This is a genomic window from Hymenobacter daecheongensis DSM 21074 (assembly GCF_900141805.1).
GTDB lineage: Bacteria > Bacteroidota > Bacteroidia > Cytophagales > Hymenobacteraceae > Hymenobacter > Hymenobacter daecheongensis.
Genome location: NZ_FQYN01000010.1, coordinates 57,672 through 113,072 on the forward strand (window position 1 = coordinate 57,672; position 55,401 = coordinate 113,072).

Here is a 55,401-nt window from a genome sequence, read left to right on the forward strand (position 1 = left end):
GTACGCCCAGCGCACTCAGGCGGGCAAAATACAGGAGGGTAGAATTTTTCATACGGGCGTTCGGAGAGTAGGATGAGCAGCTCAGATTGTGGCTCAAATATCTTCCGCCTGTATTATGCTACCGTAAATTCCCGGTTACGAAATGGTCATGCTTGGCCGCTTATCAAGCCACGCGCGCAATCAGAGCATCAAACTCACAACTTCATAGCTTCACCTTCACCCGCAGCGCCAACAGGCCTTTGGCTCCCTGCAGCTCCTCCAGCTCCAGCTCTTCCACTTCGGGCTCCAGCAACTCGCGGTCCTGCAGATAGTCGATGTACTCCATGTACTCGGCGGCCTCGCGCACCTGCGCATACACTAGGGCAATGTAGCCGGGCTGGGTGAGCCGCTCGCCGGTGCCCAGCACGGTGGCCTTGTCGATGCGCTTCTTGATGATTTCGTAGCGGATGTTGTAGGCCCCGTCCACGTCGAACTGGCGCTCGTCCTGGCGGAAGCGGATGCTCAGCGGCTGGCCGTGAATGAGGATGAGCTGGGTGGTTTCGAGCGGCACGGCCAGGCGGCTTTTGAGGGCAGCCGTACGGCGGGCTATTTCTACCGTCACCAGCAGCTGCCAGAGGCGCAGGTTTTTAAGAAAAACCTGGTCAAACGGCTTGTCTTCTACCAGTGAGGCCCCCACGTAGATGTTGTGCTCCACGCCATCGGTTTTGAAGCGCTGGAAGTAGTGCGGAAACATCTGCTGGGCCTTTTCCTCCTCCTCGTCGAGGTAGTCGCTCACGGTGTCATTGAGCAGCATCACGCTTTCCTCAAACGACTTGCGCCGCTTGTACACGATGCCCAGCTCGGGGTCGATGTTGGACCAGTACTTGGCAATGACCGGCCGCAACTCCGGCGTGTTGGTGCCCAGATACTCAAACAGCGGCTCCACCTGCGTGCGCAGCGACTCGAAGATGCTCACCTCGTCGCCGGTCAGAATGCCCAGGCGCAGGCGCTTCAGATTCTTGTTGACGTAAAATTTCAGCTCGTCCAGAATGGGCAGCTCCTGAAACTCCGAGGCCTTCTTAAGTACCTTGTTGGCCAGCGTGAGGTGCTCAATCAGGTCGCCCTGAATGGCCTCGTTGCGGGCCACGCTGCTGCCGCGAATGTCGCTGGCCCCGTGCAGCGGGTACACCTCATGAAACACGATGTCCTCCATCTCGGCGTTGCGGTTGCCGTCCTCAATCTTCTCCAGCAGGTTGCGGGCCGCATCCGTAAAGCGCCATTCCATGGTGGGATGGATAGCGGTGAACTTCTCCTTGATGATGGCCTGAATCCGGGTCTGAATCTCCTCCGAGTTGCGCTTCACGGCCACCGCAAACAGCGGCACGAAGTCATTCACTTTCACGATACTGAACTCGTCCAGGTCGCCCACGTTGGGCGAGCCCAGCTCCAGCAGGCCCACGGTATCGTCGCCGTAGGGCAGCAGGGCCAAGATGGTGCTGCGGATGCCCAGGCTCAGAATCTGCTGGCGCAGATCCTCGGGCAGGTCGGCCTTTTCCACGTCGCTGATTACCAATGGCTGCCGGTCCTGCAGCAGCTGGTTATAGATCTTGCGGAAGCCCGAGCCGGCGTCCTGGTTGTTGAGCTGCTTAGTGAGAAAGCTGTGGTTGATTTTGCGGCCAAAGTCCACGAAAGCCTTTTTCTTTTCGTCGTAAGCCGCAATGCCAAGCTGCAGAAACGGCCGCCCGAACAGCACGCGCAGCTTTTCCTGAATCTGCTCCAGGCGGTCGGAGGCCTGTAGTACGTCGCGCTCCAGCAGATCGTACTTCAGCTCCGAGAGGATTTCCTGCTCCGTCACATCCACCAGATGCAGAATGTTAAAGCCTTCCAGCTCAAACTTGGCGGGCGGCAGCAGCTCCATCCACAGGTCGGCGCGGTGCAGATTGTGGCTCAGGTGCTCAATCTGCTCGGCCGACAGATCGGGCTTTTCCCCCACCACGCGCACATCCACGAAAGCGGAGTTGTAGCCCACGCCGTAGTGCCGGTACGAGCCGATATTGTAGTCCGGGATGGTAAAGATAATCGTGTCCTGCAGGGGCAGATGCACGCCGTATACCTTGCTCAGAATGAGCTGATACACCATGCGGGCCATGTAAATATCCATGGTGCGGGCATCAAAGTTCAGCGGCTGCTTCACGTGCTTGGTGCTGTTGAGCAGCACTTCGGCAAAGCGTGGGGTCTGGTAGAAGCTCACGCGCTGAAACGGGGCCACGGCCCCGCTGATGTCGAAGGCGAAGGAGGCGGGCGGAAACACGGCCATCATCAGCGTTTCCACCAGGTCGCAGCTGCACTCCAGCACGTTCAGGTCGTTGAGGGGGCCGCGGCACCAGGGCGCATCGGCTACCTGCTCGCCAATGGACCGCGCCAGCAGCGCCACGCCGGGGTTCGAGTCGTTTTCGCGCGACTGCCAGTAGGCAATAATCGGCTCGAGGCTGAGGGTGGTTTTAAACGGAAAATCCACAGAAATGGGCCGGATAGCGGGTTCTTTCAACATAGGTGCAGGCACAACAAGCGCGCCGGATAATTCATTTCAGGAAGCCGGGCACGCAGCCATCTGCTATACGAAGCGCCGCGCCAGCCGGCTGCCTCGGGGCCGCGCCTACCGGCTCAGCACTACTGTATCCTGGCCCGCAATGGTCTGGTCGTACACTTTGCCATCGAGCGTCAGGGCTTTTTTGGTGTTGCGGTAGCAGGTGCAGCACCCGTCGCCCTGAAAGTCGCCGGCCAGCTGCACGTTGCTGATGGCATACTGGCGCGGCGGCCGGGCCGGCAGCCGCACCCGGCTGGCCAGTCGGAACACGTAGCGGTACTGATTGAGCTTGCGGGTGCCGTTGGCGGGCAGCGGCTGCGTGTTGCTGAGCAGAATGGGCTGGCGAACCGTCGCCACTGGCCGCACCAGCAGCACCGAGTCGGTCTTGAGCTGCTGGGCCGCATCCAGCGGCACGCGCCGCACATACACCGAATCGACCTGCGCGGGCAGGTAGCCGCCATTGGCCGGGTCGAGGTTGAAGCGGAACGCCAGCGTATCGGTGGGGCTGCCCTGGCAGTCGCAGGACACATTGCCGCAGCAGGCCGCCATGCTCACCAGCAAAAAACAGAGAAGAAGAGTGCGCATCATAGGAGCGTAAAGATAGCGGCCGACCGGCGCCGAAGCGGCCGGAGCCCAAAACAAAAAGCCAGCCCACCGCGGGCTGGCTTTCTACGCCCAGAGCCACCGGTTTATTGCTTCACGAAGCGCTTGGTTTCCACGCCCGCGCGGGTCGTGACTTTGTAGAAATACGTGCCGGCCGGCAGCTCGCTCACGTTAGCCGATACCGTGTGCGGGCCTTTTTCCCGCGTTTCGCCCGCCACCAGCGTGCGCAGCACCGTGCCGCGGCCGTCCAGTACTTCCACCGTTACGGGGCCGGCCTTTTTTACCACATAGCTTAGCTGGCTGGTAGCCGCGGCCGGGTTCGGAAATACCGTGCTGCCGGCCGAAACGGGCTCGGCAGCGGAGCCCGCGGCGGGGTTCAGCAGCAGAAAGCGGGCGGGCCGCATGTAGCCGCCCAGGCCGCCGTGGTGGTGCATCCGGGCCGGGCGAGCGGCATTTTCGGGCTGCCCGGCGGGAGTACTTTTAGCGGCAATAGCTTGAATATCGGCAGTCCATTTGTCCTGTTGGGGCCTGATTTCCTGCAGCAGCTGCGCTATGGCGGCCTCGTGCTTTTGGGCCAGCTGCGCCACGTTGAGCATAATGCGCCGCGACTCGGCCCGGAGCTGCTGGTGCTGCTGCCGCTGGGCTTCGGTCAGGGCCGGACGGGGAGTGCCGGGGCTGGCAGAGCGCAGGCTCTGGCGCAGCGCGTGGCCGCGCTGCCGCACGGCGTGCAGCTGGGCGCGGTAGGTGGCCAGTTGGCTTTGATCATCAGTCGAAAGCTGGGCTTCGAGCTTCTGGCGCTGCTGCCGCAGCACGGGCAGCACATTCAGTTGATAATACGCCTGGAGCTGCTGGCGGGCGGGGCGAGGCTCCGGCGTTTGGCCGACAACCGTCGTGAAGTGGGCCAGCAAGGCCAGCAGCGCAAGGGCCAGGGTTTTGAGCAGGGTGTTTTTCATAGCAAAGAGAAGAATAAGTCGGTAAGCCGATGGACTGTGCATAGATGCCCGAAACGGCGCCGCGTTTAATTGAGACCCCCAAATAAAAACCGGCCCCGGATAAGTCCGGGGCCGGTTGGCATTACCTCCATTCACTCACGGTCATTGGCCCAGAGCGGCCTCCAGCGGCCCGCTTACCATCAGTTCGTCGCGCAGGCGGCCCGCATCGGCGGCCAGCTTGGGCCGAATCTCGTTCAGAGCCTGCTTCAGGGCCGTCACGTCGGAGAGGCGCGGGGCCCCGGTCTGGCCGTAGCCGTGGTACATGGCCACGCGGATGCGCGAGTCGCCGGTGCCGGTATAGGTGCCAAGGGTTTCGCCCTTGGCGTTCAGAATTTGGACCGTCGCCTCCAGCTTCGTGCAGTAATATTCCATCGGAATGCCGATGAGCGTGGGGGTCATCAGGGTCAGCATCTGCGTTACCAGAAAGGCCTTGCCGGCCCGGCGCATGCTACTGTTGGTTATCACCAGCTTGGCGTAGCCGAACTGGGCGCTATCGGTGGGCACGGTCACGTTCTGGCGCAGCTCCCGCAGAAACAGCAGGCGCGCATCTTCGGGCAGCGCCCCCTCTGTATTCACCCACGGCCCGATATCTACGGAAGCCTCCAGCATGGGCAGGCGGGTGGGAATAGGGGAGCCGGAAAGCCGGAATACGGCCCGTTCCGTCGATTTGCAGCTGGCGGCACCCAGCAGCAACACAGTATAAAGCAGGAGTAGACGTGTTTTCATTGAGAAGGCTGAGGAAGCGTTTACAGCAGGAGAGAAGTGGCGAAAGCGTGAGCAATAATAATACACAATATTAAATATTCAATTAAAAGTATGCTTTATTTGATATTGTATTGTCAATGTGCGTGCTGGGCCACCGTGCTGTCATTTTCGGCCAGCTCGGTGAGGGGTGGGGCCACGTAGTTATCTACGAACTCGCCTTCCCAGCGGGCTATCACGGCCGTAGCCAGGCAGTTGCCGGTCACGTTCACGGCCGTGCGGGCCATATCCATCAGCGCATCAATGCCCAGAATAATAAACACCGGCCACGCGGGCAGATTGAACGAAGCCACCGTGGCCAGCAGAATAACCAGCGAGGCGCGGGGCACGCCGGCTACGCCCTTGCTGGTGAGCATCAGCGTGAATACCATCACCAGCTGCTGCCCCCACGTCAGGTCGATACCCGCGGCCTGGGCCACGAAAATGGCCGCCAGCGAGAGGTAAAGCGTGGTGCCGTCGAGGTTGAAGGAGTAGCCCGTGGGCATCACGAAGGCCACGATGCGGCGCGGCACGCCCAGGCCTTCCATGGCTTCCATGGCGCGGGGCAGGGCCGCCTCAGAGCTGGTAGTGGCGAAGGCAATGCTGACGGGCTCGGCAATGGCCTGCACGAAGCGCTTCACCGGAATGCGGGCCAGCAGCGCAATGGGCAGCAGCACCAGCAGAATGAAGGCAATGAGCGCCGCATACAGCGTAAGCAACAGATAGAAAGCGTTTTGCAGGGGCGCAAAGCCCATTTTGCCCACCGTGTAGGCCATGGCCCCACCCACACCGATAGGGGCAAAGAACATCACCACGTTGGTGAATTTGAACATCACTTCCGACAGGCTTTCGGCAAATTCGAGCATCGGGCGGCGGTGCCGGCCATGCACCATGGCCAGGCCGATAGCGAAGATGATGGCGAAGACCACCACCTGCAATACTTGCCCCTCGGCCACGGATTTGGCGATATTCTCGGGGAAGATGTGCAGGATGATGTCGGCGGCCGACTGCTTCACGGGCTCCAGCTTCTCGTCGTCCATGCCCACGCGGCTCACGCCCACGCCGGCCTTGCTCAGGTTGATGGCCGCCAGTCCGATGAACAGGGCGAAGGTGGTCACGACCTCGAAGTACACCAGCGCCTTCACGCCCATCTTTCCCACCTGCTTCAGGTCGGCGTGGCCGGCAATGCCCACCACCAGCGTGGCGAATACCAGCGGCGCAATGATGGTTTTGACCAGCCGCAGGAACACGTCGCTGAGCACTTTCATGTTCTGCCCCAGAGCCGGGAAATCGTGTCCGAACTCAGCTCCGATAAACATGCTGACCACAATCCAGAAGGTGAGGGAGCGGCGCTTGGCGGCGTAGAAGGCCAGCGCGGCCAGGAATAGCCAGCGGGCTGCCAGCGGCACCTTGGCAGACAGCGCCACCATATTGTAGGCCGATAACACCGTGAGCAGCAGCGCTACCACGAACAGAACGAGCAGCAGGGGAGTGAGGCGGGACAACTTCATGCAGGGAAAATCAGGGTCAGAGGGCGGGGAAAGACCGCAAAGATAGGTCTTTGAGTTGCGTAGTTAATTCTTCATTTTTCGACGCGGCTTTTTCGTAACTCGAACCGCTTTAACCTGGGCAGTAATGGCCGTTTTTCGCCCATTCGTCCCAAGCCTCATTCCTGCTAAATACCCACCCTTTGAGCTTACTCTGGAACCTGCGGACGCACGAGCTGCCGCTGCGCTACACCTGGAAAATCTCCCGCAACGCTTCCACCGCCAAAACCAACCTGCTGGCCAGCGTCACGGATGCTGACCGCGCCACGGCGGCCGTGGGGTGGGGCGAGGCGGCCCCGAATGTGCGTTACGGCGAAACGCCCGCGGGGCTGCTGCTGGAGTTTGAGCGCCTGCTGAGCGCGGGCCTGAGCCGGGTGCGGCTGTGGGAAGAGCTGGAAGAGCTGCTGGCGGCCGAGGCCCCGGCCCACGCGCTACGCTTCGCGCTCGAATCGGCTTACGTGCATTGGGAAGCGCAGAAAACCGGCCGGACGGTGGGGCAGCTGCTGGGGCTGCCGCCCGCGCCGGCGGCGGTGCCTACAGCGTTTTCGTTGCCTATTATGGAGCCGGGCGCGGTGGCCGGGTTCGTGCGCGAGCAGCAGATGGCGCGGTTTGCGGTGCTCAAAGTAAAGGTGAATCAGGAAAGTGGGTTTGCGCTGCTGCAGGCCCTCACGCGGGAGCTGCCCGGCCGCCCGCTCATCATCGATGGCAACGAAGCCTGGACTGATGCCGACAGCCTGCTGCGCTTTCTGGAAGAAATACAGAACCTGCCCGGCCTGCGCGTGCGCCTGCTGGAGCAGCCGCTACCTGCCGACTGCGCCGCCGACTACCGCTACCTGCGCCCCCGCTCGCCCTACCCGCTTTTCGCTGATGAGTCGGTGACCGACGCGGCCGACTTCGGGGACATTGCCCAGCAGTTTCACGGGGTGAATATGAAGCTGATGAAGGCCGGCGGCTACCGCAACGGCATCCGGCTGCTGCTGCAAACCCGCGCCCACGGCCTGCAAACGATGCTCGGCTGCATGGTCGAAACCTCGCTGGGCATCTGGTCGGCGCTGCAGGTGAGCCCGCTGGCCGACGTGTGCGACCTGGACGGCTTCCTGATCGTGCGGGACGAGCCGTTCGGGCTGGTGCGGGAAGAGAACGGGCTGCTAAGCGCCCAGGCGGCAGTGCCCGATTTGGTTACTTTATAGTCGCCTGTCATCCTGAGCTTGCGAAGGACCTTCCTCAGTTAAGTGAAAAGTGCTTTTAAATGAGCAAAGCCCTTTACCGTTGTAGCGGTAAAGGGCTTTGTGCGTTGAATTTCGGTAGCAGTAAACTACGAGGAAGGTCCTTCGCAAGCTCAGGATGACAGTTGATTAAGTTACTTCACCTGCTGCAGCTGCTCGTCCAGGGCTTTTATCTGCTGGTCGAGCTGGCTGGTGTCGGCGGGGCGCTGGGTGGCGGTGCTGAGCAGACTGATTTTGTCGTTGAGCAGCTGAATTTTCCGGGCCATGAGCGTGAGGCGGCTATTGAGGCTGCTCAGGCGCGTTTCCATATCGGTGGTGCTGGTGGGCGAGTTGCGGTCTACGTAGGTGTCGTATTGCGCGGTGGCGGGCACCGACTGGTCGCCGCGGGCCGCGGCGGCGCTGCCGGGCGTGGCAAATACGATTTCGCCTTTGATGGTCACGTAGTCGCCTTCCTTGAGCGTGGTTTTCTTGCCGCCGGGCAGCTCCACAATGCCGCTTTTGTAGTTCACCTTCGTGCCGTCGGCCAGCATCGCATTCTTGCTCAGGGGCTTGATGGTGGAGCCCTGGCGCAGCACCACTTCGCCGTCGCGCATCACGAACTGGTCGGTGCTGTTGGCGGCGGTAGCGCCGGCGGGTTTGGGCTCGGTTTTGGATTGGGCCGCGGTGCCCAGCGGGGCAGCCAGCGCCGCACACACAAGGGCGGAGAGCAAATGACGGTTCATAGGAAGTAGTTGAGTTGGCACGGGGTGTACGTATGCCCGCCGAAATTAGCTGCGTTGCAGCAGCCTGCCGGCCCGTGGTAATTTATTTCAAAGAAAAAGCTGAACGATGTTGTGACATTAAATGTATGTACATATATTTGCAGCGTATTCCGGATTTCTCGAATGCAGTTCATGAAGATAGAAGACGAAATCAAGCAGCCAACTTTCCAGAATCCTTACCAGAAAGTTTACATCAACCTGGTGTACACAGCGGGTTGGCTGGCGCAGCGGCAGGCGGAGATTTTCCGCCCCTACGGCATCACGCTGCCCCAATTCAATATTTTGCGCATTCTGCGCGGGCAGCATCCGAAGCCCGCTACCGTGAACCTGCTCATCGAGCGCATGCTGGACAAAACCAGCAACGCCTCGCGCATCGTGGACAAGCTTGAAGCCAAAGCCTTGGTGACGCGCACCACCTGCCCCAGCAACCGCCGCGCTGTGGATATCCGCATCACGGAGGCGGGCTTGGCGCTGCTGCACCAGATGGACGAAACTGCTTTGCGACAACCCATTGGCTTGCAGAATATTACCCCGGAAGAAGCCGCTCAGCTGAGCGAGCTGCTTGATAAACTCCGCGGCTGACGGTTTTCAGCCATTCACATTCCGCCATTCCCTTTTTAACTCCCCATACCATGAAAAAAATCGCGCTTTCCGCCCTCTTCGCTGCTGCCCTGCTCAGCAGCCCGGTTTTCGCTCAAAGTGCTGCTCAGGCTGCAAAAGAGCCTAAAGCGGCCAAAGCCGCAAAGGCTCCCAAGGCCGCCAAGGCCGACGGCACCGTGTATAAGCTGCAGCCGCAATTGAGCACGCTGGGCTGGCTGGGTAAAAAAGTAGGTGGCCAGCACAATGGCACCATCCAGTTCAAAGACGGTGACGTGCTCGTGAAGGGCAACCAGATTGTGGGCGGCACTTTCGTAGTGGACATGAATTCCATGAAGAACACCGACCTGACCGATGCCGGCTACAACGCCAAGCTCATGGGCCACCTCACCTCCGACGACTTCTTCGGCGTAGCCAAGCACCCCACTGCGACGTTCAAAATCACGAATATCGCGCCCATCAAAGGTGCCGCGGCCACGGCCAATAACGCCACCATCACCGGCGACCTGACCGTTAAGGGCATCACGAGCCCCATCACCTTCCCCGCCAAAATCGGGGTGAACAAGGACGGCCTGGCCGCTGCTACCGGCACCGCCACCATCGACCGCACGAAGTACGACGTGAAATACGGCTCGACCCTATTCGGTGCCGCCGCCGACAAGGCCATCGACAACGACTTCACCATGAGCTTCAACGTCATTGCCAAGAAGTAATTCGGGCTTAGCGTTTCACAAAAAATCCCCCGTCGCAGGCAGCGACGGGGGATTTTTTTTGTAAATAAAGCGCCTGTTTCTGGCCGCCGCCGATGTGAATATTTCCCACCTTCATTCTCAATTCGGCAACAGCAACTCGCGGGGTAGCTCGAAGCGCAGATTGCGGCTCTTGCTACGGTTGTGCAGCTGCTGCAGAAAGTCGTCCAGCTCGGGCTTGTATTCCAGCCACAGATCTTCGTGCAAATTGGCGAGAATGAGTTGGGCGGTGCGGGCCGTGAGGCGGGCCGTACTCACGTAAAAGCCGTTGTAGGGCGATTCGAACTGGCCGGTGTAGTTGTCGAAAATTAGGCGCAGGGCATACAGATTTAGGTCGATTTCCAGGCGCTTTTCCTTGGTGATGCGGCGGGCGCGGGCGGTTTCCTTCACGGCTTTGGCCAGCGCCTTGTTCAGGCTGCGGTTGAGCAGGCGGCCCGTCACGGCCACGTTGAACAGCTCGTGGATGCGGTCGGCGGTTTGCTCATACACCTGCTCGGTCGTCACGTCGGGCAGCAGCTCGAAGCAGAGCGTTTCATACAGCTCCGCGTCGCGGCGCACGGCCCGCAATAGCAGCTTTTCCTTGTCGGCATCAGGCAGGCGCTTGAGGGCTTTTTTGAAATCGGCGGACGGAACGGGCATGAGTGGAAATTCAGAATGGGGACTTAGCAACTAAGCAGCGCCGCATTGTGGCAGGTGCGGCTCTCAACAACTTTCGCTGCCGATTACGGTTTTTGGGCACTGATGGGCCGGAAATTACGCCGGAATCCGGCGAGAGCTGCGCGGCTCGCCGGCCAGGAGTTGGCTGGTGGCACCGGCTGCCCGGCCCGGCCTTCACGAATCTAAAAACGGCGAAACGATTCTGGGTGGTAAGAGGTTATACAGGGCCGGAATACGGTTTAAACCCGCTTTTGTGCCTGCTATTTCGTACTTTTGTGCCATGCAAACCAAACCGCAAATCGATTACGACGAGGACGTTCTGCTGCTCGAGGAAACCATTGACGTACGCGACCTGATTGTGTACAACGACGATGTGAATACCTTCGAGCACGTCATCAAAACCCTCATCGACGTGTGCGGCCACGAGCCGGAGCAGGCCGAGCAATGCACGCTGCTGATTCATTACAAAGGCCAATGCACCGTGAAGCACGGCACGTTCGACGAGCTGGCCGGCATGTGCACCGCCATCCACGACCGCGGCATCTCGGCCGATATTCTCTAGCAATGTGCTGATGTGGAAAATGTGAGAAATGTGCTAATAGTTAGAAAGGCTTTAGTCATTCCACATTTCTTATTAGCACATCAGCACATTCAATCACATTCGCACATTAGACTGAATGGAATTCCCCTCCAAACTGATAGAAAACGCGGTTATTGAGCTGTCGAAGCTGCCGGGTATTGGCCGCAAAACGGCCTTGCGCCTCACGCTGCACCTGCTCAAGGCCGAAACCGAAACCACCAGCTCTTTGGCCGAGGCGCTGGCCAAGATGCGCTTCGAAATCACCTACTGCCGCACCTGCCACAATATTTCCGATACGGAGGAGTGCGGCATCTGCGCCAACAAGCTGCGCGACCACGGCATGGTGTGCGTGGTGTCGGATATCCGCGACGTAATTGCCATCGAAAATACCGGCCAGTACCAGGGCGTGTACCACGTGCTGGGTGGCGTGATTTCGCCCATCGAGGGCATCGGCCCTTCCGATCTGAACATCGACTCGCTGCTGATCCGCATTCCCGACTCCGAAATCAAGGAAATCATCCTTGCTATCAGCCCCACGATGGAGGGTGACACCACCGCGTTTTTCCTCTCGCGCAAGCTGCGCGAGTTTCCCGAGGTAAACATCAGCACCATTGCCCGCGGCATTCCGATGGGCGGCGAGCTGGAATACGCCGACGAAATCACGCTCGGCCGTAGCATTGTGGAGCGCCAGCGCCAGGCGAAATAGTCCGTCATAGCCCCTGTCATTGCGAGGACGAAGGACGAAGCCATCCATCCTCTGAAATGTAAAAAGCTCTGTTGACCTAAAAAGCCCTGACGCAAGCATACGTCAGGGCTTTTCTGTTTACAAAGCGTGGCTCATTGTCCAGGACGGATGGCTTCGTCCTGCGTCCTCGCAATGACAAGGCGTGATGCCAGGCGGATGGTTCTGCGTACTTTCGCCCCGCCAAAACCTGCCCGCCCTTGCCCGCCGTGAAGCTTTCCGTCATTATCGTCAACTACAACGTCTGCTATTTTCTGGAGCAGGCGCTGCTGTCGGTGCAGAAAGCGGTGGCGAAGCTGGGCGCGCCGGCCGAAGTTTTCGTGGTCGATAACAACTCCGTGGATGGCTCGGTGGCGATGGTGCGGGCGCGGTTTCCGGAGGTAATTCTAATTGAGAATAAGGCCAATCCCGGCTTCAGCAAGGCCAATAACCAGGCTATGCGCGTTGCCCAAGGCGAATATGTGCTGCTGCTGAATCCCGACACGGTGGTGGAAGAAGACACTTTCCGCGCCTGCTGCGACTTTATGGACGCGCACCCCGACGGCGGCGGCCTGGGCGTGACAATGCTCGACGGGCAGGGCAAGTTTCTGCCCGAAAGCAAGCGCGGCCTGCCCACGCCGCTGGTGGCCTTTTACAAGATTTTCGGGCTGGCGAGCCTGTTTCCGAAGTCGCGCACCTTCGGGCGCTACCACCTGGGCTTTCTGCCCAACGACCAGAACCACGAAATCGAGGTGCTCAGCGGGGCCTTCATGCTGATGCGCAAGGCGGCGCTCGACCAAGTGGGCCTGCTCGATGAGGACTATTTTATGTACGGCGAGGATATTGACCTCTCGTACCGGCTGCTGCAGGGTGGCTGGAAAAACTACTACTTCGCCGGCACCCGCATCATCCACTACAAGGGCGAAAGCACCAAGCGCACGAGCGTGAACTACGTGTTCGTATTCTACCGCGCTATGGTCATTTTTGCCCGCAAGCACTTCGCCCCGGAACGCGCCGGCACGTTTTCGCTGCTGATTAACTTTGCCATCTGGCTGCGGGCGGGCGTGGCGGTGGGGCAGCGCGTGCTGGCGCAGGCGGCCCCTGTGCTGCTCGATGCCGGCCTGATCTACGTGGGTATGTACTTTCTGAAATCCTATTGGGAGCAGAACCACAAGTACGTGCGCACCGACTACCCGCCGGAGTTTATGCTGGTGGCCGTGCCGGTGTATATTCTGGTCTGGCTGGCCTCGGCCTACTTTAGCGGGGCCTACGACCAGCCCACCAAAACCTCGCGCATTGTGCGCGGTATTTTCGTGGGCACGGTGCTTATTTCGGCCGTTTCCAACTTCTTCGATGCCTACCGCTTCTCCAAAGCCCTCATCATTTTGGGCGGGGCCTGGAGCGTGGCGGCGCTGGTGGGACGGCGAATGATTAGCCACTTCCTGCGCTACCGCGACCTGCGCCTGAGCGAGCGGCGGCAGAAAAACGTGGCCATCGTGGGCTCGGTGGCCGAAAGCAGGCGGGTGCGCCAGCTGCTGGAAACTGCCGCCGTGCAAGCCCGCCTCATTGGCTACGTAGTGCCCGATGCGGCCCTAGAAGTCACAACTTCACAACTTTACCACTCCACCACTTCCCCCGACGACCTGCTCGGCGAGGTGCGGCAGCTGGAAGATATTATCCGCATTTACGCCCTGGATGAGCTGATTTTCTGCGGCAAAGACCTGTCGGCCAGCCAGATTATCACGCTCATGGTGGGCCTGCCCCAGCACCCGCCCGTAGCCTACAAAATTCTGCCCGAAGACAGCGAGTACATCATCGGCAGCTCTTCCAAAGATGCGCCTGGCGACTACTATGCCCTCGATATTGCTCTGAACCTGTTTCGGCCCCAGCAGGTGCGCAACAAGCGCGTGCTCGACGTGCTGACCAGCCTGGGCCTGCTGCTGGGCGCCCCGTTTTTTATCTGGTTCCAACTGCACAAAGCGGGTTTTCTACGCAACTGCCTGCGCGTGCTCAGCGGCTCGCGCACTTGGGTGGGCCTGCGCCACATGGTCGGCCCCAAAAGCAGCCGCTCCGCCGTATTGTCGCCCGCCGATGCCGCCCAGACCGGCGCGCCCCTCACCGAGGCCACCCGCCGCCGCCTGGAGCTGCTCTACGCCAAAGACTACGAGCCCGGCACCGACCTGAGCCTGCTGCTCCGCTGCTTCCGCCAACTGGGAAGGGAGAATTGATGTGCTGATTTTTTGATGTGCTAATGTGTTGATGTGAGGATGTGAGGATGTGAGGATGTGAGGATAAAGGTGTTCAGAAAGCCATCTGAACCAGGTTCAGCGCGAGATTCCCCGGTCCCTGGCTTGATGCGCCACATGTTCGGAATGACGTTTTATCGACTTTCTGAACACCTTCATCCTCACATCAACACATCAGCACATCAGCATATCAGAGCACATCAGCACATCAAAAAATCAGCACATCAGCAAATCAACCTTACTTTTACACTTCCCATCCCACCCACTTCCTATGGCTGCTTCTACTGCTACGCTTACGCCTTCCTTCCTGTCCGACCGCATCAATGCCATGCAGGAATCCCAGACCATTGCTATGGCCAAAAAGGCCCGGGAGCTGATGGCTAAGGGCATTGACGTTATCAACCTCAGCTTCGGCGAGCCGGACTTCGAAACCCCGCAGTACATTCGGGAGGCGGCTAAGGTGGCAATGGATCAGGGCTTTACCAAATACACGCCCGTACCCGGCTACCTAGATCTGCGCCAGGCCATTGCCGATAAGCTGCTGCGCGAAAACCAGCTGGCCTACAAGCCCGAAAACATTGTAGTGAGCACGGGGGCCAAGCAGGCCCTGGCCAACGCGGTGATGAGCCTGATAAATGCCGGCGACGAGGTTATCGTGTTTGCGCCGTATTGGGTGAGCTATGAGGAAATGGTGCGGCTGGCCGAAGGCACCACCGTCACGCTGATGGGGGCGCTGGAAAATGACTACAAAGTGACGGCCGCCGAGCTGGAAGCCGCCATCACGCCGCGCACCAAGCTCATCATGTACTCCTCGCCCTGCAACCCGACGGGCTCCGTGTTTTCGCGGGAGGAGCTGGCGGCTATTGCGGCCGTAGTGGCCCGCAACCCCCAGATTCATGTGCTGGCCGACGAGATTTACGAGTACATCAACTTCGTGGGCGAGCATGTGAGCCTGGCGCAGTTTGCCGAAATCAAGGATCAGGTTATCACCGTCAATGGCTTTTCGAAGGGCTACGCCATGACGGGCTGGCGCGTGGGCTACCTGGCCGCTCGCCCGGAAATTGCCGCCGCCTGCGAGAAAATGCAGAGCCAGATTACGTCCGGCACCTGCTCGGTGGCCCAGCGCGCGGCCCTGGCCGCGCTGCAGGGCGGCCGCACTTCCGCCGACGAGATGGTGGCCGCCTACCGCCGCCGCCGCGACTTGGTGCTGGCGCAGGTGCAGCAAATTCCGGGCTTCAAAACCCCCACGCCCAGCGGCGCTTTCTACATTTTCCCCGATGTCAGCGCCTATTTCGGCCGCCGCACGCCCGCGGGCGAAACCATCGGTAACGCCGGCGACCTGGCCCTGTACCTGCTGAACGAGGCCCACGTAGCCGCCGTGGACGGCGCGGCTTTCGGGGCCCCGAACTGCATCCGCTTCAGCACCGCCGCCGCCGATGAAAAGCTGCGCGAAGCCTTTGTGCGGATAAAGGCGAGCCTGGAAAAGCTGGGGTAGCACACAAACATCGACTGTCATCCTGAGCAAAGTGAAGGACCTTATGGGATTGGAACGAGCCGTTGTTAAGATGGTCGTTCCTATCCCATAAGGTCCTTCGCTTTGCTCAGGATGACAGTCGATGTTTGGTAGGATAGCCAAATAATGCCGATGCCGCCGCGCCTGTTTACCTTTGCGGCTTCCTTCTGAACTGTCGCAATGCCCGCCGATACCCTTCCCGCTTCGCTGCCCGAATTATTCAACGCCTTCAACCGCCTCACGGTGCTCATTGTGGGCGATGTGATGATGGACGCTTACGTGTGGGGCAAGGTGAGCCGGATTTCGCCCGAAGCGCCGGTGCCGGTCATCAACGTGGGCCGCACCGAGCAGCGCCTCGGCGGGGCCGCCAACGTGGCCCTGAACGTGCAGGCGCTGGGGGCCACGCCGCTGCTCTGCGCCGTGGTAGGCACCGATACCGGCGGCGACCAGCTGCTGGGCTTGCTGCTGGATCGGGAGCTTTCCGCCGAGGGCATCGTGCGCAGTCCGCACCGGCCTACCACCGTGAAGCAGCGCATCCTGGCCGCCGGCCAGCACCTGCTCCGCATCGACTCGGAAGTGGAGCACGACCTGAACCGCGAGGAAGCCGACATGCTACAGCAGCGCTACGAAATGCTGCTCGGGCAGGCCGACGTGGTGATTTTTGAGGATTACGACAAAGGCGTGCTCAGCCCCGACAGCATCGCGCACTTCATCCGGCTGGCCCGCCAGCGCGGCATCCCGACAGTGGTGGACCCCAAGAAAAAGAACTTCCTGGCCTACGAGCACTGCACGCTTTTCAAGCCCAACCTGAAGGAGCTGCGCGAAGGGCTGAAGCTGGAATTCGGCGATACCGACGCCGACAAGCCGCATTTTGAGGCCGCCGTGGCCCGCCTGCGCGAGCTGCTCACGCCCGAAATCGTGCTGGTAACTCTCTCCGAGCGCGGCGTATTCGCCCAGCACGACGGCCACAAAACCTACCTGCCCGCCCACGTCCGCACCATCTCCGACGTATCCGGGGCCGGCGACACGGTTATCAGTATCGCGGCGCTGTGCGTGGCGCTGGGCCTGCCCGCCCCGCTCACGGCCGCGCTGGCCAACCTGGGCGGCGGCCTGGTGTGCGAAGAAGTAGGCGTGGTGCCCATTGAGAAGCAGCGCCTGCTGGAAGAGGCCCAGGAAGCTAGGCTGTTGTAGCCTGTCATTGCGAGGAGGCACGACATTCCGCGCATGAAGCGGCGTCAATCCGTCCTGAACAATGAGCGAAACCCTGATTAAGCACAAAGCCCTGACGTATGCTTGCGTCAGGGCTTTTTAGTGAAAAGGAGTTGGGTACATTTCAGAGGACGGATTGACGCCGCTTCATGCGCGGAATGTCGTGCCTCCTCGCAATGACAGGGTTTGCAACATGCTTTACAAATTACCTTCCCGCGCCATGGGGCTGAATTCCTTCACCGTGTCAATGAACACGCGCACGTTGTCAGCATCCGTATCGGGGTACACGCCGTGGCCGAGGTTGGCGATGTGGCGCTGGGGGCCGAAGCGGCGCAGCATCTCGATGGTGGCCTGCTGCACCTGCTCGCGGGTGCCGTAGAGGGCGCAGGGGTCGAGGTTGCCTTGCAGGGTTTTCTCGTCGCCGATGGCGGCGCGCACGGCCCGCGGGTCTTCGTTCCAGTCGAGGCCGATGGTGCGGCAGTTGAAGGTGGCAAACTCGGGAATGGCGAAGTAGGCACCTTTGGCAAACACCGTCACGGGCACGTCCGGCAGGGCATTGCAGATTTCGGCGATGTAGCGCGAGGAGAATTCGCGGTAGTGGTTCGGGGGCAAAATGCCGGCCCAGGAGTCGAATACCTGAATGATATTGGCCCCGGCCGCCACCTGCGCCTGTAGGTAAGCAATGGTGGTCGCCGTGATTTTGCGCAGCAGCTCGTGGGCCAGCTCAGGGTTGGTGTAGAGCATCCGGCGGGCCTTGCTGAAGGTTTTGGAGCCATGGCCCTCCACCATGTAGGCCAGAATGGTCCAGGGCGCGCCGGCAAAGCCGATGAGCGGCACGCGGCCGTTCAGGGCCCGCTTGGTTACCCGAATAGCTTCGAGCACGTAGCCCAGGTGCTCCTCAGGGTCGGCGATGCGCATGCGGGCCACGTCGTGCGCGGTTTTTATGGTTTCGGGAAACAGCGGCCCGCGGGCTTCCAGCATCTCGTAGGTGAGGCCCATTGCCTCGGGCACCACCAGGATGTCGGAGAAGATGATGGCGGCGTCCACATCCAGCGCATCCACGGGCTGAATGGTGACTTCGGCGGCCAGCTCCGGCGTTTCAACCAACTCCTTAAAACCGCTCAGTTTCGCCCGCAGGGCACGGTATTCGGGCAAAATGCGGCCGGCCTGGCGCATGAGCCAGACGGGAGTACGTTCGGTGTATTCGCCGCGGGCGGCACGGAGCAGGAGGTCGTTTTTGAGCATAGGAAAAAGGCACAGATAGCCGGAATGGGGGCGCAAGGTACGGCCTGCCGGGCAGGAAATCAGCGGGCCGGCCGCGCTACTTGCCGGCGGCAGCGCTCATTTTGAAAAACTGAATCAGGCCCGAGTCGCCGTTGTCGCCTTGTTCGCTGGCAATGTAGAGGTCGCCGTTGGGGGCAAATGCCAGGCCCTCGGGCTGCGGAAAGCGCTTGCGCGGCAGCTTGCGCACGCGCAGGGGGGTACCCTGGGCATCCAGCTCTGCCAGGGCATTGCCGCTGGCGGCCAGCACAAAAATATGGCGCGTGCCCGGCTGCACGGCCACGGCCGAGGGCGCAAACCGATTGATGGCCGTGCCCTGGCCCTGCTGCTGATCGAGGGCAATAAGCTGGGCCACATCGAGCAGAAACGCGGGCTTGCTGCTGCTGCGGTACGTGGTTGGGTCGAGGCGGTAGATGGCGCGCTTCTGGTCGGGCTGGCCCTCGTTGGCGACGCCCTTGCAGGCCACCAGCAGCGTGTTGGTGGCCGCGTCGTAGGCCAGCCCTTCGGGGTTGTTGGCCGCCGTGAGGCCGGTGCGGTAGGTGGTGGTGAGGCCCTGGTCGGAGTGTTTGAACAGCGTGCCGTCGCTGCGCAGCACCAGCCAGCCGTCTTTCAGGCGGGCTACGTCTTCGTAATCTCCTTTTTTGCCAAAGTGCAGCGTCTTATCTATGCGTCGGGTGCGCAGATTGTAGATGAAAATGGTGCCGGTCTGATCTTCGATGCAGCCCACGCGCTGGTTGGGCAGCAGCGCCAAACCCGAAATCTCGCGCAACTCGGGCGGCAGCGCGTAGGTAGCCGTCGGGCGGCTCAGGTCGTAGGAAGCGGGGCCGGGCTGGGCGGTGGCCGCACCGGTGGCCAGCAGCAAGCAGAAGGGGAGAAGCCGGTTTTTCATGGAAGCAGGTCTTGCGCGATGGTGGCGGGAAAGAGCCTTTTCAACGCATTCGGGCCGGGGGAGTTGGCCTGCCGCCCCGGCTTTTCGCGCCCCGCACCCCGCCTGATTACCTGAAGCGTTGGCCCCAGCGCCCGGCCTACTCCTGAAATAGCGCCTTGATGGCCGTGGCCATAAAATTAACGCCGATAGCCAGCGTCAGAAAGCCCATGATGCGGGCCAGCGCCGCCATGCCCGGCCGCCCCAGAAACCGCGTGAGCCGGAGCGACGACATCAGAATGATATAAGCCGCAAACGCCACCAGCACGAAGCCGAAGAAAATCAGGCCCATATCGAGGTAGGTGAGCTTTTTGGTAAACAGGCCGATGCACACGGCCATGGAGCCCGGTCCCGACAGCATGGGCATGGCCAGCGGCGTGAAGCTGATGTCTTCCTTGTGCATACTTTCTTCCAGCGTGGCATCCGATACTTTGGCGCGGTTGCCGCCCGGCGTGAGCAGGTCGAAGGCCGAGCGCATGAGCAGAATACCGCCCGCGATGCGCAGATGGTGGATATTGATGCCGAAGAAATTCAGCACGTATTGCCCCGCAAAAAACGACACCGACAGCACGCCCACCATATACAGGCAGGCCCGCAGCCCGATCTGGCCGCGCTGGCTGGGGGTTTCGTCCTCGGTCAGCGTCAGAAATACCGGCATGGCCCCGAAGGGATTCACGACCGAGAAAAGCGTGGTGAACGTGGCGAGTAGAATTTCCATAGACCGGGGCAAAACAGCGGCGAAGCGGCTAAAGGTACGAGGGATTGGGATTCAGCAAACCGGTTTTAGCCGTATGTTTGGTGAGCCAACCACCCACTGCCGGGCTCGTACAAGCAGCTTGAGGTCCGTGGTGGCCTCTTTCCCTTTCCCCCCATGACCACTTCTCCTCCCGCCACGCCCGCGGTCCACGAATCCACCGAAACGCCCCTGGTCAGCATTATCATGGGCAGCCAGTCCGACCTGAAGATCATGTCGGCGGCGGCCGAAGTGCTGCGGCAGTTCGGCGTGGCCTACGAAATAACCCTTGTTTCGCCGCACCGCACGCCGCACCGGCTGGTGGAGTACGCCGAAAATGCCCGCAAGCGCGGCCTGCGCGTCATTATTGCGGGTGGGGGCGGGGCTGCCCATTTGCCGGGCATGATAGCCGCCTTCACCACGCTGCCCGTTATCGGGGTGCCCATCAACTCCACCACATCCATTCACGGCCTCGATTCGGTGCTGGCCATGCTCCAGATGCCGGCCGGGGTGCCCGTGGCTACCGTCGCCATCGATGGGGCCATCAACGCCGCCGTGCTGGCCACCGAGATTTTGGCCCTCAGCAACGCCCGCCTTGCCGACGTGCTCGAAAAATACCGCACTTCCCTCAAAGACAAAGTGATGCGCACCATTGAGGAGCTGCGCAAAGGCGGCTTCAGCGACGACTAATTTAATGCGCTGATTCTTTGATGTGCTGATTTCACAATGTGCGAGGCATTGGAATGGCAATGAGCCAGTCAGCCTGTAAGAAATTGTCAGTCACAGATTGATTTTTGCACGCCAATCCGCCATTGCATCAAAAATTAGCCTATCAGCATATCAAGTAATCAGCACAGTACTCCTTCACCTTTCACAACTTCACCATTCCACCACCTTGCCCGATTTCGACGCTTCTTTTTTCTTACAGGCAGGCCGCTGGATAGTGGGGGCGCTGGGCGTGGCGGCAGTAGTAGCCACGCTGCTGCCGCTGCTGAAACAGGAGGCCTGGTGGATTCGGGTGTTCGACTTTCCGCGCCTGCAGATTATCGGCGTGACGCTGCTGAGCGCTGGGGCGGCGGTGGCGTTGCAGCTGCACGCCTCCACCTGGGGGCTGGGGCTGCTGGGCGCGCTGGGTCTCACGGCCGGCTACCAGCTTTTTCGGGTGGTGCCCTACACCCCGCTGGTGCGCAAGCAGGCTGCCGATGCCACGCGCCCCGGCCCCGATGGCCATCTGAGCCTGGCCGTGATGAACGTACTGCAGTTCAACAAGCAGGGCGGGTTGGCCCTGAGTGTCATTCAGGCCTGCGACCCGGACGTGATTATGGCCGTGGAAACCGATCAGTGGTGGCTGGATCAGTTGAAGCCACTGGAAAAAACTCACCCCTACACCTGCCACGAGCCGCTCGAAAACACCTACGGCCTGCTGTTCTTTTCCCGCCTGCCTCTGCGCGAGCCCCGCATCGAGTACCTACTCGACGACGATATTCCCTCCATTCATGCCCACGTGCAGCTGCCCGGCACCGACACCTGGGTGCGCCTCTACGGTCTGCATCCCAAGCCGCCGGCTCCCGCCGAATCGAAAACCAGCACCAAGCGCGACGCCGAGTTGCTGCTGGTGGGCAAGGCTATTGAGGAAAAGGACGAGCCCAGCATCGTGTTCGGCGATATGAACGATGTGGCCTGGTCGCACACTTCCGAGCTGTTCCGGCGCGTCAGCGGCCTGCTCGACCCGCGCGTGGGCCGCGGCATGCTGCCCACCTTCCACGCCGACTACCGCCTGCTGCGCTGGCCCCTCGACCACGTGTTCATCTCCCCCGATTTCAAAGTAGCTAACATCGAGCGCCTGCCCTACGTCGGCTCCGACCACTTCCCCATCTGCATCAAAGTAAGCTACGAGCCCCACGCCAAAGCCGAGCAGGAACAGAACGCCGAGCAAGCCGACGCCGAGGACCACGAGGAAGCCGTAGAGAAAATCGAAAAAGGCTTTGCGGAAGAAGAGCAGCAGGAAGCCCACGAATCCCGCACTACGGCCGAAGCAGTGGTGAAGCTGAGCCACTGAAAGAACGTCATTCCGAGCGAAGCCGAGGAATCCCGCGTGCTGATGCGTGCAAGCAACTCTATTGTCATGCTGAGCTTGTCGAAGCATCTCTACCGCTTCGTATGAACTGCAATTCAACGAAGTAGGAGAGACGCTTCTACTTCGCTCAGCAGGACACGTTTTTTTCTCTGACGTTCTGTGCTTTCTCTGCTACTAGCCAAAGCACAACGCACAAAAAAAGGCCCGAAGCAAGCTGCTTCGGGCCTTTTCACTGAACGACTCAGAATTACTTCTTACCGTCTACTTCTTCGTAGTCTACGTCCGTCACGTTGTCGTGCGGGGCGCCTTGCTGGCCGTTGCCTTGCGCCTGGCCGTCGCCGCCAGGGTAGCCCTGGGGCTGGGGCTCGCCGCCGCCCTGGGTGGCGTTGTACATTTCGGTCGAGGCCGCTTCCCAGGCCGCGTTGATGGCCGCCATGGCGGTATCAATCTGGCTGATGTCCTTGCTCTCGTGGGCCTTCTTGAGGTCGGCCAGGGCGTTTTCCACGGCCGTCTTGTTGCCGGCGCTCAGCTTGTCGCCGTACTCTTTCAGTTGCTTCTCGGTCTGGAAAATCATCGAGTCGGCGGCGTTTACCTTGCCGATGCGCTCCGTCTCGGCTTTGTCCGATTCGGCGTTGGCGGCAGCTTCCTGGCGCATGCGCTCAATGTCGGCGTCGGTCAGGCCCGAGGAGGCTTCGATGCGGATCTTCTGCTCCTTGCCGGTGCCCTTGTCCTTGGCCGATACGTGCAGGATGCCGTTGGCGTCGATGTCGAAGGTTACTTCGATCTGCGGGACGCCGCGGGGGGCCGGCGGAATCGAGTCGAGGTGGAAGCGGCCGATGGTGCGGTTCTGCGAAGCCAGCGGACGCTCGCCCTGCAGCACGTGAATCTCAACCGAAGGCTGCGAATCCGAAGCCGTGGAGAAGGTTTCCGATTTCTTGGTCGGAATCGTGGTGTTGCTCTCGATGAGCTTGGTCATCACGCCGCCCATCGTTTCGATGCCCAGGCTCAGCGGGGTCACGTCGAGCAGGAGCACGTCCTTCACTTCGCCGGTGAGCACCCCACCCTGGATGGCGGCCCCGATGGCTACCACTTCGTCGGGGTTCACGCCTTTCGAGGGCTTCTTGCCGAAGAATTTCTCCACTTCCTCCTGAATGCGAGGAATGCGGGTCGAGCCACCTACCAGAATCACTTCGTCGATGTCGGAAGTGCTCAGGCCGGCGTCCTGGAGGGCCTTTTTGCAGGGGTCCATCGAGCGGCGCACCAGCGAGTCGGCGAGCTGCTCAAACTTGGCGCGGCTCAGCTTCACCACCAGATGCTTGGGACCCGAGGCCGTCGCGGTGATGTAGGGCAGGTTAATTTCGGTTTCGGTCGAGCTGGACAGCTCCACTTTGGCCTTTTCGGCGGCTTCCTTCAGGCGCTGCAGAGCCATCGGGTCTTTGCGAAGGTCGAGCCCTTCGTTTTCGCTGCTGAACTGGTCGGCCAGGAAGTTGATGATGACCTGGTCGAAGTCGTCGCCGCCGAGGTGGGTGTCGCCGTTGGTGCTCAGCACCTCGAACACGCCGTCGCCCAGCTCCAGGATGGAGATGTCGAAGGTACCGCCGCCGAGGTCATACACGGCAATCTTCTGGTCCTTGTGCTTCTTGTCGAGGCCGTAGGCCAGGGCCGCGGCGGTGGGCTCGTTGATGATGCGCTTCACGTCGAGGCCGGCAATGGCGCCGGCTTCCTTGGTGGCCTGGCGCTGGGCGTCGTTGAAGTAGGCGGGCACCGTGATAACGGCTTCGGTTACAGGCTGGCCCAGGTAGTCTTCGGCGGTCTGCTTCATCTTCTGGAGCACCATGGCCGAAATTTCCTGGGGCGTGTACTGCCGGTCGCCGATCTGCACGGCCACCGTGTTGTTGGAGCCGCTCACCAGCTTGTACGATACGTGCTTCGACTCCTCGGTTACTTCGCCGAAGCCGCGGCCCATGAAGCGCTTGATGGATTGCAGCGTGTTCTGCGGGTTGGTAATGGCCTGACGCTTGGCGGGGTCACCGACCTTCCGCTCGCCTTTGCCACCGTCCAGGAAAGCCACAATCGACGGAGTCGTGCGGCGGCCTTCGCTGTTTGGAATCACCACCGGCTCGTTGCCTTCCATAACGGCTACGCACGAGTTGGTGGTGCCGAGGTCAATACCGATTATCTTTCCCATGGGAATGGTTGGTGTTTATAGGATGTGAAATGTCAGTTCAAAGGTGCGAATCACTCGCGCCGGACTGGTTACAAGACGCGTACCAGCCCGGTTTTGGCCGCTTTTCCGTGACAGATTGTCATTTCTGGCGCTGGGGTTTACCGGTTTCGTGCCGGAGTGACTTTCGGGGGCCCAGGCCGCTCCGGATTCTCTGCCAGCTGGACAGGAAGCGGGTTTAGGGCTAAGTCGCGCCTTCGCTCGGCTGGGCCGAGTGACGACTATGCTTGAGCGGCTGTGCCGCGAATCCGGCCGCGCCGTTGCATAACCTTCCCCAACTGGCGCGGAACTCTTACGGCACATTAGTCACTCGGTGTAGCTGAACGACGGCGGGAACTTGAACCTCTGAGCCTAAAATATCTGCGCAGCTTCGCTTCTGGAGTCCTTGGACTTGTTGCAAAAAAACCTTCAGGAAACACCATGGTTTTGGTGTGCTTCCCATAGGTTTGTATCTCACATAGCGTAGCTTGCCGAATCTAACAGGGCACAGGCTTCGATAACCATGATGATAGGTGCGAGCTTGCGAAAATGTCAAAAACAAGAATAAATAAACAACTTTATGACAGAGAACTTCATTACGAGAATATTAATTGAGGACTCCAGAAACATAAAAAATATGGAGATTTCACTTTCTGCTAATACTCGTCAGCATTTGATATTGACCGGGAAGAATGGGAGTGGAAAAACAAGTCTACTGCTTGAAATCAATAAGTTTTTAGCAAAAATAGAAGATGGAAGTATCCAAAGCTATTCGAGTCAAAAAAAACATCTAGCATATTTTGAACGAGAACTGTTACATGCTGATATACAACCAGATGAAAAGTTAAGTCATGAAAGAACAATAAGGGGAATTCGAGAATGGCTTTCAGAGTTTGGGGGCACTAAAATTGTATTTTCAGGATCTGAAGATGAAATTTTTGATAAAACTAGGAAAGGAGAATTTTTGTTGGCTTTTTTTGATTCTAAAAGACATACAAATTTGAAAATACCGAAAGGAATTAATAAAATACATTTACAAAAAAATATAATTTGAATGAAAAAGCAAATGCTGATTTTATTCAATATATTGTAAATCTTAAAGCAGACAGATCATTTGCAAGAGATGATAACGAGAATGATGTTGTTGAAAAAATAGATAAATGGTTTGAAATATTTGAAAACAGGTTGAAACAAATTTTTGACATAAATAGTCTTGAATTGCAATTTGACAGAAAGTCATACAATTTTGACATTACTATTGATAAAAAAACTTCATTTAATTTTAACAACTTATCAGATGGATATTCGGCTATAATAAGCATTGTCACTGAATTGATTTTAAGGATGGAAGCTCATGAGGTTAAGTCTTACAATCTTGAAGGCATAGTGGTTATAGATGAAATCGAGACTCATTTACACGTTGATTTGCAAAAGAAAATTTTGCCATTTTTAACAGATTTCTTTCCAAAGCTTCAATTTATTGTTACCACACATTCTCCTTTTGTTTTATCATCTTTATCCAATGCAACAATTTGCGATTTAGAAACTAGGACTGTTACAACTGATTTGTCGGGATATTCATATGATGCCTTGATAGAAAGCTATTTCAGAACTGATAAATATTCTGATGAAATAAAAAGAAAAATTACTGAATTTGACTATTTGACTTCGCTCGAAGAAAAAACAATAGAGCAGTTAGATCGAATTAGGCAATTGAGAAATTATTTTGCCCATACTCCAAAATATTTATCAAATGAACTTTTGGTTAGGCTGCAGCAGATAGAGCTAAATGAACTGAATTACAAAAAATAATCAAACATGGTGTATTTTGAAAAATCGCAACCTGCTCCAGCTTGTTTGGCCTTGGAAAAAGTAAAAGCTAATGGTGATTATAAATGTGACAATGTTCTTGAAAGGATTAAAGCTGATTTCAAAAATAAATGTTATATATGTGAATGTAAAGAACCTGCGGCAATTAATGTTGAACATTTCATACCTCATGAAGGAGATAATGATTTGAAATTTGACTGGAATAATTTGTTCTGGTCATGTAGTCATTGTAATAATACAAAGTTGGCAAGATATAAAAATATTCTAAATTGTACAAATTCATCTCATGATATAGAAAGTAAATTGAAATATATTTTTAAGCCTTTTCCATTTGAAACTGTACAGATAATAGCGTTAGACGATTGTCCTGAAGCATTAATGACAAGAGATTTGCTTGTAGCTGTATATAATGGAACTACAAGATTAAAGATGATAGAATCGGCTAATCTAAGAAATAAATTATTGGAAGAAATAATGGATTTTCAAAGATTTCTTTGTGATTATTTTAAAGATACGAATACGCAAGAAGATAAAAATTATTTTTTAATAAAAATTCGTGGACATATTCATAGGGGTGCAAATTTTACGGCATTTAAGAGGTGGATTATTTTGGAAAATCAAAAACTGAAAGATGAATTTGAAGAATACTTTGATTGAAAAGTGGCGTCTAGCAAGCGTTTGGTAGTGGATTCAATGCCTAAAAGGTGATTTACTTTATGTTCAGAGTTGAATTTTATGGTAGCAGGATATCTTTCGTCTACGAAATTTACTTCTTTGTAAAGCCCGAGAGCATTGTCTGACAAAAAACAAAGCCACCCTTCTCAAACATCAAAACGGCCCCCGAATCCAACATGGATTTGGGGGCCGTTGTCTTTAAGCGTGGTTGGGATTCGGGACGTTACTCCGTTACTTCCTGCGTCACGGTGACTTTCTCAAACTGTCGCGCTTTTCCCGGCAGGGTTTTGTGCTTCTCCTTGCCCAGGGCCGCGGGCGGATCGGGGACCCAATGGTGGCGGCTGGTACGCGTCTGCCGGAAAACTGTTTGGCCGGGGCTTGCGGCGCATACTATGTAGCCCGGCTTTTTATACCTTTCTGCTCGCTTCAACCCCCTGTCCTGAAATCCGCCGGATGCACAACCTGAGCAAGGAAACCTACCTGGGAACCACCAAACACAAGTTTAGCGGCGGGCAGGGCATAGCGGTGATTGAGGCGGAATACGAGCAGAAGGTATCGGAGAGCTGGCATTCGCACCAGAATGCGCACATCACGCTGTTCCTGAGGGGCGGGACGTTCGAAAAAAGACGGCACGAAACCCACGCCGTGCATCCGGGTTCGGTGCTTTTTTATCACAGCGACGAGCGGCACGTGAATCAACGCACGCTCTTCCCGTCGAAGAATATCAACGTGGAGTTTGACGAAATCTTTCTGAAAACCCACGGCATTACGGAGGAGCGGCTCCGGCAGGGCGCGGCCAATCTGGTCAAGACCAAGCTGCTGATGCTGCGGATTTACCACGAGTCGTTGGTGCAGGATGCGTTTTCGGCTGACTCCATCAGGATGCTGCTGGCCGACTACGCCGCGGATGAGAACTTCGCCCAGCAGTTTCGGCACAACCCCCAGTGGGTGGGCAGCTTGTTTGAGCTGCTGAATGACTGTTGGGAGGAAAGCCCCAGCCTGGCGCAGCTCTCCGGCTCGCTGGGTATCAGTCCCGTTTCTATTTCCAAGCATTTCCCCCGGTATTTCGGCTGCACCTACGGCGAGTATATGCGGCGCCTGAAAATCAGCCGCTCGCTGGAGCTGCTGTCCCGGCCGGCGCTTTCCCTGACGGAGGTGGCCCTGGAGTGCGGTTTCGCCGACCAAAGCCACTTTATCCGGACGTTTAAAGCGCAAACCCGTTTCCTGCCCAAAGATTTCAGGAAGCTATAAGGGGCCGCGCGGCAGGCGCAAAGACTCCCGAAGCGGGGAGAAGCCAGGCCCCGCTCCCGGCAGTATGCCGGCCGCCCGACTTTGGGCCGCCGAAGCGGGGGCAGCGCGCGGTCAGGCTCCGGCGTGCTGGTGCGGCGAAAAGTTGGGTGAGGCTAATTTCATTCTATTTCCGGTTGACGTGGGGTGCCATCTTTGTCACAACAACAACAACAACAACAAAACCGCCCTCCCATGAGCACCGCTTCCTTCAACCGGAGAATTCTGAACAACGCCGTGGCGCGCATTCTGCTCGGCCTGGTCATTTGCGTTATCGTGTTTGTGCTGGCCCAGCAGCTTACCGCCAAGCTCTTCGAGGTATTCCCCCTCGACAGGAACTCCCGCAACCTCCTCAAAGGCCTGGTTGCCTCCGCGGCCGTGCTGCTGGCCTACCGCGGCTTCTACGGGCGCATTGAGCACCGCGCCGTGACGGAACTCTCGCTCCGTGGCCGGGCCGGCACCATCGGCGCGGGGCTGGGGCTGGGTGCGCTGCTGCAGGGCCTGGCCATGCTGGTTATTGCGCTATTCGGGCAGGTGCAGGTACTGGCCGTGAACCCGGTTGCCAGCCTCATCATCCCCCTGACGGTGGCCTTCTCGGTGGCTATTTTTGAGGAGGTGCTCATGCGCGGTATTCTGTTCCGCATTGCCGAGGAGAAGCTGGGCAGCTACCTGGCCCTGGCGGTTTCGTCGGTCATCTTCGGGCTGCTGCACCTGGTCAATCCGGGCGCCACGCTGCTGTCGGGGCTGTGCGTGGTGGTGGCGGGCGGGGTGTTCGGCCTAGCCTACGTGGCCACCCGCAGCCTGTGGTTTCCCATTGCCCTGCACTTCGCCTGGAACTTCATGCAGTCGGGCATCTTCGGCGCGGTTACTTCCGGAAACGACAACACCACCAGCCTGCTCACCACCAAGCTGGCGGGCAGCACGCTGATTACCGGCGGCACCTTCGGCCCGGAGGCCAGCATTCAGACCGTACTGGTGCTGCTGGTTGCGGCCGGACTGCTGCACCGCAAAGCGCAGAGCCGGCTGGTAGCTCCCCGCTGGAAAAGCAAAGCCGCGCAGCCCAACGACCTGGTAATGGCTCGCTAACGGGGGCTCGGTGAAGCTGGGCCGCCAGCCCCAGGTGCCACCAGCCGCCCGGCAGGCGGCGCGCCGCCGAAGCACTGCTACGCTTCGGGTGAATGGCAACCCGACGAAGCAGTAGAGCTGCTTGGGCTCCGCTGCGCCCAGCATGCCGGCCCAAAAGCCTCAACCCGTTTTTTAGGGCTGCGGCCCACCGCCTATGGGGGATAGAATGAAACCTACAAAAGAAAGGGGTGCGCGACAGCGCAATAATATCAGTCAGTTCGCCCCATTCACGGTTTTTCCACATCATCCGCAAAATGGCCTATCAAAATCAAACGTGCATTCGCTACCATTTTAGGTTAATTTCTGGCTTGCAAATGACCGGATAGGGTGCTTTGAGCTACCATTTGGCCCTGCTAAACGTCTTAAAACAGCGTTTTGCAGGGCTTTTTTGGGTGTTAAATGGGCGGATGGCGGGTGTTTAATGGTTGTTTAATGGGTGGTTGGTTGCTGGAGCTGCTTTTGCATCTGTTGCATTTGGGCCATTAGCTGCTCGTACATGTCGCGTTGGTCTTCTACGCGCTCTTCGATGCTCTCGACCTTGTTGTATAAGGTGTCGTCTGGGTTGCTTGCGTCTGGGGAGATGTGTAGCACGAATCGGAATAGTTGTAGGAGGTTCTCTTCTTCGATGTTGTAGGACTGGTGGCGGCGGTTGTCGGAGCGGCAGCGGATGAAGCCGTATTTGGGGATGCGGTTCTTAATGCGCTTGAACTGAACGCCGTGGGTGGCGCTGACGACTACGTAGCAGTCCAGATCACGGATGGAGGGCCACTCACTGCGGTCTAGTAGGACGGCGGCTACGTAGTCGCCGTGCTGGAATTTGGGGGCCATGCTGTCGCCTTCTATTTGCAGCACGATGCCTTGCTTGGGGTTGCCGACCAGCTGGCGTGGGAGGCTTACTGGGGCCAGCTTTTGGTAGAACTCCTGGGACTGGTAGCCGGTGAGGTAGTTGGCCGCCGCCTTGTAGTTGATGAGAGAGAAGGTAGGGTTATCGCTGGTGTCCTGGGTGGCTACTAGTATCTCGGTGTGAACCTGTGTTTGTAGAGGTGGATATACATGATTGATTTTAACAACTCGGTTTACCTCTACATTTTCCTCTACATCTAGCTCTACATTTTCGGGCAGAATAACGGGGCGGTGACCGAACAGTATGAAGTTAGGATTTATTGAATATGTATTACACGTATCGTGAACCATCTCAATAGTAACGTAGCGACGGCCCGTTTTGATGTCGTTGAAGCTCTGTGGCTGCATACCTATAGACAAACAGAATGCCTTATAAGAAGCTGTGAGGCCACTATCCTTTAGCATTTCTACTGCCTCCACCCAATGCTGGCTTATCAGTACTCTCGCTTCTGCGTTCATCCAATCAACTTAGAAATACGCAAAAAACTTATGTCATAACTTGACAATACGTGTTTTGCGTATATATTTGCCGTACTTAAGTGCTGCAAATATGTATAACACGAACGACATACGCCAAAGAATCAAGGGCGAGGCCCGGCGCGGCGACTGGCAAACGGTTGCTGACAAGACGCGCAAGGCACGTAAAACGGTGTACGATATAGTTGCGGGCCGTCGCAATAATGACGCTGTGTTGGCAGCATTTGAGCAACTGCTGGATGAGCGGGCAGAACTCCTACACGGAGCAGCCGCACCAGCTGACGAGGCCGGCGAATGATTCCTAAAGGCAACAAGCTTTGGCTTCGCCGCAGGGAAGTGATGGACTATGGGGTTCTTGAAACATCCATTGACCAAGGGCTTTACCGTAACCGTCGCGGTACGCGGGGCTGGAGCCATGTGTTCGACTCCATTGAAGGGTGTCTGATTGACTATGACACTATACCTGCCCGGACTATTAGGGAGTATGCTATTCCCTCCAAAGCGGAATTACTGGCTCAATACAAAGCCGAAACGCAAGAACTAAAGGCAGCGGAACTGGCCGTGGCCGGCTCCGCCCTCACGGCGCTGCACGCCCGGATGGTATGCCCGACCGATTACAACATCTTCTTTACCCGCGCCGGGCTGACCAGTACGGGCGAAAGCGTGGAGGCGAAAGCCACGCAGCTGACGGAGGCCGCGGGCTGGCTGCGGCTGCTGGCGAACCTGGAAACGCGGGCACAGCTGAAGTCGCTGGGCTTCGAGAAGAAAGACCAGGCCCGCGCCGCCGTGCTCGACCAGGTGCTAGACCAGAAGCTGTATGGACTGCGGGTGAGCAACGTGCGGGTGCTGCAGGCCAAGGAGCTGGCCTTCGCCAAAGCCCTTCAGCTGTCGGTGGAGGACCAGGAAGCGGGCCTTTCGCAGCATGAACGGCAGCGAAACGCGCATGAACGGGCACTGCTGACGCTGGTTCCGGACCGTTATGGGCGGGATAATGCCCGCAAAATAGGCCGTAAACAGGTGGTAAACGGCACCGATACGCGCGTGCTGCTGGCTTCGGGGCAGGTAGATATGAGCGAATGGCACGCGAATACCATCGCGACGCTGTTCATGAACCCTGGTAGCGGCAACAAATTCGACCTGCGGGAGGTGTATCGGCGCTACAAGCAGCGCTGTGCGGCCACGGGCCGCGAGCCGATCTGCACGGAGTCGGGCATGAAGGCGTTTCTGCTGCGCAACGACGTGCGCCAGTTCACGGCCTGGGAGCGGGACGGCCACGCCAGCATTGAGAAGTACTTGCCCCACGTTCGGCGGGAGCGGCCTTCGTACTCGCTGTCGAAGGGTGGCTACGACGGCTTCTCCCTGGACTTCTACACCACGATGGATGGGGCGCGGGTGATGCTGACGATGGTAGCCGTATTCGACTATCACTCCGAAGCCATCACGGGCTTCTCGGTGGGGCTGGTAGAAAACGGCTTTATGGTGCGGGAAATGTACCGCAACCACCTGAATCAGCTGGACGGCCGCAGCTTCATTGAGATTGAAAGTGACCGGTTTTCGGGGAACCTGGCCAAGGATACGCAGCAGATTTTCCGCCGCGCCTGTCAGATCATCACGCAGCCCGCACCGAACGACCCACGGGGCAAGGCACCGAACCCAAAGGCCCGCTTTGTGGAGCGGCTGGGGCAGGAGCTGAACCGGCTGGCGCAGAACGTGGAGGGCTGGAAGGGCACCAACATCACGAGCATCGACCAGCAGCGCAAGGCGAACCCCGACTACGCGGGCACGGCCTCGCAGGGGTCGCTGGAGCTGGGCATTCGGCAGGTGTCGAAGCTGGTGGCGGTGTACAACCACGAGCAAGTGGAGAAATGGAACGGGCAAACCCGCTGGCAGCGCCTGCTGGCCGACCTGAACCCGGAAGCGCCGGTGCTGGATGCGCTGACGCGGGCCACGCTGCTGAGCCAGCACACCGTGACGAGCGTGCGCCACGCGGCGGTGCGCATCACGGTAGGCAACAAAACCCACGAATACCCCTTCCCGACCTACGCCAAATATGCCCACAAGATGGGCAAAGGCCTGAAAGTGCGGGTGTATTACGACGAAACCAACCTGGCTTCGGTGGATGTGTTCGGCTTCGCGGATGCCAAAGACACGGGCACCGACGTGCATCTGGCCACGCTGGGCAAAGGCCAGCGGGTGCAGATGGCCAAGACCGAACAGACCGACGGCGACCAGGCCGAGCTAGGCCGGCAGGACCGCCAGCGCGAAGCTATGCGCGAAGAGATGGACCGCAAGCAGCTGGAAAGCGAGGCCGTGGCCTACGAGCTGGAGGTGCCGGCCGGTATCGGGGTGAAGGCGCTGCGGGCGCTGGTGAAGGGGGCGCGGCTGACCAGCCCGGTGGTGGCGGACTTCGACACCCGCTTCGGGCAGGTGCTGGCGGCCCCGGCGGCGGCGGCCCAGCTGGCCTACTACGATGACGCGCTGCTGCGCGACCAGGGCCACCGGGTGCCGGTGGTGGTGGACGCGCCGGCCCGGAAGACGACCAAAGCGCGGGAGCGATACGACAGCTACAAAGACAGCGGCATCGACTTCAGCTAAACAAAAACCCGCCTCGGTGGCGACCAAGACGGGCTCAATTCAAAACCACTAACACTCACAAACCTATGACTGAAGATCGGAAAGTGCAAATCGCACGGGGCCTGGTGAAGTACATCGAGGACCACAAGGACGCTGGCATGAGCCAGAACAAGGTGGCTACGGTCTGCGGCATGTCGGCCGCGACCATCTCCCACATCATCGCGGGCAAGTGGAACGCGGTGCCGGCTCAGGGCGGCACGCGCACTACTACCGTCACGGATGCCATCTTTTTGAAGATTGAGGCGGCCCTGGGGCTGACGGCGGACTTCTTCGAGACGGACAACTATGCGGCCATCTTCGGGGCCTGCATGGATGCCAAGGTTCGGAAGGAGTGGCGCATCATCGACGGGCTGACGGGGGCCGGCAAGTCCTTCGCCGTGGAGCGTTTTGCCCGCACGCAGCCACGCGAAACCTTCCTGATCCGGTGCAAAAACACCATGAACGCGAAGGAATTCATGCAGGCCATTGCCCGCGCCGTGGGGGCCTGCGAGGTGGGCACGCGCCACCGCATCTGCCAGAGCATTGCCGACCGGCTGCTGACCATGACGCACCCGCTGCTCATCATCGATGAGTCGGAAGCGCTGTTCAAGCGCACCAGCGAAGGCGGCTTCGGGGCCATAAAGGACATCTGCGATGAGGTGAAAGGCCGGGTGGGCATCGTGCTGGTGGGGGCCAACGACTTCCTGGAGCAGCTGCGCCTGCGGGCCATGAACCTGCGCAGCTGCTTCCCGCAGCTGGTAAGCCGCTTCGCCACGGCTCCGGTAGCGCTGGAGGTGCTAAGCCGGGCCGACGTGGAGCTGATTGCGCCAGCCTTCGGTGTGCAGGCGAAGAAGGAAATGGACCGGCTGTATGACGGCGCGGCCAACTTCCGGGAGCTGTTCGACGCGCTTCGTCGGCAACAGGCCGACCAGTACCTACTCAAAGCGGCTTAGGGCGATGGAACAGACACCGCAAGGATGGCTGTGGCCGCATAAAGCTGCCGTTCGCCACTACTTCAACGGGGCCAACGCCAATGCCTTGTGTGGGCGGGTGAAGCAATCGAGGCTGCCCGGCTCCAAGCTCCGAGACAATCACCATCGGAGCATGCACAACTGCAAAATCTGTCAAGAAAAACGCGAACAGCTTCAGCAAAATGGGTAAATCTATCAGCATACACGAGCTGGATAAGAAGCATTATCCGCTCATGCCGCTCTCAGAAGAGTGGCAGCAATACATCGGGCATCCGGAAATTGGGTTTCGGATGCTGGTCTGGGGCGAGTCGGGGCATGGCAAAACGACCTTCGTAGTGAAGCTCTGCAAGGAGCTGGCGCAGCATGGCAAGGTGTACTACAACTCCATCGAGCAGGGCGAGGGGGCTTCCATTCAGAAGGTGATGCGCCTGTGCAACGTGACGGCCGACTGCAAACCGGGCTCCTTCATGCTGGGCGACCGGGACTCTTATCAGGAGATGTGGGATAAGCTGGCCAAGCCCCGCCAGCGCGTCCGGTTCGTGGTCATCGACTCGCTGCAGTACATCAGCCTGACCAAGGACCAGTACAAGCAGCTGACCGAAACCTTCCCCCGCATTGCGCTCATCATCATCAGCTGGTCGGAAGGCTCGGGGCAGCCGAAAGGCGACACGGCCAAGAGCATCCGCTACATGGTGGATATCAAAACCCAGGTGAAGAAGGGCGTGGCGCGGTCGGATAGTCGCTTTGGGGCGACGGTGCCCTACCAGGTGATTCCGTGGGAAGAGAAGGAACGGGCACCGGCGGCCAGGGGCCAGAAGCTGCTGGACGTGGGGCAGCAACAGTTAGCGCTGGTAGAAAATGGCTAAGACCCAGCTGCTAAAAAATTACATGGTGAAGCGGCTCGACCACGGCCGCATCCGCTTTATCCTCCGACCTGATGAGCACCTGGCACTAAAAGCCTTGCTGGAAGAAGTAGCGGACGATATGCTGGATGGTCTGGATGAGTTCGCAGACGCGGTATCTGCCTGGCTTAGGGCGCTAGCGCAGGAAATGCTTACCCGCCGCTACCTGCTGATGACGCTGGCAGACAAGGAAAACACCTTCGTGCTGTCGAAAAGCGAAGCCCTCGGGGTGCTTTCCATCCTCTGGTCGGAACCACTGCTGGAAACCCGCCCGATCCTGCAAATTCTATTTGGAGAACTCCACCAACTGCTAAGCTGATGAACACACGCCTGGAAATAGAGCTGCTCACGCTGGAGGTGTGCGAGCGGCTGCACCTGACGCTGGCCCAGGTGATGGAAGTGCAGGTGGACCTGGCCAGCGACTACCTGAAAGCGCTGTGCCGGGGCGGGTGGCTGGCCGGTCCGGAAGAGGCCCAGCTGCTGGCGATGCTGCCGGAATTCTGGGCGTGGTGGCGGCAGCGATGGGCCAACCGCGACCGAAACATGCTGGCCGGCCTGAACCCGCTGGCGGTGCTGGAATGGCAGCAGCAGGGCCGGCCGATGCAGGCGCTGTACTTCGAGCTGTGTCGGCACCTGGCTTACGCGGGCGGTGCCGCTTACCCAAACGATGTGATAATGGCCGCTTTCGAGGCCGAAAAACGCAGACAACAACTCACTTTTTCAACCCTTAAAGACCTGTTTAACTGATGAAAAACGCAACCACAACCCCCGCAACCCGGCCTACGAAGGTGGCCAAAACGCCCCGCGCTGAGGCCGAAGCCCTGATGACGCGCTACGCGGCCCTGAGCAAGGCATCAGCCGACATTCTGGAGGAAGCCAAGAAGGCCGCCGCGCCCAAGCTGGATGAGATGGCCGACCTCAAAGAGAAGCTCCAGGCGTGGAGCGAGAAGCACCCCAACGAGTTCGGGGGCCACAAGATGCTGAGCGTGGAGGCCGGCGTGTTCGGCTTCAAAGCCGGGGTGAAGTCGGTGGCTTTCCCGGACCCGGAAACCGCTCCGAAGGACATTCAGGCCAAGTACCTGAAGCTGGTGCGGGCCGAGCTGCCCGCCGCCATCATCGAGAAGGTGGACTCCGGGGCGGTGGTGAAAGCCTGGGGCCTGGTGCCGGCCCTGTGCAAGGGGCTGGAAAAGCTGGGTATCAGCATTAAGCAGCCCGATAATTTCATCGTCACAGCTAAGAAGTAGACCGATGGCCAGCATCTTCGATGTAACCCCGCTGACAGAAACGGGGATGGAACTTGCTCACCGTGCCGTGATGCACGATGTATGGCTTGAGCGGGTACGGCAGATAGAAAAGTTTGGCTGGCAAAATCGCCCCCCTTTCGAGTGGAAGATTATCCTGGACGAAGAAGTGGGTGAAGTATCCCACGAGGTCTGTGAGGTCTATTTTCAAGGGGGTGAGTTCAGCGAAAAATATCGGAAGGAAATGGTAGAGGTGGCGGCGGTTGCTCTGGCCGCCATCCAGAATTACGACTACCGCAAGGCAAGGCTGGATGCCGAAATCCAGGCCGCGAAGGAACAGCTAAGAGGCTCCAGCGGCCGGGTGCTGCGCTCTTAGTTCCCCAGCCCGGATGGCATACAGCGTGGTTCGAGTCCACGCCGGGCGCTATTTCTTTTCACCCTAACCCTTCTGCTATGCTCAAACTCCTGGCCCTGGCGGTGCTGCTCCGGCTGCACGCCCACCACCCCCGCGAAGCCGAACCCCCGGCCCCCCGGCCGGCCCTGGTGGCCTGTACGGAATAAGCTTTTCACCTTTTACTTACCCTTCACACACTCATGGAAAACGCAAATAAGAAGCCCCAGGGCACCGCCTTCTTTGGCAATCTGCCGGCCGTGCCGGTCCTCATTCTCATCATCTGGCTGGCAATGACGGTGGTGTATTATACCATTGGCCTCTCGCACGATGTGAGCCTGCCCATTGTGCTGGCCACGGTGGTGTGGTTCATTGTGTGGCTGGTTCGGGCGGTGCGTCGTGCATAGTTCGATAGTGCTGTGGGCGGCGGCGCTGGTATCCATCGGGGCCGCCGACCTCTTCGCCCACCGGGATGAGCTGACGGCCCGGCGCTTCCGGGAGCTAAGCCCCGCGACGGTAGCGGGGGAGCTGGACCGGAGCCGCAACCGGCGCTGGCACCGGCTGGGGGCGCAGCAGCGCCTGGTGATGGCGGGCGTGCTGGCCTCTTCGGTGAGCCTGGCGCTGGGAAGCCAGCGGGCGTTCTGGGTGCTGCTGCTGCTGTGCGGGGCGCTCATCACGCTGTGCTTCGATATCAGCTTCAATCTGCGCTTCGGGCAGCGCTGGTGGTACGCCGGCACCACGGCCCTCACCGATGAGCTGCTGAACAAGCTGGGCCTGAAACACCAGCTGAATGCCGGCAAGCTGGCAGCGGCGGTGAAGCTGGCGGCGGTGCTGGCCGGCGTGGCCGGCTGGATTTTCTGGCTTTAGTACCTCAGCCCGGACGGCATACAGACGTGGTTCGAGTCCACGCCGGGCGCTATTTACCTACCTCAATGGGATACGATCAACTCACATTCACCTTCGCGGAAGGCTACGAGCTGCCTGTAGTGGCTGCGCTACCCACCGGCCCCAGTGAGCCGGATGATGTGCTGAGCTACGACCGGTATGTGGTCTTTTTCAGTGGAGGAAAAGACAGTGTGGCCAGTGCTCTGGAGCTATTGGAACGTGGTGTGCCAGCCCATAAGATTGAGTTGTGGCATCACATTGTGGACGGCCGTGAGGGTTCTACCCTCATGGATTGGCCTTGCACCAACGATTACTGCCGGGCTTTTGCGGAAGCCTTTGGTATGCACATCTACTTCAGTTGGAAGCACGGCGGGTTTGAGCGGGAGATGTTGCGGCACAACAGCCGCACGGCTCCTATCAGCTTCGAGGTTCCCACCTCAGCGGGTACTGAGATAAGCACTGTCGGCGGCACGGGTGGTAAGGAATCAACCCGACGCCTATTTCCCCAGGTGTCAGCCGATTTGTCGGTGCGTTGGTGTAGTTCCTACACTAAGATTCATGTAGCTCAAGCGGCGCTTCGTAATCAAGCCCGCTTTGAACAAGCTCGAACGCTGCTGGTGAGTGGCGAACGTGCAGAGGAAAGCCCAAATCGTGCCCGGTATACAGCTTTTGCCCCAGATGCCACCGACGCTAGGAACAGCCCACGGTTAGCGCGGCACATGGACCGCTGGATGCCGATACATCAGTGGAGCGAGGTGCAGGTATGGGACCTGATGCGCAAGTACAGTGTCAACCCTCACCCTGCATACCGGCTGGGGTGGTCCCGCTGCTCTTGTGCAGGCTGCATTTTCAACGGAGCCGATGAGTTTGCTACGCTTCGCCGCATCAATGCCCAGCAGTTCGGGCAGATGACAACCCACGAAACAGACTTTGGGCGCACCATCAAGCGTGCTACCACCCTCGATACGCTGGCAGACCAAGGCAAGCCCTTCCCCGTGAAGGCATCTGATGTAGCAGCAGCCCTCAGTGAAACCTGGTACGAGCCCATCATTTTGTCGGATTGGGAGCTGCCAGTTGGTGCTTTCGCCAAAGGAAACGGACCTAGTTAATCCCCCCACTTATGAAACCCATCAACCCCAACCAAAACAAGCTGCTCCACCTGTTGCTGACGCAATGCGAGCTGGAGCACATGAAGGAAACCCTGGTGAGCAGCTTCACCGATGAGCGCTCCACCAGCTCCACCGATCTGACGGAGCACGAGGCCGGCTGCCTGATTTGCTACCTGCAGGATGAGCACAACCAGAAGTGCAAGCCGATGCGGGGCAAAGTTATTCACTACCTCTGCCTGCTGGGCTACGTGGATGACCACGGCAAGGCCGACTGGGCACGCATCGATAACTTCATTGTGAACATCGGGAGCAACAACCCGCGCCGGGTGCGGCTCAACTTCCTCTACCGCTCGGAGCTACCCAAAGTGGTGAGCCAGGTGGAGGCGATGTATAAGCATGAAACGAAGCGGCTGGCCAAATGAAAACGGTACGCGAACAAACCGCCGTGGTGCGCCAGGTGCTCCAGCGGGAGGAAGCGGCGGGCCATGCCCACGAGGCCGACTGCCTGCGGTCGGTGCTCATCACGCTGGCCCGGCATGAGGCCCCGCAAAGCCAGCCCGCGGCCGAACTACCGGAGGGGCTGTCGCTCTACAAGCAGTTCGAGGCCCAATACCGTATCTTCCACCAGCGCGAAACCGGGCTGACGGCCAAGATGGATGGCAGCGAAGGCAAGGCGCTGAAGGCTATCATCGAGTACCTGAAGCAGAACTCACGGGCAGGAAATGATGCGGGTGCCCTGGCGGGCTGGTCTTACGTGCTGGACAACTGGGAGCACCTGACCGACTTCCTGAAGCAGCAGACCAGCCTGAAGGCCATCAACAAGTACCTGGCGGAAATCATCGGGCTCATCAAGAAAGCCAACACCAAACTGGTCCCTATAAAGCCTGACCCAGCCGTGGCGCGGAAGCGGCAACGGCTGCTGAGTGACTTGGATGAGGCCCGGAACACGCTGGCTTTTCTCACGAACCTGGAGCCTTACGCGAACCAGGCTGCCCACATTTCGGGGGCTAAACAGCGAGTAACTGACATTGAAACGGAGCTTAACCAACTCGCATAAACGCTTAATTTGCACACGATTTTCCCTGAACCCTACACCAAAAAACTTATGAAACGTGTACTTGCCTGGGCCTTGGGCCTATTCGTTGCCTTCTGTGTAATCGTGGTGGTAGTAGCCCGCAACCAGCCCGAGGGCCCCAGCCCCAGCGACCCGACGACCCCATCGACAGTCGTGACCGAAACGACTAGTGAAGTATCCAATGCGAGTGAAACGGCCGCTATTGTCATTGCTCAGAACAAAATCAAAGAGCGCCTGAAGTCCCCCGGCACGGCTGATTTTGAGATGTTCAACGGCGAGGCCAAAGACAAAGGCAACGGCAAATACATCGTCCGCGACCATGTAGATTCGCAGAATGAGTTGGGGGCTACAGTACGCACGGAGTACATCGTAGAGCTTCAGTACACTGGTGGCGATGTGATGGATGACAACAGCTGGCAGGTGACGAATCTGGTGATGAACTAGAATTGCCCAACCCCGCAAAGCAGAAGGCCACCCCGTTGGGGGTGGCCTTCTTTCGTTTCAGGCGGCTACGCGCTGCTGAGTGGGCGGGCGGCGGGCGGCTTCTCGGGCACGGCGGGTATCATACTCGCCCCACACGATGCGTTCGACAGTGCTAGGCTGCAGGTGATATTTCAGGCTCAACTGGTCGCAGATATACACGCGGGAGTATATTTTCTGCCGGGCCATATTTTCATAATCCGTTTTGATGGCATTCTCTTTAGCCTGTTGTTGTCGTCTATCTCGCATGTGCAGCACCGTTTAAGGGATTAAAACTATACCATTAAATAGCCCTATGCAAGCAATCAGGGCTATATGTCGAAGTTTTTTGTATTCTGCGCAGTTGGTGTAACTACCTGATGCTTATTGCCCAGTATAATTTTGCCGGGAACACCATCGGCTTTGGGGCGGCGCTTGTCGGCGACGGAGGTATCGACGACTTCACTCAGGTAGGTGAGGCGGTAGACGATGACATTGGTGCGGGCATTGAAGGGCGCGAAGCCGACGCGGTTGAGGTTGCCCACGGCGGGGTGCTCGTACGCCTGCAGCAGCTCATGCACGCGGGCGCACACCTCGAAGTAGTGCAGGGCTTCAGGCTGCTCGGGCGAGCCGATAGCCGTATCCTGAATGTTTTCGATGGCCACGTACACTTCCGTGAGCAAGCCGATGGTCTGCTCCAGCTGGCCACGGGTACTGATCTTGTCGGAGCCGAAGGCCAGGAACAGGGCGGGAAAGTCGATGGCTTCGGCCAGCTCCGGGAATTCGGTTTGCTCGGCCCACATATCGACCAGGTTGAATACGGGCCGGTCATGGTCGTCAAGCACATTTTCTTTTAGAAAAGTGCCCAAGTGCTGATAGGCTTGGGAAACGATGCGCATAGAGAAGCGGGGCTAAAGGGTCAGGAAGCCTGCCAGAGCTGATTGATATGGCGGAAGAAGAGGCGGCCCACGCGGTCCATGAGTTTGGCGCTGGCCCCCATGAAGCGGCGGCGGGGCATTTTGGTATTCAGTTGGCGGGTGTGGGCCTTCACCTGGAAGGAGCCGGTGGTGACCTTCACGAACTTGGCTTTGCGGGCTCCGGGCTTCGACACCTCATCTTCCTCGAAGCGGCGGCGCACGTATGCCCCCACGCTGGCCGTGCCCGAGATGGTGCCGCCGTCGTTGTGGATGCCGGCGTAGGGCACGTCCTGGTTGCCGGCCACAAGGCGCACGCTGCCGGGGCCGGCGTAGGCCACGCGCAGGGAGCGCCGCAGGCTGCCCTCCTTAATGAGCAGGGCGCGGCCCGACTGCCGGCCACCATCGCCCAGGCGGCGGCCTTTGTTCTCAGTGTCACCTTTGCGGGGCTTCCAGCGGATAAACACCTTATCGGTGAAGCCGCCGTTGTCGAAGTTCTCATCGAAGGTGCGCAGGGCTTCGCGGCCCACCAGGCGCGGGAGTACAGTTTGTTTGAAGTCGCGGAACCGGGCGGCGAATTCCTCGAAGGGAATCTTGGAGCCTTGAATGGACATCATTTTGTGGGCTTTGCGTATATTTGTAGCGTAAGCCGGTTTCCTGGTGGAAGTCTGGTGGCTCGCAAGAGTCTTACCTAAGCGGCTTACTAAGCGGGCAGTCCCTACGTGGGGGCTGCCCGCTTACTTTTTGTGGATAAGCAAGCCCTTGCGGCGGCTATCGGGCTCGTAGACCTTGTACCAGCTCTTAATCACCTGGGGCTGTTCCTTGGAAAACTCTATGGCGGCGAGCAGCACCCCATCGGAGTGAAACTTGAGGTAGGTGTAGCTCAGGTCTGAGTCGCCGTTCTTTTTCACGAACTCGAAAAAGTACACCTCGTCGGGGTCAGAAATGATGTCCTCAATCTGGAAATAGATGCCTTGGCGGTTCTCGCTGGCGCGGGTGTACTTGTCCTGCAAGTGAAATTCCAGCTCTGATTTTTCCAGGAATAGTGGCTGGCCAGTGTAGTCGGTGTAGCGCTTCACGCCATTGGTAGCGGTGGCATCGAAGTCCTTCAGGGCATCGGATGCCTTCAGGCCAGTGGGCGTGTTCATCGGCGGCAGGGCTGACTTGCTGATCTTCGCCCAAGGCTGTTGGCCTTGGTCAGCATACTGCATCTTGCCCATCTGGTAGGCAATCTGTTCGGGGTCTTTCAGCCCATTCAGGTAGCTCTGCTTCTGGCTGAAGAGCATCTTCTTGTCCACGCGGTCCAATAGGAAACCGTCTCGTGTCAGGCGGGCCACCTCATCCGGGCCGATGAGCTGCTCGGCCTCTTCGTTGGTGATGACTTCGCCCGTGAAATCGTCCTCGAACACGTCCTGACAGCGGCAGCCGAAGCCCAAAGGCACCACGAACCGCCGCCATTCGGTGTCTTTAGGGTTGTCAATCCGCCATACCCGGTTGTGTAAAGCATTGTGAACGGGCCGGGTGTGGGTGTCCTGGGTGGCCTTGTGGCGCATGAACTTCGCCCCGCCGGCCACGGCCCGCAGCACGTTGGCCGTGGCATTGGCGGTAGCCTTGGCCGTATTGAACTGCGTCTGGAGCTGGCGCACGTTCAGGTTGGCCAGCAGCTTGCCGGCTTCCGTTTTGAAGGCGTTGAAATCCTTGGCATCCTTCACCAGCTGGTTCAGCTGCAGGGTCTGATACACGGTTTTATCGTAGCCGAACCGATGCACGTCGGCCGCGAAGTTAGCACGGGTCAGGTGGTCGGGGCTGCCGTACTCGTGGCTCAGGCCCTTGGCTGCCCAGCCTTCGCTCACGGCCCCCAGTAGCTTGGCGTGGTTGCGCTGGAAGTGGTCGTAGCTCCAGCCCCGGCTGCCCGCGTCGTCGTAAAACTTGCGCAGGTAGGCTTCCTCATCGTCGCTCATGCGGGGCGAGGCGTGAGCCGGCAGGGCGGCCTGCGCATCGGTCGCAAAGGGCGCGGGCTGGCAGCAGCCATCGGCGTGGGCGTGGTCCGCATTGCGTGGAGCCGGTAGCGCTGGCGGGATTACGCTACCGGCTGGGGCTTTTTTACGGCTTTCTCCAGCACTTCTTTCACCTCTTCGGGAGTCTTGCCTTTGATGTAGTCCAGCTTGATGTCGTACTTATCGGCAATGTATTGCGGGTCGAGGTTGTAGAACTGCAGCAGCACCTGGTCGATCTTGATCTGGTCCTGGGGCGACATTTCCATCGAGTCGTCGCGCACGTACTTGCAGCCCGCCAGCGGGTAGCCGATCCACACCAGGCGCGGCAGCAGCTGCTCATTCACGATGTACTCCAGAAAGGTGCGGTCGGCTTCGTGCTTCAGCTCGGCTACTTCCTGATGCACCACGCCCTGGCTCTTGCTGCCCGCGCCTTCGTCGGTGGTCAGGGTTTCGCCGCTGATGGCTTTGCTCATCTGCTTATCGCAGTACACGAGCAATTCCAGAAAGCACTTGTGCGGGTCGCTCTTGGCTGACTCCAGCAGCTTGATTTCCTCATTCGGGTGGAAGATGCCCCAGCCCGCGCTGCCCATGTTTTGCAGAATCTGGGCTAGCTTCTGCTCCCGCTTGGCATCCGGGCTCTTCATCGTCACCCACCGGAACGGAATAGCCAGCTTGTCGTTGAACTCCGACCAGCTGCCCATCGCATAGCGCTTGGCCAGCGCCACGGGGGTTATCTTATAGAGTAAGCCCAGATCAGTGGGCTCGCCGGCTTCGAGGTAGTAGTTGCGCACGGCAGGGTCGCGGAAGCTGGGGCCTTCCTGGTCGAAGACGTTCCGCACCCACTGGCCCTTTTCGGGCCGCACGTGGGGGCGCGACACCAGCGGCACGCTCAGCAGCGGATAATACTGAAGAGAGCGGCCATTGACTTTGATGGTCTTGGGCGTGGGGGCCTGGTCGGCCAGCTCCAGCAGGCTGTGGCCGTAGGCGATGCTCTCGATGACGTGGCGAATGAAGTTGCGGAACCACATCGTCTGGAGCAGCGCAGCCAGCTCGGGCTGCTCCGTGCCGTCCGGCCCCATGATCTTGAACTTGTCGGCCTGCAGCTTCTCTACCCGCTTATCGAGCAGGGTGGTCAGCTGCAGGTCGAGCATGATGTTGTCGTACACCCGGTACAGGTCGCGGCGGTTTTGCACGAAGGGGTTGCGGGCCAGGTTCACGGCATTCTGCCATTCCTGCAAGGACACGGCCCGTTGGGCAATGACTTCGGGCACGATGCCCTCGCTGGCCGAACCGCCCGATGGGGTGCCCGCCCGCAAGGCGTTTTCTACCTGCACCAGGTGCGTGGGCAGCCAGGAAAGCATGGTGCTGGCCGCACGGGAACGAAGATTGGAAAGGAAGCTCATAGAAAGGCGTTGGGAAGAAGGAAGGAACCGGATAGGCGCGGAAGCCGGCGCGGAACGTGACGGCCCTTTAGATGCCGTTTAGACGGTGTTTAGTAGTAGTGCTGGCGGGCCGCGTTGCTGCCCCAGCGAATGGTGTCGCTGCTGTCGGCTACTTTGATGGGCCGGGGCAGGTCAGGGGTCAGGCTGCCGTCGGCTACCATCGTGAGCCACTCCTTGGCCTGGTTGTAGAGGCTGGTGCGCAGGTCCGGAATCTTGCGCGGGCTGACGCGCTGGAAGAGCCGGAACAAGGTGATATCGACGCAGAACATCATCACCTTGGGGTCGCGGGGGTCACGGGGCCGCCAGTAGGTTTGGGCGGCCGGCGTGCCGGGCTCCACGTTCAGGCTGGCCCGCAGGGCTTCGTAGCACTGGCCCGCGTGCCAGGCGTAGTTGGTGAGGCGACCGGCCGCGTTGCGCTCATACTGGGGCGTGTAGCTCTGGCCGGGGCCGATTTCGTTTGGGCGCTCGTAGAAGGCAATGCCCGCGGGCACGGTTGCCGGCTCGCCTGGTATCGTGATGGATTGGGCCGGGCCATATTCGCTGCCGGCCGTCCACTCGCCGATGTTGGGGAATACGGCCGCCACGTCGAAGCGCTGCCCCAGGTAGTCCTTCATCCAGGACACGGCTGATGCTTCCGCGGAGCCGACCAGGCCCAGGTTGTCGCGCACCAGCTGGTACAGCATTTCCTCTTTGATGGCGCTGTCGAGGTCGTCGGAGGTGAGAAAAGAGTAGAGCATGGCAGGCTAGAAAACTTTGGAAGAAACGGTGCGAGCCCCCAGCGTGGGCTCAAAATCACCATATACCTGGCTGGATTCCAGCTTGGCGATGGCCGTCTGGAGCGCGTCGGGGAAGTCGTCGTGGCAGGAGTAGCCGGGCTCGATGCCTTTGATCTGCTGCAGGCCCCGCTGCACGTCGGGGTTGTGCTTCTCATCCTGATTCACGTAGAATTCGCGGCGCTGCATGGTCGGTAGCATTTGCAGGATGCGGCTGTACTTGTTGCCCTGGGGCCGGTCGTCGAAGATGATGGGCAGCCGCCAGCCGTATTCGGTGGCCACGTTCTGCATGGCCAGCTCTACGGCCTGGTTCCAGAACTGGCTTTCGGCATACCACTCCACCACCACGGTGCTGGGCAGGGCTTGCTGGTAGTCGTACATCCAGCACAGGGCCGCTTCCATCTTGCACTGCCGGCAGAATCCGGCAATCAGGTGCTTCTGCCCGCTGAGGGTGAGGCCCACGATGGCAATGGCGTTGGTGTCGGCCGTTTTGCTTTCGGAGTAGGCAATGTCCCACTGCCCCACGATGCGCTCGTAGCGGTTGCGGGGCTTGATTTCCGTCCAGGGCAAGTGCTCATCGGTGAAAAGCTTGCCCTCCGTCTTCGGGTCGTTCATATACTCCGTGTCGAAGGCGGCTGTGCCGATGCGGCGTAGCATCTGATCGTAGAACGCCTTCGTGTAGTAGCTCCAGCTGGGCTGGCCCTGCTCATCCAGCGCATTGACTTGGAACGTCTCGAATGCGTCGTTCTCTGCCAGGCAGCTGAGAATCGTGTAGGAGCCGATCAGGTTTTGAGCCATCTGGAAGCGGCCGCCCTCGGCACCCATTGCCGGGATGAGCGCCCGCAGTACCCAGCGCACCGACTTATCGACTTGCTTAGGGTTGTTTATTTCCTCATCATCGTCCACATCATCGAGCACGAGGTAGTTCGGGCGCTGAGGGCCGTTACGCTTACCACGAGGCGACTGGCCTTTGCCCAGGGCGAAGAACTTGCCCCCGCGCTTCGTGCGGAAGTTGCCCTTTGCCCAGTTGCCCTCATCCAGCATAGGGCCGAAGTCAGCCAGCAGCTGAGGGTTGCCCTCGAATTCCGCCTGCAGGTCAGACAGCAGCACTTTCGCGTCGAAGAGGCTCTTACCCACCAGAATCATACACATCGGCTCTTCGTGGAAGAGGTGCAGCCAGATGGGCTCTATTACATCGACGTGGGTGGACTTGGCAGAGCCGCGAAACCACTTGCGCAGCAGCGCAATATTCTTGTCGCGGCGCACCTTATTGGCGGCCTTGACATGGAAGGGTGCACAGTCTGATTTTGCCCAGTGCGGGAAGTACTGGTTGACCAGATAGTTATAGTCATTCTTGGCCCGCTTGATACGCTCTTCCTTCTCCTCAGCACGGTGCTGCACTTCAGGCCGGGCGCTGTCTTTGATGATAGCCAGCTGGTCCTGGTAGCGCTGAAGGGCTACCAGCTCTTCCTTTCGCGTGGGCTTGGTCTTAGCCATTGGTGCCGGCTTTGGAGTTTAGGAAGGCACTCTGGCAGTCGGCCAGCTGTCCACGAAACGTATGATCCTTGCCGCCCACGAAAAGCATGAATTCCTGGAGCACCTGAATGTAGGTGGTAAGGGAAGTGGACCCCTCCAGCTTCTCAATGGCCATCGTGATTTTCAGCAGCTCATCCCCATACCTGGTGGCGCTGCCGTCTCGCATGTCGGTCAGGATTTCTTCACTGCGCAGGCGAAGCATCTCCTTCATATTGACCACGGCCTGGGTGGTAGTAGACAAGCGCCCCGACCGGAGCACGTCCCACTTTCCGACTTCGGCCCAGGTGGAGAGAGTCTTTTCCGTGACCCCCACCATCCCGGCAATTTCCTTTTGTGTTTTGCCGCCTTGCAGAAATAGCTCTTTCGCTAGTTCCCGCTCCCTGCTTTTTAGGTTTCCCATTGCTTGGCTAATGGCGAAGCTGTGTTTGCTACCATTTAACTACCAGCAAAGGTGCATGATGCACGGGAGGGGAATTTATAATATTCCAATGATTGGTGTTTTTAACCACACGCATTGGTGTTAAAGACACCAATCATTGAAACCCAATTTTTTAGGCCCGATTTAGCCCGCCAGTTTTGTGGCCTATGGCAGGCATCAAGTCAATAATCGCTGGGTATAACGTCACCAATCAAGGGGGCGGGGTCGCTGAAATTTCCATCACGGGTAAGATCGACTGGTGGTCTAACAACTCAGTGGACTTTACGCAGCAGCTGGCTTTACTGCGGGCTTCGGGCGTGACGGAACTACGCGGCTACATCTGTACGCCGGGCGGGTCGCTCTACGATGCCAATGAAATCTACAACCAGCTTGTGGCCTTTCCCGGCCGCAAGACCTGTGTACTGGGCGCGTTGGTCGCCAGTGCCGGCACTACGATAGCCTGCGCGTTTACGGACGGCATCGAAATGGCGGCCAACGGTCAGTACATGATTCATGACCCCTGCGTGTACGTCGAGGGTGGGGAGCGGGAGTTGAAGGCCGCGCTCCAGATGTACTACAACATCCGCAAGGCCGCCATCGACATCTACGTGAAGCGCACCGGCCTTGAAGCGGATGAGGTGTCGGAGATGATGGCCGCCACCACCTGGATGAATGCGGAGACGGCCAAAGAGAAAGGCTTCGTCACGGGCACCACCGGGGCGGAAGACGCACTGCCGACCAACATGGCGCAAGCCTTCACCAGCTACAACTACAAAAACGTGCCAGCGGCCCTGAATCAGGTGGTAATGGCGCATAGTCTCACCATTCCAACCACAAGTTCGACCATGAACAAGAATACCATCATCGCCTCGATGGGCCTGAGTGCCAACGCCACCGACGCTGAAGTAGAAACCGCCATTGCTCAGATGAGCGCCGCCAAGATCAAGGCCGAAAACGACCTGAAGGAAGAGCGCGAAAAGGGCAAGAAGGAAAAGGCCGAAATGCTGGTGGACGCTGGCATCGCCGCCAAGAAGATTCCGGCCGGCCAGCGCGATGCCTTCGTGACCAACGCCGTGATGAACTACGACGCGGTGAAAGCCATGCTGGACATCATGCCGGGCGTGGCCCCCATCACCAACCAGCTTCAGCCTGACACCGACACCACCAAGGCCACCAACGCGGCTGGCAACAGCGCTGCCGACGACCGCTCGAACTGGACTATCACCGACTACATGGAGAAGGACGGTGCGGCCCTCGCTGTGATGGCAGAGAAGCAGCCTGAAAAGTACCAGGCCCTGGCCAAGACCTACCAGTACAAGCCCAAAAACTAGAAAACCCAACAGCCCCCTTTCGCAAGCCTTCACTCACCCTTTACCACTTTTTAAAACCACAATGGCTGTTGTAATGAGAGAACTCTTCCTGGCGATGCTGATCGGCAAGCTCAGGAACACCCCGACCTGGATGGGTCAGCTGAAGGACGAGTCGTCCTTCGTAGGTAACAACGTGATTCACCTCAACGCAATCGGGGCCGACCCGACGGTGTTGATTAACAACTCGGTGTACCCCATCGCTACGGCTCAGCGCGAAGACACGGACATTCCGCTGGCCCTGAACAAGTACGACACCACTAACACCCGCATCTCGCAGGATGAGCTGTACGCCATTCCCTACGACAAGCCCGGTTCCGTAATTGAGCAGCACAAGGGCGTGCTCGATGAGCAGATGGGTGCCCACGGCCTCTACACCATCGCGCCCCAGGCCGCCACGGCCGCCATGCCGATTCTGGTGACCACGGGTGCCAACGATGGCACGGGCCGTCTGCGCATGACCCCCGAAGACCTGATCCGCCTGTCGAATGCCTTCGACAACGCGAAAATCCCGAAGCAGGGCCGCATCCTGGTGCTGAGCAACGAGCACGTCATGGACCTGCAGATTTCCACGCTGGGCTCCTACATCGCGGCCATGTTCCAGAACATCGGCACGGGTACTCTGGCTCCGACGCTGTATGGCTTCCAGCTGCATCAGGACCTGTATGCCCCGGTGTACAACCTGACTACCAAAACCCGCAAGGCGTTCGGCGCGGCCACCGCCGGCACCGACTCGACCGGCTCCGTAGCCTTCTATGCTCCCGACGCTTTCCGCGCTCTGGGTACGGCGCAGATGTTCTACCGCGCCGCCGACCTCGACCCCGAAACCCGCTCCAGCGTGGCCGGCTTCCAGGTGTACGGGGTGTGTGCCCCGTACACCCGCCGCTCGCAGGCGGCCATCATCAGCGGTAAGGTCTAAATGCCAACCGGCTCCAATTGGATCGGCCGATTGCTTACTGCTCAGGATGCGACGGATAGCACTGACAAGCAAGAAGCCGGTCCGGTTGGGGCCAACGGGCAATGACAACTATGCGGACTATCACGCACATCGTGCTGCACTGCACGGCCTGCCCGCAGTCGGCCACCGTGGCCAGCATTCTGAACTACTGGCGGCAGGAATTAGGCTGGAAAACGCCCGGCTATCACATCATCATTCCGCCCGACGGCTGCTCGCAGCGCCTGGTGCCCGATGAGCAGGTGAGCAACGGCGTGGCCGGCCACAATGCCCGCAGCCTCCACGTCAGCTACATCGGCGGCGTGGATGGCCAGGGCCGCCCCCTCGACAACCGCACGCCGGCCCAGCTGGCAGAGATGGAGCGCATCGTGCGGCGCTGGAAAGCCCAGCATCCAAACGCCCAGGTGGTGGGGCACCGGGATTTTCCCGGCGTTACCAAAGCCTGCCCCTGCTTCGATGCCCTCACCTGGTGGGCTTCCGTGACCAGAAAATAGGGATTTGTCCTCTTCCAAGAACTTATGAATCGACTCTTAACCAACGTGACCAAGGGCTGGCTGACCAGCCTGATCGGGGTCATCATCATTTGCGCGGCGCTGGCCAGCGTGTTTACCAAAAATATCAGCTGGGGCGATGCCGCCTTGGGGATGGCGGTCGGCGTGACCCTGCTGGGTATGCCGAACCCCACACTGCCCGGAACGGGTGTCGTAGGTGTCCTGGTGTTGCTGCTGGCGTTTGGGGGTTGCGCCACGCAGAAACGCTTTCTGGATAAATACGGCACCCAAGGGCCGGCCCCTACCATTGCCGTGACCGACTCGGTGCGCGTGCCGGTGGCGGTGAGCACGCCAGCTGACAGTCTTTCCACCAGCCTCGACATCGATAGCCTGGCCAGTGCCTGGAGCCGCGATACGGTACGGCTGGTTAGCGCCGGGGGCCGGGCGGAAGTGGCCTTCGTGAAATCGGCCGATGGCCGCCGCCTGGAAACGCGGGTGAAGGTGCCGCCTACCATCATCCATGATACCATCACGACGGTGGTGACGCTCTACGGCCAGTGCCCACCCAGCTACACGCTGTCCCCCACCTACGAGCCGCCCTTATATGTGCGCTGGTGGGAGTATTTCAAACTCTTTTCGGCCGTACTGGTGCTGCTCTTACTGGTCATTGTCGGAGCGCTCAGGCTACTCCGACCGCGCTAGAAACCCCGCCTTAACGGCTTCCAACTGTCACGCTTTTCCGCCTTACCGCATTGCCCGATATGAATCTTTCTTCCCTTTCTGAGCTGCAGGAGCAATCCAAAGAGACGTTTGCCGCCCATCCTGGCACGGCCAAGGTCTTCGCCACCGCCGACGGCAACATCTTCCTGAACGAAAACGCCGGGCGCAACCATGCCCGGCAGGAGAAGCTGGAGCTGCACACCATCGAGCGTGGTGAGGCCCAGCCCGCCGCCACCGAGCCCGCCAACGAGGTGCCGGCTCCGGTCGATACCGAAACCCCGGCCGACGAAACGCCCAGCGAGGCCAGCGAGGTGCCGGCCAAAAAGAAAACGACCAAAGCTGCCGGCAACTAGCCGGCAGCATTTCGTCCCCGCCTGACTTGCGGCCCCCGGCCGCCCGCTTTCTCTCCTTCTACCAGTTACTACGATGAACGAATTTCAAGGCCCCCTCATCAGCAAGCCGCGTGGCCGGCTTGGTCGCCGCAACCCTAGCGCAGATGGCACTATCGGCTTGGTAGCCGGCGGCGTGGCCGCCACCGGCCTGGCCCTGGGCGCTATCCTGAGGCTCATTCAGCCGGAAGACGCGGAGGCAGTGGGCATCAACGCGGCCTACGATGCCAACAACAACGTGCTGGTGTACCACCACATCCGGCGCATCTTCCACTACAACCCGGATGCCACGCTGTATCTGATGCTGGCCCCGCAGGCCGCTTCGCTCGCCACCATCTGCAACCCCACCGGCGACTATCTGCGCAAGCTGCTTCAGGACGATGCCACCAAGGGCGAAATCCGCAAAGCCGGCGTGGTGCTGAACCCGGTGGCCGCCCCGGCTGCCGGCGAGTATACCACAGGCCTGCTCTCGGATGTGCTTACCGCCATTCCCCAGGCCCAAGCGCTGGTGGTAGCGCTGGCCGCGTCGGCCATCTACATCGACAACATCATGCTCGGCGGCATCCTGAGCCCGACCGCCAGCGTGGCTACGCTGCCCAACCTGCGGGCTTCGGCCAGCGAGAACGTGAGCGTGTGCATCGCCGCCGATCCGGCGGTGCTGCTGGCCACCGGCCGGGCTTACTACGCGGAAGTGGGCAGCGCCCTGGGGATGCTCAGCATCCGCAAGGTGAGCGAGTGCCTGGGCTCCGTCGATATTGCCCGCAAGCCGGAAGCGGCCAAGGGCAAGGACACCTACCCGCTGACCAGCACCGCCACCGGCTACTTCCTCAGCGCCGCCCTGAGCAACGGCAAGCCGTTCGGGGCCTTGTTTGAGGCCGAAAAAGCCGCGCTGGGCACCAAGGGCTACATCTACGCCGGCCGTTTCCAGGGCCTCGACGGGGTGTACTTCAACGAAAGCCACACCTGCACGGAAGCCGCCAGCGACTACGCCTACATCGAAGACAACGGCGTGTGGAACAAGGCCACGCGCAACCTGCGGGAAGCACTGCTGCCGGTGCTGCGGGGCGAGGTGGACGTGGATGCCGCCACCGGCTTTCTGAGCGGGGGCCAGGTGGCCTACTACCAGGCCAAAGGGGCCAAGGCCGTGGGCACGATGGCCGCCGCCAAGGAAATCAGCGGGGAGCCCGTGGTGCGCATCGAGCCGAGCCAGAATGTAGTGGGCACGGGCACCGTGAAGATGTCGCTGGCCTACGTGCGGCGCGGCATTCTGCGCCAGCTGGAGGCGGAAGTAGGAGCCATCAACCCGGCCGCCGGCTAAGCCCGGCCGGCCTTTCTCCCATCGTTCATTCAGACTACAGCACCCGATGCCTAAGCCTAAAATCATCAACCTGTTCGGCACCCTCACGGGCTGGAACAACACCAACGTGAACCTCTTCGGCCGCGACCTGGAAGGCATCGAGGCCTTCAAGTACAGCGACAGCACTGAAATCGACGTGGCCTACGGCGCAGGTGGGATGCCCATCGGCAAGACCCGTGGCAACTACAAGGCCGAAGCCTCCATTTCGCTCTACGTCGAGGAGGTCATCGCCATCCAGAAGCAGCTGCCCAAGGGAATGCGCTTCCAGGACATCCCCGATTTCGACGTGCCGGTGACCTTCGAGCACCAGGGTAGCCTCTACACCGACGTGGTGCGCAACTGCTCCTTCAAAGACAACGGCAAGGAGAGCAAAAACGGCGAGGGCAAGATGGTGCGCGAATACACCCTGGTGCCCAGCCACATCGACTACAACGTGTAGCGCCGGCTGACCCTTCTCTTTCTCAAACCTCCCATTTAATACCGTCTAAACGGCATCTGAACAGTGATTAAGACCAACAAACCCCAGGAGTACACCCCCGAGCAGATCGAGGCCTTCGAGGCCCGGAGCGAAAACAAGAGCCGGGGTAAGGTGAGCTTGTTCCGCTTTCCTTCCGACGACAACCCCGATAAGCCTGCTCAATTCTGGTGCGCCAAGCCGAACCGCCAGCAAATCGCGGCCATCGCCGAAACCAGCGAAACGGACAGCGCGAAGGGCAACGACCTGTTCATCAACACCTGCGTGCTGGCCGGCGACCTCGACCAGCTGGAGCACGATGACGCGCTGTACTTCGGGCTGCTGAAGGAGATTTCGGGCCTGATCGAGAATAAAAAAAAGCTCTAAACAAGCTTCAGCAGGCGCTACGAATTGATGAAAGCGAAGGGGCGCAGGAGGACCGCAAGGTGGCCGCGCTGCTTCGCTTTCATTATAAGGTAGATCCTGATACGCTCAGCGACCGGGCCTATTATACGCTCTGGCACGACTACCTGTACGTGCGCAGCCAGGAGCGGGCACTGTTGCTGGGCGTGATGCGCCAGGTCATCAGTGAAGCTTTTCCCCCATCCTCTTAACTCTAGCCAATGTCAGCTGATAAGGAAGCCAGCTTCGTGATGCGCCTGGTCGATATGGTGACCGGGCCGACTAAGGGCATCATCGCCTCGACCACCGCCGCCACTACCAAGCTGAAGGAGATGGCCGGCACCTCGAATGGCATCGGCGGCAAGCTGGGAGGCATCTTCACTGGGCTGAAAGACAAGGCCAGCAAGTTCAAGAACGAGATTCGGAACGTGACCGACGAGGTGCCCGGCCTGTCTCGTGCCATCGAGCTGGTGACGAATCCTTACGTGGCCATTGCTGCGGCTGTCGTGGCCGTGGGGGTGGCGCTGGGTGCGGCCACGATGAAGGCGATGGACTTCGAGAAAGGCATGGCGCAAGTGAACACCACCGCGCAACTCTCCGACCGCGACGTGGGCGTGCTCACGGGGAAGCTGCTGGATATGGGCGCGAATTCGACTGTGGCCCTCGATCAAATTCCCGGCGCTTTCAACTCTGTTATCTCGGCCGTTGGTGATACCGACAAGGCGCTGGCTATTTTCCAGCCCTCCCTACGAGCTGCACAAGCCGGCTTCACCGACATCAAAACCGTGACGGAGGCCGCCACCAACGTGCTGGGGGCGGTGAAGAACTCGACCCCCACCGAAGCCTTCGACGTGATGTTTGCCACCATGCGGCTGGGCAAGGCGGAGTTCAAGGACATTGCCAGCTACTTGCCCCGCATTATTCCGCTGGCCAACAACGTCGGTATCAGCTTCCAGGAAATTTCGGCGGCCTTCGCCCTGATGACCACCAAGGGCCAGAGCGCGGAGCAGACGACCATGCTGCTGCAAAACGCCATGACGGCGCTGAGCAAGTCGGAAGTGATATACGGCACCAAGTCGCAGGCCGGCTTCATCCGGTCGGGCGTGGCCATCTTCGACCACGCGGGCAAAATGCGCAAGCTCACCGACATCGTGGACGACCTGGCCAAGCGCACGGCGGGCATGAACGATAAGCAGAAGCAAGCCTTCCTGAACGGGCTGGGGCTCGATGCGCAGGCATCGGCTTCGTTTTCGGTGCTGGCGCAGAACGCCGGCAAGCTGAAGGAGTTCGTAGGGGGCGTGACCAACAGCCAGGGCGAAATGAACAAGGCGTACAACCGCTCGATGAATTCATCGGACCGGCTCGTGATGCTCCAGAACAAGTTCAAGAAGGTCATGATTGAAATCGGCTATAAGCTGCTACCCGCAGTGAACTGGGCGATGGAGAAAGTGAACGGCGTGATGGAGTTTGTCAATAAGAATGCCGGGGCCATTTGGACTACCATCAAACTCATCGGGGCAGCCGTGGCCATCTACTTCCTGCCGGAAATCGTGGCCGTGGGCGCGGCGCTGACAGTAATCTACGTGGGTTTGCGGCTGCTGAAGGCTGCGGTAGTAGGCATTGCGACGCTTTTTGGGGCCATGTGGCGCAGCATTGGGGCTGACATCGACTGGGTATTCCAGAAGCTGGGGGGCGATGGGTCGCTGATGGAAAAGCTGTTTGGGGGCACCAGCGAGATATGGGAAGGCATTAAGACCTTCTTCAGCAACTTCATGAGCTTCTTCGGGGTGCTACTCGATGTGATGGATGATATGGCAGATGGCAACTTCAAAAAAGCCATGAACCGCTATACCGAGTGGGAAGCCAAACTGAAAGGCCATAAGCTGGGCGAGGGTGTGCTGGCCCCCGGCCCGGCCTGGGGCGAGATGGGCCTGAATGGGCCTTTCTGGAATCCGAACGCGCCGAAAGGTGGGGAGGAAGCAGGTAAGACCAAGACCAAAACGCCCTCTGGTGACTTAGCCAAGCAGAATAAGGGCACCGACATCCAAGGCGACAACAGCAAGGCCCGCATCGTGAATACCCGCATCGATAAGATCGAGGTGATTGTGAAGGTGGCCAACGCGGCGGGCCGGTCGATGCAGGAAATCGGCAATCAGGTGGCTTCCATCATCGTCGGGTCGGTGCGCGACTCCGAAATTGTTCTAAGCAACGGCAATGGCTGAAATCACCTACCGCATCGATAGCCTCTACCGCACGGCTTTCCCGGACCTGGCCTCGAAGGCGCTGACCAAGCTCGATGGCGTGCGCGACCTAGCG

61 protein-coding genes (2 of these 61 running past the window's edge) are annotated in these 55,401 nt (G+C 59.1%); 40 read left to right on the forward strand and 21 right to left on the reverse strand.

What is annotated here, in order from left to right:
- From BUB62_RS16975 to BUB62_RS17000, 6 genes are all read right to left on the reverse strand, one after another.
- Positions 1-52, reverse strand: partial view of an alkaline phosphatase PhoX gene (locus BUB62_RS16975; protein ID WP_073112187.1) — the 5' portion only. Its footprint begins 1,424 nt before the window's first position; the window shows 52 of its 1,476 coding nt (coding positions 1-52); the start codon lies at positions 50-52; the stop codon falls past the left edge of the window.
- 150 nt (positions 53-202) lie between these two features.
- Positions 203-2,497, reverse strand: a complete 2,295-nt coding sequence (locus BUB62_RS16980) for a GAF domain-containing protein (protein WP_159437485.1) — start codon at positions 2,495-2,497, stop codon at positions 203-205.
- Positions 2,498-2,635: 138 nt separating this feature from the next.
- On the reverse strand, positions 2,636-3,154 hold the full coding sequence (locus BUB62_RS16985) for a hypothetical protein (protein ID WP_143164246.1): 519 nt from the start codon (positions 3,152-3,154) through the stop codon (positions 2,636-2,638).
- A 101-nt stretch (positions 3,155-3,255) separates the two neighbouring features.
- On the reverse strand, positions 3,256-4,122 hold the full coding sequence (locus BUB62_RS16990) for a T9SS type A sorting domain-containing protein (RefSeq protein WP_073112193.1): 867 nt from the start codon (positions 4,120-4,122) through the stop codon (positions 3,256-3,258).
- A gap of 141 nt (positions 4,123-4,263) precedes the next feature.
- Positions 4,264-4,887, reverse strand: coding sequence for a hypothetical protein (locus BUB62_RS16995; protein WP_143164247.1), 624 nt, complete (start codon positions 4,885-4,887; stop codon positions 4,264-4,266).
- Positions 4,888-5,000: 113 nt separating this feature from the next.
- Positions 5,001-6,413: a dicarboxylate/amino acid:cation symporter gene (locus BUB62_RS17000; protein WP_073112197.1), complete on the reverse strand. Its 1,413-nt coding sequence runs from the start codon at positions 6,411-6,413 to the stop codon at positions 5,001-5,003.
- A 179-nt stretch (positions 6,414-6,592) separates the two neighbouring features.
- Here BUB62_RS17000 and BUB62_RS17005 point away from each other — a divergent pair, with 179 nt between their 5' ends.
- Entirely contained in the window at positions 6,593-7,639 is a 1,047-nt protein-coding gene (locus BUB62_RS17005) for an enolase C-terminal domain-like protein (protein ID WP_073112199.1), read from the forward strand.
- A 170-nt stretch (positions 7,640-7,809) separates the two neighbouring features.
- Here the strand turns inward: BUB62_RS17005 and BUB62_RS17010 are convergent, their stop codons facing one another.
- Entirely contained in the window at positions 7,810-8,397 is a 588-nt protein-coding gene (locus tag BUB62_RS17010) for a DUF6799 domain-containing protein (RefSeq protein WP_143164248.1), read from the reverse strand.
- 171 nt (positions 8,398-8,568) lie between these two features.
- On the opposite strand from BUB62_RS17010, the gene BUB62_RS17015 reads away from it, so the two are divergent.
- Together BUB62_RS17015 and BUB62_RS17020 are read left to right on the forward strand one after the other, a co-directional pair.
- Positions 8,569-9,018 carry a MarR family winged helix-turn-helix transcriptional regulator gene (locus BUB62_RS17015; RefSeq protein ID WP_073112386.1) on the forward strand — a complete coding sequence of 150 codons (450 nt, stop codon included), beginning with the start codon at positions 8,569-8,571 and terminating at the stop codon, positions 9,016-9,018.
- A gap of 50 nt (positions 9,019-9,068) precedes the next feature.
- On the forward strand, positions 9,069-9,746 hold the full coding sequence (locus tag BUB62_RS17020) for a YceI family protein (protein WP_073112203.1): 678 nt from the start codon (positions 9,069-9,071) through the stop codon (positions 9,744-9,746).
- Positions 9,747-9,863: 117 nt separating this feature from the next.
- Here the strand turns inward: BUB62_RS17020 and BUB62_RS17025 are convergent, their stop codons facing one another.
- Positions 9,864-10,421 carry a hypothetical protein gene (locus BUB62_RS17025; RefSeq protein WP_073112205.1) on the reverse strand — a complete coding sequence of 186 codons (558 nt, stop codon included), beginning with the start codon at positions 10,419-10,421 and terminating at the stop codon, positions 9,864-9,866.
- Between the two features lie 298 nt (positions 10,422-10,719).
- On the opposite strand from BUB62_RS17025, the gene BUB62_RS17030 reads away from it, so the two are divergent.
- The 5 genes from BUB62_RS17030 (at position 10,720) to BUB62_RS17050 (ending at position 16,690) form a co-directional block, all read left to right on the forward strand.
- Positions 10,720-11,001, forward strand: coding sequence for an ATP-dependent Clp protease adaptor ClpS (locus tag BUB62_RS17030; protein ID WP_073112207.1), 282 nt, complete (start codon positions 10,720-10,722; stop codon positions 10,999-11,001).
- A gap of 115 nt (positions 11,002-11,116) precedes the next feature.
- Positions 11,117-11,725, forward strand: coding sequence for a recombination mediator RecR (recR, locus tag BUB62_RS17035; protein WP_073112209.1), 609 nt, complete (start codon positions 11,117-11,119; stop codon positions 11,723-11,725).
- A gap of 245 nt (positions 11,726-11,970) precedes the next feature.
- On the forward strand, positions 11,971-13,968 hold the full coding sequence (locus BUB62_RS17040) for a glycosyltransferase (protein WP_073112388.1): 1,998 nt from the start codon (positions 11,971-11,973) through the stop codon (positions 13,966-13,968).
- Positions 13,969-14,257: 289 nt separating this feature from the next.
- Positions 14,258-15,481: a pyridoxal phosphate-dependent aminotransferase gene (locus tag BUB62_RS17045; protein ID WP_073112211.1), complete on the forward strand. Its 1,224-nt coding sequence runs from the start codon at positions 14,258-14,260 to the stop codon at positions 15,479-15,481.
- Positions 15,482-15,679: 198 nt separating this feature from the next.
- Positions 15,680-16,690, forward strand: coding sequence for a bifunctional heptose 7-phosphate kinase/heptose 1-phosphate adenyltransferase (locus tag BUB62_RS17050; RefSeq protein ID WP_073112213.1), 1,011 nt, complete (start codon positions 15,680-15,682; stop codon positions 16,688-16,690).
- Positions 16,691-16,906: 216 nt separating this feature from the next.
- On the opposite strand, the gene hemE is transcribed toward BUB62_RS17050, so the two are convergent.
- The 3 genes from hemE to BUB62_RS17065 form a co-directional block, all read right to left on the reverse strand.
- The gene (gene hemE / locus BUB62_RS17055) at positions 16,907-17,953 is read right to left on the reverse strand and encodes a uroporphyrinogen decarboxylase (RefSeq protein ID WP_073112215.1); all 1,047 of its coding nucleotides are present in this window, start codon (positions 17,951-17,953) and stop codon (positions 16,907-16,909) included.
- Between the two features lie 76 nt (positions 17,954-18,029).
- Complete coding sequence (locus tag BUB62_RS17060) at positions 18,030-18,878, reverse strand: SdiA-regulated domain-containing protein (RefSeq protein ID WP_073112217.1); 849 nt, start codon at positions 18,876-18,878, stop codon at positions 18,030-18,032.
- 136 nt (positions 18,879-19,014) lie between these two features.
- Positions 19,015-19,632, reverse strand: coding sequence for a MarC family protein (locus BUB62_RS17065; RefSeq protein WP_073112219.1), 618 nt, complete (start codon positions 19,630-19,632; stop codon positions 19,015-19,017).
- 153 nt (positions 19,633-19,785) lie between these two features.
- Here BUB62_RS17065 and purE point away from each other — a divergent pair, with 153 nt between their 5' ends.
- Complete coding sequence (purE, locus tag BUB62_RS17070; RefSeq protein ID WP_073112221.1) at positions 19,786-20,337, forward strand: 5-(carboxyamino)imidazole ribonucleotide mutase; 552 nt, start codon at positions 19,786-19,788, stop codon at positions 20,335-20,337.
- Between the two features lie 205 nt (positions 20,338-20,542).
- Entirely contained in the window at positions 20,543-21,706 is a 1,164-nt protein-coding gene (locus BUB62_RS17075; protein ID WP_200799944.1) for an endonuclease/exonuclease/phosphatase family protein, read from the forward strand.
- Between the two features lie 265 nt (positions 21,707-21,971).
- On the opposite strand, the gene dnaK is transcribed toward BUB62_RS17075, so the two are convergent.
- A complete protein-coding gene (dnaK, locus tag BUB62_RS17080) occupies positions 21,972-23,912 on the reverse strand; it encodes a molecular chaperone DnaK (protein ID WP_073112223.1) in 1,941 nt (646 codons plus the stop codon).
- Positions 23,913-24,564: 652 nt separating this feature from the next.
- On the opposite strand from dnaK, the gene BUB62_RS19185 reads away from it, so the two are divergent.
- The 5 genes from BUB62_RS19185 to BUB62_RS17105 all read left to right on the forward strand — a co-directional run bounded on the left by BUB62_RS19185 (position 24,565) and on the right by BUB62_RS17105 (position 28,805).
- Positions 24,565-24,981, forward strand: a complete 417-nt coding sequence (locus BUB62_RS19185; RefSeq protein ID WP_159437486.1) for an ATP-binding cassette domain-containing protein — start codon at positions 24,565-24,567, stop codon at positions 24,979-24,981.
- The gene (locus tag BUB62_RS17090) at positions 24,978-25,739 is read left to right on the forward strand and encodes an AAA family ATPase (protein ID WP_073112227.1); all 762 of its coding nucleotides are present in this window, start codon (positions 24,978-24,980) and stop codon (positions 25,737-25,739) included. Before BUB62_RS19185 ends, BUB62_RS17090 begins: the two co-directional genes overlap by 4 nt.
- Before the next feature lie 6 nt (positions 25,740-25,745).
- Entirely contained in the window at positions 25,746-26,414 is a 669-nt protein-coding gene (locus BUB62_RS19450) for an HNH endonuclease family protein (protein ID WP_200799945.1), read from the forward strand.
- A gap of 471 nt (positions 26,415-26,885) precedes the next feature.
- Positions 26,886-27,683 carry a helix-turn-helix transcriptional regulator gene (locus tag BUB62_RS17100; protein WP_073112231.1) on the forward strand — a complete coding sequence of 266 codons (798 nt, stop codon included), beginning with the start codon at positions 26,886-26,888 and terminating at the stop codon, positions 27,681-27,683.
- 231 nt (positions 27,684-27,914) lie between these two features.
- Positions 27,915-28,805, forward strand: coding sequence for a CPBP family intramembrane glutamic endopeptidase (locus BUB62_RS17105; RefSeq protein WP_073112233.1), 891 nt, complete (start codon positions 27,915-27,917; stop codon positions 28,803-28,805).
- A gap of 468 nt (positions 28,806-29,273) precedes the next feature.
- Here the strand turns inward: BUB62_RS17105 and BUB62_RS17110 are convergent, their stop codons facing one another.
- Positions 29,274-30,095: a S24 family peptidase gene (locus BUB62_RS17110; RefSeq protein ID WP_143164249.1), complete on the reverse strand. Its 822-nt coding sequence runs from the start codon at positions 30,093-30,095 to the stop codon at positions 29,274-29,276.
- Between the two features lie 202 nt (positions 30,096-30,297).
- On the opposite strand from BUB62_RS17110, the gene BUB62_RS17115 reads away from it, so the two are divergent.
- The 14 genes from BUB62_RS17115 to BUB62_RS17180 all read left to right on the forward strand — a co-directional run bounded on the left by BUB62_RS17115 (position 30,298) and on the right by BUB62_RS17180 (position 39,855).
- Positions 30,298-30,522, forward strand: coding sequence for a hypothetical protein (locus tag BUB62_RS17115; RefSeq protein WP_073112237.1), 225 nt, complete (start codon positions 30,298-30,300; stop codon positions 30,520-30,522).
- A gap of 263 nt (positions 30,523-30,785) precedes the next feature.
- Positions 30,786-32,819, forward strand: coding sequence for a hypothetical protein (locus BUB62_RS17120; RefSeq protein WP_143164250.1), 2,034 nt, complete (start codon positions 30,786-30,788; stop codon positions 32,817-32,819).
- A 65-nt stretch (positions 32,820-32,884) separates the two neighbouring features.
- On the forward strand, positions 32,885-33,790 hold the full coding sequence (locus BUB62_RS17125; protein WP_073112241.1) for an AAA family ATPase: 906 nt from the start codon (positions 32,885-32,887) through the stop codon (positions 33,788-33,790).
- Positions 33,791-33,990: 200 nt separating this feature from the next.
- On the forward strand, positions 33,991-34,674 hold the full coding sequence (locus BUB62_RS17130; protein WP_073112243.1) for a hypothetical protein: 684 nt from the start codon (positions 33,991-33,993) through the stop codon (positions 34,672-34,674).
- Entirely contained in the window at positions 34,667-35,029 is a 363-nt protein-coding gene (locus BUB62_RS17135) for a hypothetical protein (protein ID WP_073112245.1), read from the forward strand. Before BUB62_RS17130 ends, BUB62_RS17135 begins: the two co-directional genes overlap by 8 nt.
- Positions 35,029-35,457 carry a hypothetical protein gene (locus BUB62_RS17140; protein WP_073112246.1) on the forward strand — a complete coding sequence of 143 codons (429 nt, stop codon included), beginning with the start codon at positions 35,029-35,031 and terminating at the stop codon, positions 35,455-35,457. The genes BUB62_RS17135 and BUB62_RS17140 overlap by 1 nt, the downstream gene beginning before the upstream one ends.
- On the forward strand, positions 35,457-35,954 hold the full coding sequence (locus BUB62_RS17145; protein ID WP_073112248.1) for a host-nuclease inhibitor Gam family protein: 498 nt from the start codon (positions 35,457-35,459) through the stop codon (positions 35,952-35,954). The genes BUB62_RS17140 and BUB62_RS17145 overlap by 1 nt, the downstream gene beginning before the upstream one ends.
- A 4-nt stretch (positions 35,955-35,958) precedes the next feature.
- A complete protein-coding gene (locus BUB62_RS19455; RefSeq protein ID WP_073112250.1) occupies positions 35,959-36,327 on the forward strand; it encodes a hypothetical protein in 369 nt (122 codons plus the stop codon).
- Positions 36,328-36,545: 218 nt separating this feature from the next.
- A complete protein-coding gene (locus BUB62_RS17155) occupies positions 36,546-36,749 on the forward strand; it encodes a hypothetical protein (protein ID WP_073112252.1) in 204 nt (67 codons plus the stop codon).
- Positions 36,742-37,209, forward strand: a complete 468-nt coding sequence (locus BUB62_RS17160; RefSeq protein ID WP_143164251.1) for a hypothetical protein — start codon at positions 36,742-36,744, stop codon at positions 37,207-37,209. The genes BUB62_RS17155 and BUB62_RS17160 overlap by 8 nt, the downstream gene beginning before the upstream one ends.
- Positions 37,210-37,274: 65 nt before the next feature.
- A complete protein-coding gene (locus tag BUB62_RS17165) occupies positions 37,275-38,336 on the forward strand; it encodes a phosphoadenosine phosphosulfate reductase domain-containing protein (protein WP_084539167.1) in 1,062 nt (353 codons plus the stop codon).
- An 11-nt stretch (positions 38,337-38,347) separates the two neighbouring features.
- A complete protein-coding gene (locus BUB62_RS17170; protein ID WP_073112256.1) occupies positions 38,348-38,758 on the forward strand; it encodes a hypothetical protein in 411 nt (136 codons plus the stop codon).
- Positions 38,755-39,393, forward strand: a complete 639-nt coding sequence (locus tag BUB62_RS17175; RefSeq protein WP_073112258.1) for a hypothetical protein — start codon at positions 38,755-38,757, stop codon at positions 39,391-39,393. The genes BUB62_RS17170 and BUB62_RS17175 overlap by 4 nt, the downstream gene beginning before the upstream one ends.
- Positions 39,394-39,441: 48 nt before the next feature.
- Positions 39,442-39,855, forward strand: a complete 414-nt coding sequence (locus BUB62_RS17180; RefSeq protein ID WP_073112260.1) for a hypothetical protein — start codon at positions 39,442-39,444, stop codon at positions 39,853-39,855.
- A gap of 57 nt (positions 39,856-39,912) precedes the next feature.
- Here BUB62_RS17180 and BUB62_RS19190 read toward each other — a convergent pair whose 3' ends face one another.
- The 8 genes from BUB62_RS19190 to BUB62_RS17215 form a co-directional block, all read right to left on the reverse strand.
- A complete protein-coding gene (locus BUB62_RS19190) occupies positions 39,913-40,140 on the reverse strand; it encodes a hypothetical protein (protein ID WP_143164252.1) in 228 nt (75 codons plus the stop codon).
- 62 nt (positions 40,141-40,202) lie between these two features.
- A complete protein-coding gene (locus BUB62_RS17185; protein WP_073112262.1) occupies positions 40,203-40,769 on the reverse strand; it encodes a hypothetical protein in 567 nt (188 codons plus the stop codon).
- A gap of 20 nt (positions 40,770-40,789) precedes the next feature.
- Positions 40,790-41,401 (reverse strand): phage virion morphogenesis protein, encoded by a 612-nt coding sequence (locus tag BUB62_RS17190; protein ID WP_143164253.1) that lies wholly within the window; start codon positions 41,399-41,401, stop codon positions 40,790-40,792.
- Positions 41,402-41,521: 120 nt separating this feature from the next.
- A complete protein-coding gene (locus BUB62_RS17195) occupies positions 41,522-42,745 on the reverse strand; it encodes a PBECR2 nuclease fold domain-containing protein (RefSeq protein WP_073112266.1) in 1,224 nt (407 codons plus the stop codon).
- A gap of 119 nt (positions 42,746-42,864) precedes the next feature.
- Positions 42,865-44,184 carry a phage portal protein family protein gene (locus BUB62_RS17200; RefSeq protein WP_084539168.1) on the reverse strand — a complete coding sequence of 440 codons (1,320 nt, stop codon included), beginning with the start codon at positions 44,182-44,184 and terminating at the stop codon, positions 42,865-42,867.
- An 89-nt stretch (positions 44,185-44,273) separates the two neighbouring features.
- Positions 44,274-44,960, reverse strand: a complete 687-nt coding sequence (locus BUB62_RS17205) for a phage protein Gp36 family protein (protein ID WP_073112270.1) — start codon at positions 44,958-44,960, stop codon at positions 44,274-44,276.
- 6 nt (positions 44,961-44,966) lie between these two features.
- Positions 44,967-46,493: a hypothetical protein gene (locus BUB62_RS17210; RefSeq protein WP_073112272.1), complete on the reverse strand. Its 1,527-nt coding sequence runs from the start codon at positions 46,491-46,493 to the stop codon at positions 44,967-44,969.
- A complete protein-coding gene (locus tag BUB62_RS17215; RefSeq protein ID WP_073112274.1) occupies positions 46,486-46,932 on the reverse strand; it encodes a terminase gpP N-terminus-related DNA-binding protein in 447 nt (148 codons plus the stop codon). Before BUB62_RS17215 ends, BUB62_RS17210 begins: the two co-directional genes overlap by 8 nt.
- Before the next feature lie 185 nt (positions 46,933-47,117).
- On the opposite strand from BUB62_RS17215, the gene BUB62_RS17220 reads away from it, so the two are divergent.
- The 11 genes from BUB62_RS17220 to BUB62_RS17265 form a co-directional block, all read left to right on the forward strand.
- The gene (locus BUB62_RS17220) at positions 47,118-48,281 is read left to right on the forward strand and encodes a Clp protease ClpP (RefSeq protein WP_073112276.1); all 1,164 of its coding nucleotides are present in this window, start codon (positions 47,118-47,120) and stop codon (positions 48,279-48,281) included.
- A gap of 73 nt (positions 48,282-48,354) precedes the next feature.
- Positions 48,355-49,236: a hypothetical protein gene (locus BUB62_RS17225; RefSeq protein ID WP_143164254.1), complete on the forward strand. Its 882-nt coding sequence runs from the start codon at positions 48,355-48,357 to the stop codon at positions 49,234-49,236.
- 110 nt (positions 49,237-49,346) lie between these two features.
- The gene (locus BUB62_RS17230) at positions 49,347-49,766 is read left to right on the forward strand and encodes an N-acetylmuramoyl-L-alanine amidase (RefSeq protein ID WP_073112280.1); all 420 of its coding nucleotides are present in this window, start codon (positions 49,347-49,349) and stop codon (positions 49,764-49,766) included.
- A gap of 24 nt (positions 49,767-49,790) precedes the next feature.
- Positions 49,791-50,465, forward strand: coding sequence for a hypothetical protein (locus BUB62_RS17235; protein WP_143164255.1), 675 nt, complete (start codon positions 49,791-49,793; stop codon positions 50,463-50,465).
- Between the two features lie 59 nt (positions 50,466-50,524).
- Positions 50,525-50,836 carry a hypothetical protein gene (locus tag BUB62_RS17240; protein WP_073112284.1) on the forward strand — a complete coding sequence of 104 codons (312 nt, stop codon included), beginning with the start codon at positions 50,525-50,527 and terminating at the stop codon, positions 50,834-50,836.
- Positions 50,837-50,909: 73 nt separating this feature from the next.
- Positions 50,910-52,190 carry a DUF2586 family protein gene (locus BUB62_RS17245; protein ID WP_073112286.1) on the forward strand — a complete coding sequence of 427 codons (1,281 nt, stop codon included), beginning with the start codon at positions 50,910-50,912 and terminating at the stop codon, positions 52,188-52,190.
- A gap of 46 nt (positions 52,191-52,236) precedes the next feature.
- Positions 52,237-52,668, forward strand: a complete 432-nt coding sequence (locus BUB62_RS17250) for a hypothetical protein (protein WP_073112288.1) — start codon at positions 52,237-52,239, stop codon at positions 52,666-52,668.
- 63 nt (positions 52,669-52,731) lie between these two features.
- Complete coding sequence (locus BUB62_RS17255; protein WP_073112290.1) at positions 52,732-53,070, forward strand: hypothetical protein; 339 nt, start codon at positions 52,732-52,734, stop codon at positions 53,068-53,070.
- A gap of 59 nt (positions 53,071-53,129) precedes the next feature.
- Complete coding sequence (locus BUB62_RS19195) at positions 53,130-53,297, forward strand: sarcosine oxidase subunit delta (protein WP_143164256.1); 168 nt, start codon at positions 53,130-53,132, stop codon at positions 53,295-53,297.
- Positions 53,298-53,306: 9 nt separating this feature from the next.
- Positions 53,307-55,307 (forward strand): phage tail tape measure protein, encoded by a 2,001-nt coding sequence (locus BUB62_RS17260; protein WP_073112292.1) that lies wholly within the window; start codon positions 53,307-53,309, stop codon positions 55,305-55,307.
- Positions 55,300-55,401: the beginning of a DUF6046 domain-containing protein gene (locus tag BUB62_RS17265; protein ID WP_073112294.1), read on the forward strand. It continues 612 nt past the right edge of the window; the window shows 102 of its 714 coding nt (coding positions 1-102); the start codon lies at positions 55,300-55,302; its stop codon lies beyond the right edge, outside the window. Before BUB62_RS17260 ends, BUB62_RS17265 begins: the two co-directional genes overlap by 8 nt.

Coding starts and splice junctions, on each gene's coding strand:
- BUB62_RS17110 (WP_143164249.1), bottom strand. CDS start 30,095: ATGCAGCCACAGAGCTTCAACGACATCAAAACGGGCCGTCGCTACGTT.
- BUB62_RS19185 (WP_159437486.1), top strand. CDS start 24,565: ATGGAGATTTCACTTTCTGCTAATACTCGTCAGCATTTGATATTGACC.
- BUB62_RS17065 (WP_073112219.1), bottom strand. CDS start 19,632: ATGGAAATTCTACTCGCCACGTTCACCACGCTTTTCTCGGTCGTGAAT.
- BUB62_RS17020 (WP_073112203.1), top strand. CDS start 9,069: ATGAAAAAAATCGCGCTTTCCGCCCTCTTCGCTGCTGCCCTGCTCAGC.
- BUB62_RS17260 (WP_073112292.1), top strand. CDS start 53,307: ATGTCAGCTGATAAGGAAGCCAGCTTCGTGATGCGCCTGGTCGATATG.
- BUB62_RS16995 (WP_143164247.1), bottom strand. CDS start 4,887: ATGAAAACACGTCTACTCCTGCTTTATACTGTGTTGCTGCTGGGTGCC.
- recR (WP_073112209.1), top strand. CDS start 11,117: ATGGAATTCCCCTCCAAACTGATAGAAAACGCGGTTATTGAGCTGTCG.
- BUB62_RS17235 (WP_143164255.1), top strand. CDS start 49,791: ATGAATCGACTCTTAACCAACGTGACCAAGGGCTGGCTGACCAGCCTG.
- BUB62_RS17180 (WP_073112260.1), top strand. CDS start 39,442: ATGAAACGTGTACTTGCCTGGGCCTTGGGCCTATTCGTTGCCTTCTGT.
- BUB62_RS16985 (WP_143164246.1), bottom strand. CDS start 3,154: ATGATGCGCACTCTTCTTCTCTGTTTTTTGCTGGTGAGCATGGCGGCC.
- BUB62_RS17210 (WP_073112272.1), bottom strand. CDS start 46,493: ATGGCTAAGACCAAGCCCACGCGAAAGGAAGAGCTGGTAGCCCTTCAG.
- BUB62_RS17245 (WP_073112286.1), top strand. CDS start 50,910: ATGAACGAATTTCAAGGCCCCCTCATCAGCAAGCCGCGTGGCCGGCTT.
- BUB62_RS17105 (WP_073112233.1), top strand. CDS start 27,915: ATGAGCACCGCTTCCTTCAACCGGAGAATTCTGAACAACGCCGTGGCG.
- BUB62_RS19190 (WP_143164252.1), bottom strand. CDS start 40,140: ATGCGAGATAGACGACAACAACAGGCTAAAGAGAATGCCATCAAAACG.
- BUB62_RS17000 (WP_073112197.1), bottom strand. CDS start 6,413: ATGAAGTTGTCCCGCCTCACTCCCCTGCTGCTCGTTCTGTTCGTGGTA.
- BUB62_RS17135 (WP_073112245.1), top strand. CDS start 34,667: ATGGCTAAGACCCAGCTGCTAAAAAATTACATGGTGAAGCGGCTCGAC.
- BUB62_RS17185 (WP_073112262.1), bottom strand. CDS start 40,769: ATGCGCATCGTTTCCCAAGCCTATCAGCACTTGGGCACTTTTCTAAAA.
- BUB62_RS17230 (WP_073112280.1), top strand. CDS start 49,347: ATGCGGACTATCACGCACATCGTGCTGCACTGCACGGCCTGCCCGCAG.
- BUB62_RS17175 (WP_073112258.1), top strand. CDS start 38,755: ATGAAAACGGTACGCGAACAAACCGCCGTGGTGCGCCAGGTGCTCCAG.
- BUB62_RS17010 (WP_143164248.1), bottom strand. CDS start 8,397: ATGAACCGTCATTTGCTCTCCGCCCTTGTGTGTGCGGCGCTGGCTGCC.
- BUB62_RS17060 (WP_073112217.1), bottom strand. CDS start 18,878: ATGAAAAACCGGCTTCTCCCCTTCTGCTTGCTGCTGGCCACCGGTGCG.
- BUB62_RS17190 (WP_143164253.1), bottom strand. CDS start 41,401: ATGATGTCCATTCAAGGCTCCAAGATTCCCTTCGAGGAATTCGCCGCC.
- BUB62_RS17200 (WP_084539168.1), bottom strand. CDS start 44,184: ATGAGCTTCCTTTCCAATCTTCGTTCCCGTGCGGCCAGCACCATGCTT.
- BUB62_RS17140 (WP_073112246.1), top strand. CDS start 35,029: ATGAACACACGCCTGGAAATAGAGCTGCTCACGCTGGAGGTGTGCGAG.
- BUB62_RS19450 (WP_200799945.1), top strand. CDS start 25,746: ATGGTGTATTTTGAAAAATCGCAACCTGCTCCAGCTTGTTTGGCCTTG.
- BUB62_RS17125 (WP_073112241.1), top strand. CDS start 32,885: ATGACTGAAGATCGGAAAGTGCAAATCGCACGGGGCCTGGTGAAGTAC.
- BUB62_RS19455 (WP_073112250.1), top strand. CDS start 35,959: ATGGCCAGCATCTTCGATGTAACCCCGCTGACAGAAACGGGGATGGAA.
- BUB62_RS17025 (WP_073112205.1), bottom strand. CDS start 10,421: ATGCCCGTTCCGTCCGCCGATTTCAAAAAAGCCCTCAAGCGCCTGCCT.
- BUB62_RS17155 (WP_073112252.1), top strand. CDS start 36,546: ATGGAAAACGCAAATAAGAAGCCCCAGGGCACCGCCTTCTTTGGCAAT.
- BUB62_RS17115 (WP_073112237.1), top strand. CDS start 30,298: ATGTATAACACGAACGACATACGCCAAAGAATCAAGGGCGAGGCCCGG.
- BUB62_RS17250 (WP_073112288.1), top strand. CDS start 52,237: ATGCCTAAGCCTAAAATCATCAACCTGTTCGGCACCCTCACGGGCTGG.
- purE (WP_073112221.1), top strand. CDS start 19,786: ATGACCACTTCTCCTCCCGCCACGCCCGCGGTCCACGAATCCACCGAA.
- BUB62_RS17045 (WP_073112211.1), top strand. CDS start 14,258: ATGGCTGCTTCTACTGCTACGCTTACGCCTTCCTTCCTGTCCGACCGC.
- hemE (WP_073112215.1), bottom strand. CDS start 17,953: ATGCTCAAAAACGACCTCCTGCTCCGTGCCGCCCGCGGCGAATACACC.
- BUB62_RS17145 (WP_073112248.1), top strand. CDS start 35,457: ATGAAAAACGCAACCACAACCCCCGCAACCCGGCCTACGAAGGTGGCC.
- BUB62_RS17130 (WP_073112243.1), top strand. CDS start 33,991: ATGGGTAAATCTATCAGCATACACGAGCTGGATAAGAAGCATTATCCG.
- BUB62_RS16990 (WP_073112193.1), bottom strand. CDS start 4,122: ATGAAAAACACCCTGCTCAAAACCCTGGCCCTTGCGCTGCTGGCCTTG.
- BUB62_RS17225 (WP_143164254.1), top strand. CDS start 48,355: ATGAGAGAACTCTTCCTGGCGATGCTGATCGGCAAGCTCAGGAACACC.
- dnaK (WP_073112223.1), bottom strand. CDS start 23,912: ATGGGAAAGATAATCGGTATTGACCTCGGCACCACCAACTCGTGCGTA.
- BUB62_RS17030 (WP_073112207.1), top strand. CDS start 10,720: ATGCAAACCAAACCGCAAATCGATTACGACGAGGACGTTCTGCTGCTC.
- BUB62_RS17195 (WP_073112266.1), bottom strand. CDS start 42,745: ATGAGCGACGATGAGGAAGCCTACCTGCGCAAGTTTTACGACGACGCG.
- BUB62_RS17205 (WP_073112270.1), bottom strand. CDS start 44,960: ATGCTCTACTCTTTTCTCACCTCCGACGACCTCGACAGCGCCATCAAA.
- BUB62_RS17240 (WP_073112284.1), top strand. CDS start 50,525: ATGAATCTTTCTTCCCTTTCTGAGCTGCAGGAGCAATCCAAAGAGACG.
- BUB62_RS17165 (WP_084539167.1), top strand. CDS start 37,275: ATGGGATACGATCAACTCACATTCACCTTCGCGGAAGGCTACGAGCTG.
- BUB62_RS17220 (WP_073112276.1), top strand. CDS start 47,118: ATGGCAGGCATCAAGTCAATAATCGCTGGGTATAACGTCACCAATCAA.
- BUB62_RS17050 (WP_073112213.1), top strand. CDS start 15,680: ATGCCCGCCGATACCCTTCCCGCTTCGCTGCCCGAATTATTCAACGCC.
- BUB62_RS17015 (WP_073112386.1), top strand. CDS start 8,569: ATGAAGATAGAAGACGAAATCAAGCAGCCAACTTTCCAGAATCCTTAC.
- BUB62_RS17100 (WP_073112231.1), top strand. CDS start 26,886: ATGCACAACCTGAGCAAGGAAACCTACCTGGGAACCACCAAACACAAG.
- BUB62_RS17215 (WP_073112274.1), bottom strand. CDS start 46,932: ATGGGAAACCTAAAAAGCAGGGAGCGGGAACTAGCGAAAGAGCTATTT.
- BUB62_RS17170 (WP_073112256.1), top strand. CDS start 38,348: ATGAAACCCATCAACCCCAACCAAAACAAGCTGCTCCACCTGTTGCTG.